41 protein-coding genes and 2 pseudogenes (2 of these 43 running past the window's edge) are annotated in these 57671 nt (G+C 64.0%); 22 read left to right on the top strand and 21 right to left on the bottom strand.

What is annotated here, in order from left to right; all coding sequences use genetic code 11:
• From VGU00_RS06425 to VGU00_RS06405, 5 genes are all read right to left on the bottom strand, one after another.
• Positions 1-578, bottom strand: the beginning of a protein-coding gene (locus VGU00_RS06425; protein WP_327466670.1) for an FAD-binding oxidoreductase. 826 nt of this gene lie to the left of the window's left edge; 578 of the gene's 1404 nt are visible here — the first part of the coding sequence; it begins with the start codon at positions 576-578; its stop codon lies beyond the left edge, outside the window.
• A 2-nt stretch (positions 579-580) separates the two neighbouring features.
• Positions 581-2722, bottom strand: coding sequence for a TonB-dependent receptor (locus tag VGU00_RS06420; protein ID WP_327466668.1), 2142 nt, complete (start codon positions 2720-2722; stop codon positions 581-583).
• Positions 2723-2973: 251 nt separating this feature from the next.
• Positions 2974-3747: a glucose 1-dehydrogenase gene (locus VGU00_RS06415; RefSeq protein ID WP_327466667.1), complete on the bottom strand. Its 774-nt coding sequence runs from the start codon at positions 3745-3747 to the stop codon at positions 2974-2976.
• A gap of 5 nt (positions 3748-3752) precedes the next feature.
• Positions 3753-5240 carry a carboxylesterase/lipase family protein gene (locus VGU00_RS06410; protein ID WP_327466665.1) on the bottom strand — a complete coding sequence of 496 codons (1488 nt, stop codon included), beginning with the start codon at positions 5238-5240 and terminating at the stop codon, positions 3753-3755.
• Positions 5241-5343: 103 nt separating this feature from the next.
• Positions 5344-6717, bottom strand: coding sequence for an MFS transporter (locus VGU00_RS06405; RefSeq protein WP_327466663.1), 1374 nt, complete (start codon positions 6715-6717; stop codon positions 5344-5346).
• A gap of 153 nt (positions 6718-6870) precedes the next feature.
• Here VGU00_RS06405 and VGU00_RS06400 point away from each other — a divergent pair, with 153 nt between their 5' ends.
• Together VGU00_RS06400 and VGU00_RS06395 are read left to right on the top strand one after the other, a co-directional pair.
• On the top strand, positions 6871-9051 hold the full coding sequence (locus VGU00_RS06400) for a TonB-dependent receptor (RefSeq protein ID WP_327466661.1): 2181 nt from the start codon (positions 6871-6873) through the stop codon (positions 9049-9051).
• 56 nt (positions 9052-9107) lie between these two features.
• Positions 9108-9578, top strand: a complete 471-nt coding sequence (locus tag VGU00_RS06395) for a DUF3237 domain-containing protein (RefSeq protein WP_327466659.1) — start codon at positions 9108-9110, stop codon at positions 9576-9578.
• A 16-nt stretch (positions 9579-9594) separates the two neighbouring features.
• Here VGU00_RS06395 and VGU00_RS06390 read toward each other — a convergent pair whose 3' ends face one another.
• Positions 9595-11943, bottom strand: coding sequence for a GH92 family glycosyl hydrolase (locus VGU00_RS06390; protein ID WP_327466657.1), 2349 nt, complete (start codon positions 11941-11943; stop codon positions 9595-9597).
• A gap of 247 nt (positions 11944-12190) precedes the next feature.
• On the opposite strand from VGU00_RS06390, the gene VGU00_RS06385 reads away from it, so the two are divergent.
• From VGU00_RS06385 to VGU00_RS06375, 3 genes are all read left to right on the top strand, one after another.
• Positions 12191-12892: a response regulator transcription factor gene (locus tag VGU00_RS06385; RefSeq protein ID WP_327467442.1), complete on the top strand. Its 702-nt coding sequence runs from the start codon at positions 12191-12193 to the stop codon at positions 12890-12892.
• Positions 12893-12901: 9 nt separating this feature from the next.
• A complete protein-coding gene (locus VGU00_RS06380) occupies positions 12902-14227 on the top strand; it encodes an ATP-binding protein (RefSeq protein ID WP_327466655.1) in 1326 nt (441 codons plus the stop codon).
• Positions 14228-14358: 131 nt separating this feature from the next.
• Positions 14359-16725, top strand: coding sequence for a TonB-dependent receptor domain-containing protein (locus VGU00_RS06375; RefSeq protein ID WP_327466653.1), 2367 nt, complete (start codon positions 14359-14361; stop codon positions 16723-16725).
• A gap of 75 nt (positions 16726-16800) precedes the next feature.
• Here VGU00_RS06375 and VGU00_RS06370 read toward each other — a convergent pair whose 3' ends face one another.
• Complete coding sequence (locus tag VGU00_RS06370; RefSeq protein WP_327466651.1) at positions 16801-17460, bottom strand: TetR/AcrR family transcriptional regulator; 660 nt, start codon at positions 17458-17460, stop codon at positions 16801-16803.
• A gap of 188 nt (positions 17461-17648) precedes the next feature.
• Here VGU00_RS06370 and VGU00_RS06365 point away from each other — a divergent pair, with 188 nt between their 5' ends.
• From VGU00_RS06365 to VGU00_RS06320, 10 genes are read left to right on the top strand one after another with little or no spacing between them, the layout of a single operon-like run.
• On the top strand, positions 17649-18776 hold the full coding sequence (locus VGU00_RS06365) for an amine dehydrogenase large subunit (protein WP_327466649.1): 1128 nt from the start codon (positions 17649-17651) through the stop codon (positions 18774-18776).
• Positions 18776-19294 carry a MauE/DoxX family redox-associated membrane protein gene (locus tag VGU00_RS06360; protein WP_327466647.1) on the top strand — a complete coding sequence of 173 codons (519 nt, stop codon included), beginning with the start codon at positions 18776-18778 and terminating at the stop codon, positions 19292-19294. Before VGU00_RS06365 ends, VGU00_RS06360 begins: the two co-directional genes overlap by 1 nt.
• A complete protein-coding gene (locus VGU00_RS06355) occupies positions 19291-19881 on the top strand; it encodes a redoxin family protein (RefSeq protein WP_327466645.1) in 591 nt (196 codons plus the stop codon). The genes VGU00_RS06360 and VGU00_RS06355 overlap by 4 nt, the downstream gene beginning before the upstream one ends.
• 31 nt (positions 19882-19912) lie before the next feature.
• Entirely contained in the window at positions 19913-20473 is a 561-nt protein-coding gene (locus VGU00_RS06350) for a methylamine dehydrogenase light chain (RefSeq protein WP_327466643.1), read from the top strand.
• Complete coding sequence (locus VGU00_RS06345) at positions 20470-20910, top strand: cytochrome c (RefSeq protein WP_327466641.1); 441 nt, start codon at positions 20470-20472, stop codon at positions 20908-20910. Before VGU00_RS06350 ends, VGU00_RS06345 begins: the two co-directional genes overlap by 4 nt.
• Complete coding sequence (locus tag VGU00_RS06340) at positions 20907-21371, top strand: cytochrome C (RefSeq protein WP_327466639.1); 465 nt, start codon at positions 20907-20909, stop codon at positions 21369-21371. Before VGU00_RS06345 ends, VGU00_RS06340 begins: the two co-directional genes overlap by 4 nt.
• 18 nt (positions 21372-21389) lie before the next feature.
• Positions 21390-23609, top strand: coding sequence for a TonB-dependent receptor (locus VGU00_RS06335; RefSeq protein WP_327466637.1), 2220 nt, complete (start codon positions 21390-21392; stop codon positions 23607-23609).
• Positions 23610-23622: 13 nt separating this feature from the next.
• Positions 23623-25032 (top strand): aldehyde dehydrogenase family protein, encoded by a 1410-nt coding sequence (locus VGU00_RS06330; protein WP_327466636.1) that lies wholly within the window; start codon positions 23623-23625, stop codon positions 25030-25032.
• The gene (locus tag VGU00_RS06325) at positions 25029-26621 is read left to right on the top strand and encodes an AMP-binding protein (RefSeq protein ID WP_327466634.1); all 1593 of its coding nucleotides are present in this window, start codon (positions 25029-25031) and stop codon (positions 26619-26621) included. The genes VGU00_RS06330 and VGU00_RS06325 overlap by 4 nt, the downstream gene beginning before the upstream one ends.
• Positions 26618-28294 (top strand): AMP-binding protein, encoded by a 1677-nt coding sequence (locus VGU00_RS06320; RefSeq protein WP_327466632.1) that lies wholly within the window; start codon positions 26618-26620, stop codon positions 28292-28294. Before VGU00_RS06325 ends, VGU00_RS06320 begins: the two co-directional genes overlap by 4 nt.
• 14 nt (positions 28295-28308) lie before the next feature.
• On the opposite strand, the gene VGU00_RS06315 is transcribed toward VGU00_RS06320, so the two are convergent.
• From VGU00_RS06315 to VGU00_RS06290, 6 genes are all read right to left on the bottom strand, one after another.
• Positions 28309-28725, bottom strand: coding sequence for a Rap1a/Tai family immunity protein (locus tag VGU00_RS06315; protein WP_327466630.1), 417 nt, complete (start codon positions 28723-28725; stop codon positions 28309-28311).
• Positions 28726-29351: 626 nt separating this feature from the next.
• Complete coding sequence (locus VGU00_RS06310) at positions 29352-31064, bottom strand: gamma-glutamyltransferase (RefSeq protein WP_327466628.1); 1713 nt, start codon at positions 31062-31064, stop codon at positions 29352-29354.
• Positions 31065-31086: 22 nt separating this feature from the next.
• On the bottom strand, positions 31087-33036 hold the full coding sequence (locus VGU00_RS06305) for a S9 family peptidase (protein WP_327466626.1): 1950 nt from the start codon (positions 33034-33036) through the stop codon (positions 31087-31089).
• 15 nt (positions 33037-33051) lie between these two features.
• On the bottom strand, positions 33052-33852 hold the full coding sequence (locus VGU00_RS06300; RefSeq protein ID WP_327466624.1) for an MFS transporter: 801 nt from the start codon (positions 33850-33852) through the stop codon (positions 33052-33054).
• Between the two features lie 178 nt (positions 33853-34030).
• Complete coding sequence (locus VGU00_RS06295; RefSeq protein WP_327466622.1) at positions 34031-34642, bottom strand: acyl-homoserine-lactone synthase; 612 nt, start codon at positions 34640-34642, stop codon at positions 34031-34033.
• 74 nt (positions 34643-34716) lie between these two features.
• A complete protein-coding gene (locus VGU00_RS06290) occupies positions 34717-35448 on the bottom strand; it encodes a LuxR family transcriptional regulator (protein WP_327466620.1) in 732 nt (243 codons plus the stop codon).
• A 326-nt stretch (positions 35449-35774) separates the two neighbouring features.
• On the opposite strand from VGU00_RS06290, the pseudogene VGU00_RS06285 reads away from it, so the two are divergent.
• The 4 genes and pseudogenes from VGU00_RS06285 to VGU00_RS06270 form a co-directional block, all read left to right on the top strand.
• Positions 35775-36334, top strand: a pseudogene (locus VGU00_RS06285) (integrase core domain-containing protein); the annotation flags it as partial.
• A 90-nt stretch (positions 36335-36424) separates the two neighbouring features.
• Positions 36425-36559, top strand: a pseudogene (locus VGU00_RS06280) (transposase); the annotation flags it as partial.
• Between the two features lie 281 nt (positions 36560-36840).
• Positions 36841-38106, top strand: coding sequence for an MFS transporter (locus VGU00_RS06275; RefSeq protein ID WP_327466618.1), 1266 nt, complete (start codon positions 36841-36843; stop codon positions 38104-38106).
• A 32-nt stretch (positions 38107-38138) separates the two neighbouring features.
• The gene (locus VGU00_RS06270; protein ID WP_327466616.1) at positions 38139-39761 is read left to right on the top strand and encodes an AMP-binding protein; all 1623 of its coding nucleotides are present in this window, start codon (positions 38139-38141) and stop codon (positions 39759-39761) included.
• Between the two features lie 241 nt (positions 39762-40002).
• Here the strand turns inward: VGU00_RS06270 and VGU00_RS06265 are convergent, their stop codons facing one another.
• Both VGU00_RS06265 and VGU00_RS06260 read right to left on the bottom strand, forming a co-directional pair.
• A complete protein-coding gene (locus tag VGU00_RS06265) occupies positions 40003-42681 on the bottom strand; it encodes an alpha-L-rhamnosidase (RefSeq protein ID WP_327466614.1) in 2679 nt (892 codons plus the stop codon).
• A gap of 120 nt (positions 42682-42801) precedes the next feature.
• Complete coding sequence (locus tag VGU00_RS06260; RefSeq protein ID WP_327466612.1) at positions 42802-45543, bottom strand: TonB-dependent receptor domain-containing protein; 2742 nt, start codon at positions 45541-45543, stop codon at positions 42802-42804.
• 361 nt (positions 45544-45904) lie between these two features.
• On the opposite strand from VGU00_RS06260, the gene VGU00_RS06255 reads away from it, so the two are divergent.
• On the top strand, positions 45905-46840 hold the full coding sequence (locus VGU00_RS06255) for an AraC family transcriptional regulator (RefSeq protein ID WP_327466611.1): 936 nt from the start codon (positions 45905-45907) through the stop codon (positions 46838-46840).
• 316 nt (positions 46841-47156) lie between these two features.
• On the opposite strand, the gene VGU00_RS06250 is transcribed toward VGU00_RS06255, so the two are convergent.
• A complete protein-coding gene (locus VGU00_RS06250; protein ID WP_327466609.1) occupies positions 47157-49751 on the bottom strand; it encodes a glycoside hydrolase family 2 TIM barrel-domain containing protein in 2595 nt (864 codons plus the stop codon).
• A 574-nt stretch (positions 49752-50325) separates the two neighbouring features.
• On the opposite strand from VGU00_RS06250, the gene VGU00_RS06245 reads away from it, so the two are divergent.
• Positions 50326-50616: a Dabb family protein gene (locus VGU00_RS06245; RefSeq protein ID WP_327466607.1), complete on the top strand. Its 291-nt coding sequence runs from the start codon at positions 50326-50328 to the stop codon at positions 50614-50616.
• Positions 50617-50677: 61 nt separating this feature from the next.
• Here the strand turns inward: VGU00_RS06245 and VGU00_RS06240 are convergent, their stop codons facing one another.
• Complete coding sequence (locus VGU00_RS06240) at positions 50678-51127, bottom strand: nuclear transport factor 2 family protein (protein ID WP_327466605.1); 450 nt, start codon at positions 51125-51127, stop codon at positions 50678-50680.
• A gap of 365 nt (positions 51128-51492) precedes the next feature.
• On the opposite strand from VGU00_RS06240, the gene VGU00_RS06235 reads away from it, so the two are divergent.
• Positions 51493-52185 (top strand): TetR/AcrR family transcriptional regulator, encoded by a 693-nt coding sequence (locus VGU00_RS06235; protein WP_327466603.1) that lies wholly within the window; start codon positions 51493-51495, stop codon positions 52183-52185.
• Positions 52186-52227: 42 nt separating this feature from the next.
• On the opposite strand, the gene VGU00_RS06230 is transcribed toward VGU00_RS06235, so the two are convergent.
• The 4 genes from VGU00_RS06230 to VGU00_RS06215 form a co-directional block, all read right to left on the bottom strand.
• Positions 52228-53757 carry an acyl-CoA synthetase gene (locus tag VGU00_RS06230; RefSeq protein ID WP_327466601.1) on the bottom strand — a complete coding sequence of 510 codons (1530 nt, stop codon included), beginning with the start codon at positions 53755-53757 and terminating at the stop codon, positions 52228-52230.
• A 204-nt stretch (positions 53758-53961) separates the two neighbouring features.
• Complete coding sequence (locus VGU00_RS06225) at positions 53962-56226, bottom strand: TonB-dependent receptor (RefSeq protein ID WP_327466599.1); 2265 nt, start codon at positions 56224-56226, stop codon at positions 53962-53964.
• 149 nt (positions 56227-56375) lie between these two features.
• Positions 56376-56828: a DUF4334 domain-containing protein gene (locus tag VGU00_RS06220; protein WP_327466597.1), complete on the bottom strand. Its 453-nt coding sequence runs from the start codon at positions 56826-56828 to the stop codon at positions 56376-56378.
• 32 nt (positions 56829-56860) lie between these two features.
• Positions 56861-57671: the 3' portion of a Zn-dependent alcohol dehydrogenase gene (locus tag VGU00_RS06215; RefSeq protein ID WP_327466595.1), read on the bottom strand. 263 nt of this gene lie beyond the right edge of the window; the window shows 811 of its 1074 coding nt (coding positions 264-1074); the start codon falls outside the window, past its right edge — the gene reads right to left on this strand; it ends in the stop codon at positions 56861-56863.

The raw sequence follows: 57671 nt of genomic DNA, 5'->3' as shown, positions 1-57671 counted from the left end.
TTGCGCGCGCGGCGTGCGGTGCGGATCACCTCGCCCTGCGGCGTCACGACCTCCAGGCCGAGCACCGCATCCTTCATCGTACCGTAGCGGACGGCGTTGGTGCCCGATGCGCGCGTCGACGCCATGCCGCCGATCGTCGCATTGGCGCCCGGATCGATGGGGAAGAACAACCCCTGATCGCGAAGATGGACATTGAGTTCCTCGCGCCGCACGCCCGGCTGGACGACGCAGTCGAAATCCTCGGCGTTCACCGCGACCACGCTGTCCATCAGGCTCATGTCGAGCGAGATGCCGCCATGCACGGGCAACGCATTGCCCTCGATCGACGTCCCCGCGCCGAACGGCACGATCGGGATATCGGCGGCGGAGCACAGCTTGACCAGCGCGACGACATCGTCGGTCGACGTGGCAAAGACGACGGCGTCGGGCAGCACGGGCGCGAAATGACTTTCGCTGGCGCCATGCTGCCCGAGCACCGCCTGACCGCGCTGGAACCGGTCCGCAAACCGATCCTCGAGCGCCCCCACCAGGCTGGCGGGGAGCGGCTTGCGTTCCCCCGAATGCGCCGTTCCCGCCATGGTCAGAACTTCAGGCTCGCACGCACGCCGTAACGGCGGCGATCGCCGGTGATCCCGAGGTCGGAGGCCGGCAGCCCGGCGAGCGCGAGCGTCGTCTTTTCGATATAGCTTTCGAAATATTCGGTGTTGAAGATGTTGTTCGCGAACAACGCCAGTTCGACCGGGCCGGTGCGATAGGCGATCGACGCATTGGTCAGCCAATAGCTATCGAGGAAGGTCGGTGTCGTCTCGTTGAGCGTCGCGGCGAGGCGCTTGCCCTTGCCGACCAGCCCCGCGCTCAGCGTCACGTCGCTGTCGGCGCCGGTCTCGATCCGGTAATCGCTGGCAAAGCTCGCGGTCCAGTCGGGCTGGAAGGTCAGCCGGTCGGACGAGAGCAGGCGGCCGGTCGTCGCGGTATAGGCGCTGTCGTCGGTGATGCGCGCGTGCATCCAGGTCAGGCCGCCGCGCAGCGTCCAGTTCCGTACCGGGCGCACCATCGCTTCGAGTTCGACGCCATAGCTTTCGACGTCGCCGGTGTTGAGATCGACGGTGACGAGGCCGCCGCCCGCCGCGGGCGCGATCGAGTTGAGCCCGATATAGTCCTTGTAGTCGCTGTAAAAGACGCTGCCCGACAGGTTGAAACCAGGCGAGGAATATTTGGTGCCGGCTTCATAAGTCCAGGCCGAGTCGCCGCGATAGGTGCGCGTCGGGGCGGTCGGCGCGTTGAAGCCGCCGCCACGATAACCGCGCGCGACCGACACATAGGTCATCAGGTCGGGCGTCCATTTGCGCGTCACCGACAGCTTGGGTTGCCACTCGCTCGACTTGATCCGCGCGGTGGGAACGATCGCACCCGACACCGACCCGTTGGCGACGCGGTCTTCGCGGTCGTACCGCAGCCCGAGCGCGACTTCCCAGCCGTCGTTCGGCTTCCAGAACGCCGTACCGAAGGCCGCGTAGGTGTCGGCGACATTCTTGGCGCGCGTGTTGCGCACGATGCTGATCGGCCCCAGCACCGGATGGACGAGTGAGATGGTGTCGCGCGCCTGCGCCTGCACCATCTCGTTGCTGTAGAAAACGCCGAACAGCGTCGAGAACTGGTCCGACCATTCGCTGTCGAGTCGCGATTCGAGCGTCATCGTGCGCAGGCTGTCGCGCGCGACGGTGCGTACCGTGTCGGTCGGGCCGAAATCGCCCTCGCCGTCGGGGGTGAAGCCATTCCGCATGTCATAGGCACCGATGACGCTGAGCTTCGATCCGCCGCCCAGATCGCCTTCGGCGCGGACATTGATTCCGCGATATTTATACGACACGGCGTTCAGCGTGTTGAACTGGACGATGCGCGAATAATCCTTCGGCCCGGTGACGCGCGAATAGGGCGTGTTCACCCCGTCGACCCAGTCGTAATAGCCCTTGATGGTCAGCGTGAAATCGTCCGAGGGCGTCACGCGCAGCGTCGCGTTGACCGAGTCGGTGTTGAACGGGTTGGCCTTGCCGCCGATCACGCTGTTGCGCAGGAAACCCTGCTGTTCGCGGTGCGCCGCGGCGACGCGAAGCGCGACCTTGTCGGTGACGATCGGGCCCGAAACCGAACCCGACACCATCCAGGCATCGTCGGGACCGGCATAGCTCGCGTTCGCGCGCACTTCGAAATCATTGCCCGGCTGGCGCGTGATGACGTTGATCGCCCCGCCCATCGTATTCTTGCCGTACAGCGTCCCTTGCGGCCCGCGCAGCACTTCGATGCGCTCGACGTCGAGCAGCGGGTTGTTGAGGTAAGCGGTGTTCGGCTGATAGATGCCGTCGATGAACAGGCCGACACCCGGCTGCACGCTCTGCACCAGCGTCACGCCGACGCCGCGGATCGAAACGAAGGCGCGGCCGGTGCCGTCACTGTTGATGTTGAGCCCGGGCGACAGCACCGCCGCATCGCGCACCGAATTGAACCCGCGTGCGACCAGCGTGTCGCCGTCGATGGCGGTAACCGCGATCGGCACGTCGGCCAGCGTTTCGTCGCGCTTGCGCGCGGTGACGACGATGATGCCATCGTCTTCGCTCTCGGCGGCGACCGGCGTTGCGGCGCCATCCTGCGCAAAAACGGGCGCGGCGCTCAGCGTAGCGGCCAGCACGAACGTCGAAACAGCGGCAAATCGGAACTTGGTCATCAGGCATCCCCAAAAACGGCGGTCTTGGCCGCCCGTGGGAACCTATATGACAGCTTTTAGACCTATATGAAAGGTCTGCACATTGTGCCGATCCGCAGACCGGGTTTGCAGCAGACACTGCTCCACCCCCGGAACCCGTTTGTGCTGAGCTTGTCGAAGCACCGTTCTTTCTGGTGACCTCAACAAGAAGGACAGCCCTTCGACAAGCTCAGGGGCGAATGGAGTTGGAAATTGACGCGGCCCTATCTGGCTTACCAGCAGCTATACCCGCCGTCGGCGAGCACGATGCTGCCGGTCATCAGGCTCGCCATGTCGGACGCGAGGAACAGGATCACCGACGCCACTTCCTCAGGCTCGCCCAGCCGCGCTTGGGGCGTCCCGTCGATCCAGCGGCGGTACATCTCGCCTTCCTTGTCTGCGAAGGCGTTGAGCGGGGTCGCAATATAGGTCGGCGCGACCGCATTGACGCGCACGCCGCGCCCCGCCCATTCGGCGGCAAGGCTTTTGGTCAGTTGGTGCACCGCCGCCTTCGACGCGTTGTAGTAACTTTGCGGTTGCGGCCGGTTGACGATGAAGCCCGACATCGACCCGACATTGACGATGCTCCCCTGCCCCGCAGCGAGCATATGCCGCCCGAACGCCCGCGCGCACCAGAAGCTGCCGTTGAGGTTGACGTCGAGGACGTTCAGCCAATGCTCGTCGGCGACATCCTCCGCCGCCGTCTCGCTGCGCGCGATCCCGGCATTGTTGACGAGGATGTCGATCCGGCCGTCGCGTACCAGCATCGCGGCCGCGGCAGCATCGACCGCCGCGCTGTCGGTGACGTCGAGCGCTTCGGCAAAGACGGCATGGCCCCTGGCAGCCAGATCGGCGACCGCGCGATCGAGCGCGGCGGCATCGCGGTCGGCAATCGTCACCTTCGCCCCCGCTTCGGCGAGCGCCTCCGCGGTCGCAAGTCCGATACCCTGTGCGCCGCCGGTGACGAAGGCCGTGCGCCCGTCGAGACGCAGTTTGTCGAGATACATAGGACTTACTCCGGAATGAAGGCGGCCGCCGGCATCACGGGCTCGTGCAGCGCTTCACCGCGCGTCATCTGATACACCATCCGGTAAGCACCGAACTCGGGCCAAGGCATCGTTCCGCCGCGGGCGAATCCGGCCCACAGCTCATGCACCCGGTCGGCGAGCGCCTGCGGCGGATCGATGCCCGCGAGCCCGCGCGGTCCGGTGACGCCTGGCAGCGTCTTGAATACGAAGGGCATTTCGATCCCGTGGCACGCGCCGAGTTCGCCGTCGCACGCGGGCGATCGCCAGTCGAACTCGTACATCCAGGTCTTGCCCTGATGCGCCGCAGCATATTGGCGCGCGGGCCAGCGGAAGACGAGGTCGTTCATCGCATCGGTCATCGCCTCGCCGGGGCGCACGCCCTTCTGCTTGTAGCCATAGGCCTTCAGCACCGCCTTTGCCTCCGGATGCGACCGGCCGAGCAGCCAGCGCGCGAAGAGGCCGCCGATCTTTTTGCGCACGCCGGTGGGCACGAAATAGAGGTTCATCTCCTCGGCATTGGTGCCGATGACAACTTCCACATCGCGACCAGCCCCTTTGCGCAGCGCATCGATCGGTTTTTCGGGCAGCACATCGTCGCCATAGACGGGGATGAAACGGCTGATCCCATAGACAGGTTCGCGCCCCTCGCGGTCGCGCAGGTCGACGGCCCACGGCTTCGAAACCTTGTCGATCGCATCCATCGCATCCGTGTCGGACACCGGTAGAAATCCGCCCGCATCGGGCACGATGCGCAGCAACTTCGCCAACTTCCGCACCAGCCGCTGCGCCACCGCGATGTCGCGCACCATCGCGCCATGCCCGCTCTGGACAATCGCCCGCGCGAACAGCCCCTTCGCCAGCGGCGAAGTGACGAGGTCGGCGATCGCCATCGCCCCCGCGCTTTCCCCGAACACCGTCACCCGCGCCGGATCGCCGCCGAACGCCGCGATATTGCGCTGAACCCACGCCAGCGCGAACAGCATGTCGCGCAGCCCCAAATTGGTCGGCGCGCCCGGCACCGGCAGGAATCCGTCGATCCCCATGCGATAGTTGATAGCGACGCACACGACCCCCGACCGGGCGAATTCGGTGCCGTCATGGACGGACGCATCCTTGCTGCCGACAATGAAACCGCCGCCGTGGATGAAGACCATCACGGGCGCCGTCTTCGCATCGGTCGGCGCCCAGATATTGAGCCGCAGATAATCGCCGTCGCCGCCATCACTGCCCGGGCCGATCAGCGGCGACGGATCGATCGCGGGAAAGGGCTTCACCCGGTGCGGTGCGGCGGGACCGGGCTCGTCCATGTCGCGCACCCCGCTCCACGCCGCCGGCGCAGCCGGCAGCTCGAAGCGCACGGGCGGCGCTGCATAAGAAATGCCCAGAAAGCGGTTTACAGCCCCGTCGGTGCGGCCACGGATAGTGCCGCCTTCGATTTCGACCGGCGCGCTGTGATTTTCGAGAACTGTCATCGCGCCGGGATATCATCGATGACGGCGCGGCGCCTATGCCGGCGGATATGCTTTGCGGAATAAGCGATGTGCCGCGACGGGGTCGACGGTTCCGCCCCGCAGGCTAGGACATGCGCGCCAACTCGCGCGCATATCCTTTGAAACCCAGCGTCAGGAAGATCGCGGCCAATGGCAGCGCGATCACGGTGACGACCGCAATCGAATAGCGCAGCGCCGCATCGTCGTGGAACAGATTGTCGGTGAGGAGCGCGATCAGCATCGGGCCAAAGCCGAGGCCGACGAGGTTCACGACGAAGAAATAGAGCGCCGTCATCCGCGCGCGATACTCATTCGGGGTAATCAGCTGCAACGCGACGCCGCCGACGCCATGCATCGTCAGGCACGGAAAGGCGACCGCCAGCATTGCAAAGGCCGGCATTGAATCGGGCATCAGCGCCATGGCGAGCAGAGGCGGCCCGCCGAGCAGGATCGACAGCCGCATGACGCGCAAATGCGCGTCGCCCACGCCCCGTCCGTACCAGCGGTCGGCGAGCGCGCCGCCGGCGATCAGCCCGATCGCACCGCCGATCGCCATGATGATCCCGAACCACAACCCGGCATGTGCGACCTCGAGGCCATAGGTGCGCGCGAAAAAGGTCGGGATCCAGGCAATCGCGCCATACATGACGAGGCCGATGAACGACATGCCGCCGAACAGCGCGCCGATTGCCGCGCGCTGTGCCCCGAGATGCGCGACAAGGCCGGGCGCGCGCCCGCTCGATACGCTTTCGGCTACGACCGCCACCTGTCGCCCGCGGCGAAAGGGCTCGCGGACGGTCAGCATCAGCAGCGCGATCGCCAATCCCGGAGCTGCCACCCAGACGAAGATCAATCGCCACGCGTCCATCGGGCCGTAGAAAGGCACATCGACCATCGGCGCCGACAGCACCGCCTGCACTACAAATGCCCCGAGGATCATCGCGACACCAGATCCCAGCGGCACGCCGATCGAATAGACCGCCATCGCGCGCGCCAGCCGGTCGCGCGGGAAATAATCGCTGAGCATCGAATAGGCTGCGGGCGACAGCGTCGCCTCCCCGACCCCGACTCCCATGCGTGCCGCGAAAAGCGACGCATAGCTTCCGGCAAAGCCGCACGCCGCCGTCATCAGGCTCCACAACCCCACCCCGGCGACGATCAGGTTCCGGCGATTATAGCGGTCGGCAATCCACGCCAGCGGCAGGCCGAGCAGGGTGTAGAAGAGCGCGAATGCAAGCCCGATGAGCAGGCTGACCTGTGTATCCGAAATGTCGAGCGCGGCACGGATCGGCGCGACGAGCAGGCTGAGAATCATCCGGTCGACAAAGGACAAGGTGTAGGCGAGCAGCAGGACGCCAACGACATACCAGCTATACGCCGGGCGCGGCCACGGCGGATCGATGTCCCCCCGGTTTTCCTGCCGGTCGGCCGGTGCCTCCTGCGCGCCTTGCGTTGCCATATCCACTCCCGTTCCGCGGCCCGGCCCCGCCCTCTTGCGCGAAGCGGCCTGCTGTTATATACAGCATTTACTTAGATAACTAAGTATTTGACGCCGACAGTCAAGCAGGATCGGACGCGAACAACAACGAAAAACGAATTGGGAGAGCGAGACATGGCCAACAAGAGACTGAACCCTTCGTCGCGGCTATTGGCGGGGGTCGCGTTGCTGACGATGCCGGCGATCGCGACCGCGCAGGAAGCCCCGGCCGACGGCGACATCATCGTCACCGCGCAGCGCCAGGAGCAGAAGCTTCAGGACGTGCCAGTCTCGGTCACCGCCTTCGGCGCCGAACAGCTGCGCGAAAATAACATCGAAACGGTCGCCGATATCGCGCTCCGTACGCCGGGGCTTGCCGCAAGTTCGGTGGATCCGATCAACACCAATTTCGCGATGCGCGGGATCGGCAGCGCCCCTGGGATCAGCCAGAACGCCGGCGGCGATCCCTCGGTGGTCGTGTTCGTCGACGGTGTCTATGCCGGGCGTGGCGGCACGCCCGATCTCGACGCTCTCGACCTCGAACGGGTCGAGGTGCTGCGTGGGCCGCAAGGCACCCTGTTCGGCAAGAATGCGATCGGTGGCCTGATCCAGTTCGTCAGCCGCAAGCCGTCGGCCGACAACAGTTTCTATTTCGAGGGCACCTACGGAAACTATGATCGCGTCGGCGTTGTCGCGCGCGGCAACATGGCCCTGACCGACAAAATCTATCTTTCCGCCGGGCTCTCGCACAAGCAGCGCGACGGCTTCGAATTCAACGAAACGACCGGCAACGACGTCAACGACCTCAACCTGACCACCGGACGCGTCGCGCTCCGTTTCGTGCCGACCGACACGCTCGACATCGTGTTGCGCGCCGATGTCTCGCGTCAGGACCAGAAGGGCAATCCGCGCCACAATAACTGCGACACCAGCTTCAACGGCGGCGTACATTGCGTGGGCATCAACCCCGATCCGCGCGTCGTGAACGCCTATATCGACGGCGAGATCAAACGGACGATCCAGTCCTATTCGGCCGAGATCAATCTGGAGCTGCCCTTTGGCACGCTCACATCGCTGACCGCGCTGCGCAAGGTCGACTTCCAGTTCGAAACGCCCTTTTTCAGTAACCGGGTCAATCCGCCGAACCAGATCGAATCCACCGACTTCGGCGACGAGGACAACAAACAGTTCAGCCAGGAATTGCGGCTGGCGTTCGACGCCTTCGACGGGCGGCTGAACGGCCAGACCGGCCTCTATTACCTGAAGGAAGATACCGATCGCGTACAGGGGCAGATCCAGGATTTCGCGACCCCCGCGATCACCGGAATCGGCATTTTTCCGCAATCGGTCAATGCGCGCAGCTTCGCGATCTTTGGGCAGTTCGATTATGAAATCGTCCCTTCGCTGACCGCCACGGTCGGCGCGCGCATGACGTGGGAACGCAAGAGCGGACGGTTCGCGGGTTACAAGGGCGATGCCGGCCCCGGCCTGCCGCCGCCGCTCGGCACGCTGGCCGGTTATGACGTGACGGCGAGCAAGAAGTGGAAGGCCTTTACGCCGCGTTTCGCGCTGAACTGGAAGGCGACCGACGACGTGCTTCTCTATGCGTCGGTCGCGCGCGGGTACAAGAGCGGCGGTTTCCAAGGGCTGTCGGGCACCGCCGCCGGCGCGTCGACCCCCTATGATCCCGAATTTGCGTGGGGTTATGAAGTCGGCGCGAAAACCGAATGGCTCGACCGCAAGCTGCGGCTCAATATTGCGCTGTTCAAGACCGACTATTCGGACCTTCAGGTGTCGCAGCTCGTCCCGCTGTGCTGCGTCGTTGTCAGCAATGCGGCAAAGGCGAAGATCAAGGGCGCCGAAGTCGAATTCCTCGCGCGGCCGTTCGAAGGGTTCCAGATCGACGGCAGCTATGCCTGGCTCGACGCGAAGTTCAGCGAATATTCGATCCCCGGACAGGCCTATTCGGGCAATCGCCTGCCGCGCTCGCCGAAGAACAAATTCAACATCGGCGGCCAGTATGAAGTCCCGGTCGGTGAATTGTCGGCCAAGCTTCGCGTCGATTACAGCTGGGTCGACGATGCCTTTTTCGAGGCATCGAACATACCGCAACAGCTCTGGCCCAGTCACGACAATCTCGACGCACGGCTCTCGATCGCCGGTCCCGACGAGCGTTGGGAACTGTCGCTATGGGGCAAGAATCTGACCGACGAGCTGGTCCCGACCTATGTCACCTATTTCGGACCATATCGCCAGATCTTGACCCCCTATGCGCCGCCGCGGACCTATGGCGTAACGCTGGCGTTCAAGATCTGATCGAAAGGCGGCGGCGTCCGTTCGCCGTCGCCTTCCCGTCTCGGAAAGGGAGAGTGATGCTCCAGCCAAAATTCAATTATCTCTGTTCCTATCGCGCCGCCTTTACCGAACCGCAGCAGCAGATCGGCAAGGCGCATTTCGGGCGCCGGATGATCGCCGCGCTGACCGGCGGCGAAGTCGAGGGCGAACGGCTGCGCGGCCGCGTAATGCCGAGCGGCGGCGATTGGGCGACTATCGACGACCGCGACACGCTGCGCCTCGATGCGCGCATCACGTTCGAGACGCACGACGGCGCACTGATCTATGTATCCTATCGCGGGGTCCTGCGGCCGCTGTCGGTGGCGCATAAACATGCGCGAAACGGCGGCCCGCAAAACGACGAAGAGCATGCCGAAATCTATTTTCGCACGACGCCGATATTCGAGACCGGCGACGAGCGTTACGCCTGGCTCAACGATATCGTCGCGGTCGGGCTGGGCGCGAGCGTCGGCGGCGCGGTCCGCTATAACGTGTTCGAGCTTCTTTAAGCGGATCGGGGCCCACTTAGTTTCGCCCAGACTCCGCCGGCCGAACCGGCGTTTCGGTCGACTGCGAATAGGGCCGCGCGCCGGCGGCCTTGCCCCATGCGGTGTCGGGCTTCGCCTGCATCGTGAAGCGCAGTGTGCCGCCGCTGCGGATTTCGGCGTCTGAAATCCAGCTGCGCGTCAGCGGTTTGCCGTTGAGCTCCACCTTGCCGACATAGCGGTTGGCGTCCGATAGCCCCACCGTCTCGACGGTGAAGCGCTTGCCGCCGGGCAGGTTCAGCACCGCGCGATCGACGAAGGGCCGGCCGATCACATATTGGTTCGACCCCGGCGCGACCGGATAGAAACCGAGCCCGGTGAAGACGAGCCAGGCCGACATCTGGCCGAGATCGTCGTTGCCCGACAGGCCATCGGGGGTCGGCTTATACTGGCTATCGACGATCTGCTTCAGCCGCTCCTGCGTCCGCCATGGCGCGCCGGCATAGGCGTAGAGATAGGCGACATGGTGGCTCGGCTCGTTGCCGTGGATATATTGCCCAATCAGCCCAGCGATATCCTCGGCATGGCTGTAGTCGAGCTTCGAGTTGTCGTAATCGAACATCGCGTCGAGCTTGGCGATCGTCTTCGCGTCGCCGCCGAGGATGCGGAACAGCGCGGCTTGATCCTGCGGGACAAACCACGAATATTGCCAGGCATTGCCCTCGGTATAGTCCGATCCATAGTTGATCGCCGTCGGATCGAAGGGGGTCCGGAAGCTGCCGTCGGCCTTGCGCGCGCGCAGCCATCCAGTCTTGGTGTCAAAGCTGTTCCGCCAATAACCCGCGCGCTTGTAGAAGCGGTCGGCGATATCCTTGCGCCCCATCTTTTCGGCCATGCGCGCGATCGTCCAGTCGTCATAGGCATATTCGACCGTCTTCGATGCCGCTTCGGGCTCGCGATCGATCGCGACATAGCCGAGCTTCATATAATCGCCGAGCCCGCCATAGGGGGCGTATTCGGCGCTCGCGACCATCGCGTCCAAGGCTTCGGCCGCGTCGAAATCGCCCACGCCCTTCAGATAGGCGTCGGCAATCACCGGAACGGCGTGATAGCCGATCATCGTCCATGTCTCGCGGCCGTGGAACTGCCACACCGGCAGGATGCCGTGCGGGCTGTGCTTGCTGCTCGCAACGAGCGATTTGACGATGTCGGTGTTCATCTGCGCCGGCGCGGCGAGCGTCAGCAAGGGATGCTGCGCACGGAACGTATCCCACAGCGAGAAAGTCGAACGGAATGTAAAATCCTTCGCGGCGTGGACCTGATCGTCGGGACCGCGATAGCGCCCGTCGACGTCGCTCCACACGCTCGGCGCGAGCAGGCTGTGATAGAGCGCGGTGTAGAGATTGGTGCGCATCGGCGCGGGCGCTTCGATCTGAAGCGCGCCGAGCGCCCCCCGCCATTCGCCCTCCGTCCGGGCGCGGACAGCGTCGAAGCCGGCGCCCTCGGCATCGAGGTTGGCGATGGCGCCGGCTTCGTCGACGCCGGACAAGGCGACGCGTACTTCGAGCGGGCCATCGAGCGCGCCGAAATCGAGCTTCGCCTCGAGCGCCTTGCCAAGCTTTTCGGCGAGTGCGTCGCTACCGCGGCCCGGCCCCTGAAAACCCTCGTACGCGATCGTCTCGTCGCGATCGATAAAGGCATGCCCCTTGAGCGGCGCCGAGAAACGCATCGCGAAGAAGAGCTTGCGCCCCGGCGCCCAGCCCCTCGTCTCGCGAAAGCCGGTGAGCGTGCCGTCGGGGCGGAGGTGCAGCCCCGACCAGAGGATCTTGCCCGGATAATCGTATAGCGACGAGCGGAGGTCGAGCAGGAGATGCGCGTCCTTGCCCGCGGGGAAGCTGTAACGATGAACCCCGACGCGCGCCCCCGCGGTGAGTTCGGCGCGGATGCCGCTGTCCGCGAGCGTGACGGCATAATAGCCGGGGCTCGCCTTTTCACTGTCATGGCTGAAGCGCTGGCGATAACCCGATCCGGGCCGTTTCGGGTCGCCCGGGTCGAGTTTGACCTCCCCCACCTGCGGCATCACCAGGATGTCGCCAAGGTCTGAATGGCCGGCGCCCGAGAAATGCGTGTGGCTGAAGCCCTGTATCGTCGGGTCATGCCAGCTGTACCCGGCGGCATGATCGTAGCATTCGCGGATCTGGCAGGTCGTGTCGGTGTCGGGCGACAGTTGCACCATGCCGAACGGCGCGGTGGCGCCCGGAAAAGTATGGCCCTCAGGCCCAGTCCCGATCATCGGATCGACGAAAGCCAGCGGATCGGGCGCAGGCTGTTCGGCGAAGGACTGGATCGGAAGCAGGGCGAGCAGCGCGGCGGCGGTCAGGTATTTCATCGCGTCCTTGTGACGCGAAGCGGGGGCGCTGTCCAACGACGAAAGGATGGACGGCACTCCGCAGGCGACATCGCCACCGGGATTGCGATTCCTTATAATGCGTCTAGTTATCAACGCTACGATGTCGCCGGGGCGGCGCAGTCATGCCTCCCAACCGGAAGCGAAGGACCATTTTTTGTCGGAAACCCTATCGTTAGAGGCCCAGCCGGTCGGCGCGCAAAGTCGCGCGCCGGCGCTCGCGCATCATATCGTCGTGGTCGACGACGACACCGGGGTGCGGACGCTCCTGACCCGCATCCTGCGCGAATATGGCTATGAAGTCAGCGCCGCACGCGACGGCGCAGAGCTCCGCTCGATCATGGCTATGGGCCGGATCGACCTGATATTGCTCGATATCATGCTGCCCGGAGACAATGGGATCGATCTGTGCCGGTCGATCCGCGAACGAAGCCGCGTCCCGATCATCATGATCAGCGCGCGCGGACAGGAAAGCGATCGGGTCGCCGGGCTCGACGTGGGTGCCGACGATTATATCGCCAAACCCTTCGGCCGATCGGAAGTGCTGGCACGCGTCCGCGCCGTTTTGCGCCGGATGCGCGATCCGCATGCCCCGCTCGACGCGCCCGTCCCCGAATGTTTCGAATTCGCGTCGTGGAAATATCATGCGCGCCGCCGCGAACTGATCGCCCCGTCGGGCGCCGAAGTCGACCTCACTGCCGCCGAACAGGATCTCCTGCTGGCGCTGCTGCGCCATCCGCAGCGCATGATCGGCCGCGAACGGCTGCTCGAACTGTCGCGCAGCCGCGTCGGCTCCTCGACCGACCGCAGCATCGACGTGCTGGTCAGCCGGCTGCGGCGCAAGCTCGGCGACGGCCGGAAGATACGTCCGCTGATCCGCACCGTACGCGGCGTCGGATATATGCTTGCAGCCGATGTCGTCGTGAGCTGACCGATGCGCGTGCGCCTTCCCGGGGCGATGGTCGGGCGTATCCTGCTGGTCCTGATCTGCGCGGTCGGGCTCGAACTGCTCGGCAATCTCGCGCTGGAGCGCTGGCAGCAACGCGAACTCCTGTCCGACCAAGAAATTGGCCAGGTCGCGATGAAACTGACCGAGGCCGAGGCGGTCGCGCTCGCGAACCATCGTCGTCATCGCGGCGAGCGGCTCCAGTTGATGTCGCAGGACAATCTCTCGCTCAACTGGGTCCCCCGCACCGTCATCACCGATTTCGGCGGATCGTTCGAACAATTGCAGGAACTGCGTCGCCGCATCGTCCGCTCTGCGCCGGCGCTCTCCTCGCGCGAATTGCGCCTCACCCTGATGCCATCGGCCGAGCGCGGTGAACGCGACCTTGTCGGCGCGCTGGGCATTGCCGATGGCAGCTTCATCACCTTTCGCCTGACCCCCTATCTGGGGGCGCCGCCCGATCCCCGGCTGGTCATTTTCCTGCACCTGTTGCTCGTCGCGGCGGTCCTCGCTGTCGCCCTTGCCATGGTCCGCACGCTGGTCCGGCCGCTCAGCAATCTGGCCGAGGCCGCCGACCGCACGAGCGGCGGGCGCGCCAGTCCGATCGCCATCGAGGGACCGGCCGAAGTGCGCCGGGTCGCCACCGCCTTCACCGCGATGCAGGACCGGCTGTTCCGGGCGATGGACGACCAGACGCAGGCGTTGATCGCCGTGTCGCACGACCTGCGTACCCCGATCCAGCGGCTTCGCCTGCGCGCGGCGCTGCTGCGCGATGAAGAGGCACGGGCGGCGATGAGCGCCGACCTTGCCGAGATGGAAAGTTTCATCGACGCGACCCTGTCCTATTTCCGCGATGGCGAAGAGGAGGCGGCACGGCTGATCGATGTCGCCGCCCTTGTCGTGACATTGGTCGACACCGCCGCCGACCTTGGCGACGACATCGCCTATCGGGGGCCCGACCAACTGCTCGTCACCGCGCGCCCGGTCGGCATCAAGCGCATCCTCACCAACCTGATCGACAACGCGCGGCGCCACGCCCGCCGCATCGAAATGACCCTTGGCGCCGACGGGGCCGATTATGTCATCGACGTCGACGATGACGGCCCCGGGATCGCGCCCGAACGCCGCGCCGAAGCGCTGCTCCCCTTCCGCCAGCTCGACGCTGCGCGGGCGGGCGGCGGCGCGGGGATCGGCCTTGCTGCCGCGAACAAGGCGGTCATGGCCATGGGCGGGTCCTTGCTCCTGCGCGACGGTCCGCTCGGCGGTCTTGGCGTTCGCCTTACACTCCCGCGCCAAGGACCGCCCTCCGGCGGGCCCTGACCGCCCGACGCTTTGTAACAAAGTGTTACAAAGCGTCGTTTCGGCCCACTTCGGAATTGACCCGAAACCGCGCCCGCATCAGTTGCGCCCCGATCTTTTGCAATTCATTCGCATTATCGGGGGACTATCCAATGACCGCTTTCCATCGCCCGGCCGTCCGTTTCGGCGGCGGCACCTGCCTCACGGCGATCGCCGCATTGATCGCAGTACCGGCTGCGGCGACCGAGGGCGACGAGGCGCCCGCCGGGTCGGACATCGTCGTCACCGCCGCCGGCTATGAGCAGAAGATCACCGATGCCCCCGCGAGCATCACCGTCGTTACCGAGGCCGAGCTGCGCGAGCGCCCCTATATGACGCTGATCGACGCCGTGCGCGATATCGAGGGCGTCGATGTCGGCGAGACGTCGGACAAGACCGGCCAGCGCACGATCAGCATCCGCGGCATGGGCTCCGACTATACGCTGATCCTGATCGACGGTCGCCGCCAGAACAATCATGGCGACATCTATCCCAACAGCTTCGGCGGCAACCAGTTCAACCATATCCCGCCGCTCGATACGATCGAACGGATCGAGGTCATTCGCGGCCCCGCCTCGACGCTCTATGGCGCCGACGCGCTCGGCGGCGTGATCAACATCATCACCAAGAAGGTGCTCGACCGCTGGACCGGATCCGCGACCTTTGGCCGCAGCATCCAGGAAGATACTGACTTCGGCGACGACATGACCTTCGACGCCGCGGTCAGCGGCCCGATCGTTCCCGGCATCATCGGGCTGAAGCTGCGCGGTTCCTATTACAAGCGCTACCCGTCGGAGCCCGATTTCGCGCCCGTGGTCGACCCCGCCGGCGTGTCGCACGTCCGCGGCCTCGGCTTCGGTGGCGGCGGCAAGACGGTCAGCAACACCAACCGGTCCTATGGCGGCTCGCTGACCTTCACCCCTTCGCCCGACCACAGCTTCATCTTCGACATCGACTATTCGAAGCAGGTCTATGACAACACGCCGATTGTCGATCCCGCGACCGGCGCGATCACCTATCCGCTCGGCACGCTCGACGGCATCGAAAGCATCTGGCGCGCGAGCGGCGGCGTGGTGCAGCCTCGCGTCGGCTATACCGAAAATCAGGTGTTCGACCGCTACAGCTGGTCGACCGCCTACAACGGCGACTTCGGCTTCGCGCGCGCCTTCCTGTCGCTCGCCTATATCGAGACGAACAACAAGGGCCGTACCATGCCCTTCTCGGTCGCCGAGCGCCTGCTGCTGCAACAGATGTTTAGCGGCACAGGAGCCTATGCCGGCATGCCCGCCGCCGAGCGCCGCGCGCTCGCCGAGCGCACCTTCCTGCCGCGTCCGCTCCGCACCCTCGAAAGCGCGCAATATACGGTCGACGGCCGCATCGACATTCCGGTCGAAAATCTGGCCGGCCGCCACAATTTCGTGATCGGCGGCCAATATATCGATGGCACGCTGGACGATGGCGTGTTCGGGCTCGAAGCCGCGGTCGGCGGGATCGAGGCGGTGCAGGACCACCGCATCTGGTCGCTGTTCGCCGAGGACAATTGGACGCCCTTCGAAGGTTTCAGCATCACCGGCGGCGTCCGTTACGACAATCACAACCTGTTCGGCGGTCATTTCAGCCCGCGCATCTACGCCAATTACGACATCAGCCCGACGCTTACGCTGAAGGGCGGCGTGAGCACCGGCTACAAGACGCCGAAGACCACCGACCTCTATGACGGCATCCGCGGTTTCGGCGGCCAGGGCACCAGCCCCTTCATCGGCAACCCCGACCTGAAACCCGAAAGCAGCGTGAACAGCGAGATCGCGCTCTACTGGAACCCGACCGCGAACAGCGGGCTCAACGTCACGCTGTTCCACAACAAGTTCAAGGACAAGATCGACACGACGATCGTCCAGCCTTGCGCGCTGACCAACTTCGTGCGCCCCTGCGCCAATCTCGGCGACTATTACGCCGTGCTCGGGCTCGGCAGCACGATCAGCATCCCGTTCAACGTCGACAAGGCGCGGATCAAGGGCGCCGAAGTCGCGGGGCGTTATGAATTTTTCAGCGGCCTCTCGATCCGTGCCAACTACACCTTTACCGACAGCAAACAGCAGACGGGCGCTTCGGCGGGTCAGCCGCTGACCCAATCGGCCAAGCATATGGCTAATGCGACGCTCGACTGGCGGCCGCTCGACGGCCTGTCGACACAGCTGTCGGCCGAACATCGTTCGCGCCGCTATCGCGGGCTCGGCACCAACGGCCAGCATCTCTACTACAAAAGCTACACGGTGCTGAATTTCGGCGCGCAATACCGGCTGAACGACCATCTGACGCTCAGCGGCCGCGTGAACAACCTGCTCAATCGGGACTTCCGTGCTTATGACGTCGATTTCGGCACGCCGGTGAACGGTGCCTACACGCCGACCTACATCGATCACTACAACAACAAGGACAAGGCGCGCAGCTATTGGGTGAGCATCAACGCCCGCTTCTAAATCGCGTCGGCGGGCAATATGCTGTTCGGCCGGCGACCGGGAAGCCGGATGCCGCCGAACGGCGCCGGGGCCGCGCTAGGCGGCCTTGAAATCCTCCGCCCGCAGCGACTTTACCAGTTGCACGAAGGATTTCTTCGCAAGCGTCTGTAGCATCGGCATCTGGGCGGCCCAGGGCTTTTGATAGCCCGCGAAGACCGTCATGCCTTCCATCGACCCCGAAATGAACAGCGCGAGTATCTCGCGCTGGTCGCTGGGCAGCTCCGGATTGATCTCTCCGATCAGTTCGTTGAGCGACACGCGCGCACGATCGTAAAGCTCGCTCATCCGGTCGTGGATGAAGGGGTCGTGGTTCGCCATCGCCCAAAGCTCGGGGAAGAAGCGCGTCGTCTTCTTGGTCGTGATGTCCTCGAGAACGAGCATGACCAAATTCTCGAGCCGCGCCTCGGCGCTCGCGCCCGGCTCGTGAATAATCTCGTCGAACGATTCCTCGTAACTGCTGATGACCGCGTTGAGCAACTCGCGGATCAGCTCCTCCTTCGACCGGAAATAATAGTTGAGGTTGCCGACGTTCATTCCCGATTCGGCCGCGATCCGCCGGAGCGTCAGCGCGGCCGATCCATGGTTCACGAGCAGCGACAGCGCCGAGCGGAGAATATGCTCGAAGCCATCCTGACCGCGCGCATAGCCCCCGGGTCGCGGGGTTATTTTCAGGTCGGGAACAATGAAATTCGTCAAGATTCAGTATCCTCCACGATCTTGGTAACGGCGTTGGCGACATTGGACAAGTGCCCTAATTTTGACAATTGACTAAAATTGGACGAACGATCAACATCATCTCGAATCGGCCGCAAGAGCCATTGTCAGCACGAACCAGGGAGTGCGGGATGCAGTGCATTCTGAGAGGGGCGGCGTTTGCCGCATTGATGATGTCGGCCGCAGCCGGACACGCGGCGGACTATCCGCAGCCCTTGCCCGAAGAACCGGTACCGACCGTCACCGAACTGCCCGAACGCTATCCCGCGAGCTGGATCTTCGTGCACGACCTTCACTTCAACAGCTTGCCCGACGGCCGCGCCGCTCTGGTCGACGTCGGCGCCGAGAACAGCCACTTGCGCGGCCAGATTCCCGTCGCCCAATTCGGCAACATCCTGCCGTCGACGACGCGCGGCGAAATCTATGTCAGCGAAACCTTCTATTCGCGGCTGACGCGCGGCGAGCGAACCGACGTCATCACGATCTGGGATACGAAGACGCTTGCGCCGAAGGGCGAGATCGTACTGCCCGGCGGCAAGCGCGGCCTGTTCGTCACGCTCCGCAACAGCCTCCAACTCACCAATGACGAAAAATGGGCGCTGGTCTTCAACTTCACGCCGGGATCGTCGGTGACCGTCGTCGACCTTGCCGGCCGCAAGATATTGTCCGACATCGACCTGCCGGGCTGCTCGCTCGTCTATCCGACGGGCCCGCGCGGTTTCACCTCGCTCTGCGCCGACGGCACGATGACGAGCATGACTCTCGACGCGGCGGGCAAGGCCGGGCCGACTGTCACGAGCCCGGTGTTCAACGACATCGACGACGATCCGCTGTTCATGACCCCCGCGATGGTCGGGCGGACGGGCTGGTTCGTCAGCTTCAAGGGCAATTTGCGCGCGATCGATTTTTCCGGCGCGGCGGCAAAAGACCTCGGCAGCTTCGCACTCCCCAAACAGGACGGCGGCGCGCCCGAATGGCGGCCCGGCGGCTGGCAGGTCGTTTCGTCCGACCGCGCGGGGCTCCTCTATGTGCTGATGAATCCCAAGGGCGCGGAAGGGTCGCACAAGGATGGCGGCACCGAGGCGTGGGTGATCGATCCCAAGGCGAAATCGGTCGTTCGCCGTATCGCACTCAAGAACCACAGCGTTTCGATCGAGGCGACGCAGCAGGACAAGCCGCTGCTCGTTGCGTCACGCCCGGACGGCTCGCTCGACGTCTATGACGCCGCGAGCGGCGCATTCGTCCGAACGATTGCGAGCGTAGCGCACGACCCGATGACGATGACGGCGGCCCGCTGATGTCGACGGCTCTATCGGTCCTCACCCTGTTTCTCGCGATGGTCCTTGGCATCGCGGCGGCGCACAAGCTTGCCGAACGGTCGCGGCTGGCCTCGGCAACGGCCGGGCTGCTTCGTATCGATCCGGCGATTGCAGCGCCGGTCACGATGGCGGCGGCTGCGACCGAATTTGCGGCCGCGCTCGCCCTGCTCTTTCCGGTTTCGCGCTCGGCAGGCGCGCTGCTCGCAGCGCTGCTGTGGGTGGGATATGGCGCCGCGCTGGTCGGCGCCCGCCGACGCGGCGACGGAGGCATCGATTGCGGCTGCGACTTTGGCGCACGCCGGAGCGGTATCGGCCGCTTCGCCATCGCGCGCGCCTTCGCGCTCGCTCTCGCTGCGCTCGCCCTCCTCTTCTCTCCCGCCGGGAGCGTCGGCGTCGGCGTCCAGTCGATCTTCGCCGCCCTCGCCTTTGTCGCGCTGCTCTTCGCGGCCGGCGAAATCGCCCATCTTCCCGCCACCAGCCGGAGTGCTGCACGATGACCGGATTTTTCCTCGCCTCGCAAATCCTGCTCTGGATCGCCGTCGCCGTTCTCGGCGTACTTGTCGCGGCGCTCGCGCGGCAGGTCGGCGTCCTCCACGAACGCATAGCCCCCGCCGGCGCGCTGACGCTGCACCAGAAAGTCAATGTCGGCGACAAGGCACCCGAAATGACCCTGCGGACGCTGGAGGGCAAGGAGGTCGCGATCGGCGGCAAACGGCAACGGCGCGGCCAGCTGATCTTCTTTCTCTCGCCCGATTGCCCGGTCTGCAAGACATTGCTGCCCGTCGTCCGGTCGGCGAGTTCCGCCGAGCGCGGCTGGCTGGATGTCGTGCTGGCGAGCGACGGCGACGCGGCAGCGCATCGGCGGTTGGTGATGGCCGAGGGGCTCGCGGGTTTCGACTATGTGCTATCCGAAGAACTCGGCCGGTCGCTCGGGGTCTCGAAGTTGCCCTATGCGGTGCTGATCGACGAGGCGGGAAACATCGCCTCGCTCGGCCTCGTCAACAATCGCGAGCATCTGGAAAGCCTGTTCGAGGCCAAGGAACGCCGCGTCGCCTCGATCCAGGAATATCTCGCGCGCGGCTGATCCCGCACGACGCGACAAGAAGGGGACGGATATGTCGGGACTGGACAAATTTTCCGAAAAAATGACGCGACGGGTCGCCCGCGCGACATCGCGGCGCAGCCTGCTGACGCTGATCGGCGGCGCGCTGACCGGCACGGCGGTGATCCCGGTGCTGCCGGTGTCGCGCGCGCAGGCGCAGGGACACGGGCATAGCGGCGGCGGCGATCCGATCGCACCGCAACCGACAGGCAATCCGCAGGACCCCGGTGACCAGACGCAGTGCGACTATTGGCGTTATTGTGCGATCGACGGTTTCCTGTGCAGTTGCTGCGGCGGCACGGCGAGCAGTTGTCCGCCGGGTACCGAAATGTCGCCGATCACCTGGATCGGTACGTGCCAGAATCCCGCCGACAACCGCGCCTATATTATCAGCTATAACGACTGCTGCGGCAAATCATCGTGTGGGCGTTGCCTGTGCAACCGCAACGAGCACGACCGGCCGATGGTGCGGCCGCAGGCGAACAACGACATCAACTGGTGCCTCGGAACCGAAAGCGCGATCTATAATTGCTCGACCGCGGTGATCCTCGGCGTCGCGCTGGAACAGCAATGATGCGGCGGCTTGCGATCCTTGTCGGGTTGACCGGGCTAACGGCGGGACATGCCGCCGCACAGGACGGCGCCGCAGTCTACAAGCGGTGCGCGGCGTGCCACCTCGCCACCGGCGCCGGCGTTCCGGGCGCCTTTCCGCCGCTCAAGAGCAATACCGCGTCGCTTGCCGCCACGCCGGCCGGGCGCCGCTATCTTGCGCTGGTCGTGATCCGCGGCGTGTCGGGACCAATCACCATCGGCGGCAAGCCTTTTCGCGGCATGATGCCCGCGCAGGCGGGTCTGAACGACGCACAGGTCGCCGCGGTGCTGAATCATGTCTTGAAGGGCAGTTCGGCAAAGCCCTTTTCGGCAAGCGAGGTCGCCGGATATCGTGCAGGCGGTACGGCGCTCAACAGCGCGGCGGTCGGCCGGCTGCGGGCTGGCACCGGGGCGAAATGAGGTGGCTGGCCGTCTCTGCGCTGATCGCAGCGACCGGAGCGGCCGTGGCAACGCCGGCGTGGAGCGGAGCCGAAACCATTCCCGGCGTCGCGAACGCCGCGCGCGCGCGGCAGAACTGGATATTGTCATGCCAGGGATGCCACCGCGCCGACGCGACGGGAACGCCGCAAACGACGCCAACGATGGCGGGTTTCGTCGCGCGCTTCCTGCAGGTGCCCGGCGGCCGCGAATATCTGGTGCAAGTGCCGGGCGTGGCGACGGCGGCGCTGTCCGACGCCGATCTAGCCGAAGTGGTGAACTGGTCGCTTGTGCGCTTCGACGCCGCGAACGTCCCCGCGGATTTCAAGCCCTACACCCCTGCCGAGGTGGGACGGCTGCGGCTGAAACCGCTGCGCGCGGAGGCGATGACGATACGCGCGGGCATGGTCGCCCGCATGCCCGGGGACAAACAACAGAAATAGGAACAGGGGAGGATTTCGATGACCAAGGGAATAACGCCATGCGCTGCCCGTCCGATGCTCGCGCTGCTGCTGGCCGGCGTGGCCATGCCGGCGCTGGCACAGGAGGCCGCCGCCGACACCGCCGTTGCCGAAACGGTTGATGGGACCGATATCGTCGTCACCGCCCAGAAACGATCCGAACGGCTGCAGGACGTTCCGATCGCGGTCAGCGCGATCGGCGGCGATTCGCTTGAAAAACAGCGCGTCACGCAGGCAGACGAACTCGCCAGCAAGATCGTCAACCTGCAGCTGACCTCGACCGTCGGCGACAACACGCCGATCTTTGCGCTGCGCGGCGTGTCGATGTCGGATTACAGCCTCAACCAGGCCAGCCCCGTCGCGACCTATTACGACGAAGTCTACAAGGGCAATTTCGCGTTCCTGGGCGTCGCGATGTACGACCTTGAGCGCGTCGAGGTGCTGCGCGGACCGCAGGGCACGCTTTATGGCAAGAACACGACCGGCGGCGCGGTCAACCTGATCAGCCGGACGCCGTTGCTGGGCGATACCGAGGGGTATCTGAACCTCGGCTATGGCAACTACAACCGCTACGAGGCCAATGGCGCATTCAGCGTGCCGCTGGGCGAGACGCTGGCGGCGCGCGTCGCCTTCACCTTCGCGCGCGCCGACGGCTGGTTCAAGAACCAGCTTCCGGGCGAACCCGACCTTGCGAGCGTGCGCGAATATGGCGTGCGCGGCAGCCTGCTGTTCGAACCGAACGACAGCGCACGCTTTATCCTGCGCGCGTCGACCAGTTACCAGAACCCGCGCAACTATGGCATTTATGCGCAGCCCGAGGCGGTGAACCGGCCGGGGTTGGGGCGCCGCGAGATCGAGGCGAACGTCACCGACCGCCGACGCGCGCGCACTTGGTCGGTGTCGCTGACGGGTACGGTCGATTTGAGCGACGCGCTCGCGATCACCAGCGTGACGTCGTGGGACAAGGGCCGCCTCAATTTTTATGAGGACACCGACGGCACCGCGACCGAGCTGCTCGAAATCCCCTATACCGACCGCGCAACGCAATTCGCGCAGGACCTGCGCCTGACGAGCGACTTTGGCGGCCCGTTCAACTTCATCCTCGGCGCCTATTTCAACCGCGAGAAAGTCTATAACGAGACGACGTTCGAAATCGGCAAGGATATCGATTCCGACGGCCTGCCCGGCGTTACCGATGCCGATTGTGCTGCGGGTTTCCCCTTGGGCTGCCTGTTCCGCAACAGTTTCGATCAGCTCAAGAAAAGCTATGCACTCTATTCGGACGTGAGTTTCGAGCTGACCGACCAGCTGACGCTACGCGGCGGCCTTCGCTTCACGCACGACAAGGGGACGCAGAGCAATTTCGAATCCAACGCGCTGGGGCCGAACGGGGTGCTGGTGATGAACCTGATCCCGCCGTCGCGGCTCGATTACAGCCAGGAGAATCTGTCGGGTAAGATCGGCGCCGACTACAAGATCAATCCCGACGTGATGGTGTATGGCAATTACAGTCGCGGATACCGCGCCCCGAGCTTCAACGCGCAGGCTTTTTTCGACCCATCCGAACTGTCGGTCGCGAAGGCCGAAAAGATCGAAGCCTTCGAACTGGGACTGAAGAGCCAGTTCGCCGACCGCCGCGTCACGCTCAACCTCGCCGCCTTCCATTACAGCTATAGCAACCAGCAATTCATCAACATCGATCCCGCGACCGCAGCGCAGACTTTGCTCAACATCCCGCGGTCGCGCATCCTGGGCGGCGAAGCCGAGCTGACCGTACGTGCGACCGACATGGTGACGCTGCGCGCCGGGGTCGGCCTGCTCGATACCAAGATCAAGCGCGGTATCGTCAGCGGGGTCGATGTCCGCGGCAACAATCTGTCGAACGCGCCCAAATTCACCTTCACCGGCGGCGTCGATGCGACAGTGATGGACGCCGCCGGCGGCAAGCTGAGCCTGCACGGCGACATCAACTATTCGTCGAGCCAATATTTCGAGGTGCTCAATATCCCCCGGCTGAAGCAGGACAGCTATGTGCTGCTGGCCGGGCACATCGATTGGGAATCGGCCGACGGCCGCTGGAACGCCTCGATCTGGGGCAAGAATCTCACCAACAAATTCTATTTCACCTCGCGCGTCGACCTGCTCGCCGGGTTCGGGTTCGACTATAATCACGTCGGAACGCCACGGACATATGGCGTGACGGTGGGCACGAAGTTCTGATCGGAGAGAGCGGATGTCTGATTACAAGATGCTGATCGGCGGACGGCTGGTCGACGGCGATCACGCGATGGACGTGATCAACCCCGCGACCGAAGAGATATTCGCGACGGTCGCGCGTGCCTCGGAACGGCAGGCCGACGACGCGATCGAGGCCGCGGCGACCGCCTTTCCCGGCTGGGCCGAGGTGCCGATGGCGGAGCGCCAGGCGAAGGTGAGCGCGCTGGCCGACGCAATCGCCGCCAATGCCGACAAGCTCGCGCGCGCACTGACGCAGGAACAGGGCAAGCCGCTGGCCGAGGCACAGGGCGAGATCGCGTGGGCCGAAGGCTATCTTCGCCACTATGCGACGCTCGACATCGCCGAACGGACGATCCAGGACGATGCGAACGGGCTCATCCAGGTCCGCCGTAAGCCGCTCGGCGTCGTCGCGGGGATCATCGCGTGGAATTTCCCGCTGCTCGTCGCCTGCTGGAAGATCGGCCCGGCGGTGATCGCGGGCAACACGATCGTGCTGAAACCGGCGCCGACGACACCCGTCTGCGCGTTGATGCTGGGCGAACTCTGCCAGGACATCTTTCCGGCGGGCGTGGTGAACATCATCGTCGATGCCAATGACCTCGGCGGCTATCTGACCGCCGACCCGCGCATCGCCAAGGTCGGCTTCACCGGATCGACCGCGACAGGCAAGAAGATCATGGCGAGCGCCGCCGACGGACTGAAGCGCCTGACGCTCGAGCTTGGCGGCAACGATCCTGGCATCGTGCTCGACGATGTCGATGTACGCGAGGTCGCGCAGGGCATTTTCAACGCGGCTTTCCTCAATTGCGGGCAGGTCTGCCTCGCGATCAAGCGCGCCTATGTCCACGACAGCATCTATGATGCGATGTGCGACGAACTGGCGCGGCTGGCCGAGGCGGCGGTGGTCGACGACGGGCTGGCGCAGGGGGCGCAGATGGGCCCCATCCAGAACAAGGCGCAATATGAGAAGGTGAAGGCCTTTCTCGAAAGCGCACGCCGCGACGGCACGATTGTCGCCGGCGGCGAGATTATCGACCGTGCCGGCTATTTCCTGCGCCCGACGATCGTGCGCGACGTCACCGACGGGCACGAGATCGTCGACGAGGAGCAGTTCGGCCCGATCCTGCCAGTGATCCGCTATTCGGACATCGACGACGTCGTCGCGCGCGCCAATGCGTCGCCCTATGGCCTTGGCGCCTCCGTCTGGTCGCGCGACGTCGATCGTGCAGTGACCGTCGCGAACCGGATCGAAAGCGGATCGGTGTGGGTGAACCAGCATGTCGCGATCGGCCCGCATATCCCGATGGCCGGGATCAAATCGTCGGGCCTCGGCGTCGAACAGTCCGAAGAAGGGCTGGCCGAATATACGCAATTGTCGGTGATCAATGTAGCGCGCGGCGGATGAGCGAGGTTTTCGACTGGGATCCGCCGACGCATTATAATTTCGCGCGCGACGCGATCGACCGGCTGGCGAACGAAAGGCCGGACGATCGTGCGATGCTGTGGACCGACGGCACCGGCGCGGTCGTCGACCGCAGCTTTGCCGAACTTTCTCGCCATGCCGCGCGCGCCGCGTCGGTCCTGAGCGCCGCGGGCGTGGGGCGCGGCGACACGGTGCTGATCCTGATGTCGCGCGAGATCGAATGGTGGGAGTTGATGCTCGCCTGCCTGCGGCTGGGCGCGATCGCCTCGCCGGGCACGGTGCAGCTCACGCCCAAGGACATCGCCTATCGCTGCGACGCCGCCGACGCCCGTTGCATCGTCGCAGGGTCCGACGTCGCGCCGCGGGTCGACGAAACGCCGGTCGATGCCGCGATCCCGCTGGTCCATATCGGCGGCGCGCGCCCGGGATGGATCGATTATGGCGTAGCAAAAGCGGCGGCTGCGCCGCTGGACGATGTGGCCGATACCGCGTTCGACGATCCCGCGCTCTGCTACTTCACCAGCGGGACGACGGGCCAGCCCAAGATGACGATCCATGGCGCGGGCTATCCGCTGGCGCACGAAATCACCGGGCGCTTCTGGCTCGATCTCGGTCCCGGCGACCTGCATTGGAACATGTCCGACACCGGCTGGGCGAAAGCGGCGTGGAGCAGCCTGTTCGCGCCCTGGCTGATGGGTGCGGCAATCTTTGTCAACCATGCGCCGGGGTTCGATGCGGTCGCCGCGATGGACCTGCTGGAGCGCCACCCGGTGACGACATTGTGCGCGCCGCCGACCGCCTATCGCATGTTCGTGCGCGCCGATTTGGGCGGACGCAACTTTCCCCATCTGCGCCACTGCGTCAGCGCGGGCGAGCCGCTGAACCCCGAGGTGATCGACCTGTGGAAGAAAGCGACCGGGCTCGACATCCACGACGGATACGGACAGACCGAAACGGTGCTGCTTTGCTGCAACCGCGCGGGCGCGGCGCGACAGGGCGCGATGGGGCGGCCGACGCCGGGCATCGACCTGGCGGTGATCGACCATGATGGTGCGGTCCTGCCGCCGGACGAGGAAGGCGACATTGCGCTGCGCGTCGGCGAGCGCCGTCCGCCGGGTCTGTTCCTGGGCTATCGCGGCGACCCCGATCGCACGGCGAGCGTATTCCGGGGCGGCTGGTACCTGACCGGTGACCGCGCGACGGTCGACGCCGACGGCTTTTTCTGGTTCGTCGGGCGGGCTGACGATGTGATCCTCTCGTCGGGCTATCGCATCGGGCCGTTCGAGGTCGAAAGCGTGCTGTTCGAGCATGAGGCGGTCGCCGAAAGCGCCGTCGTCGCGAGCCCCGACCCGACGCGCGGCGAGGTGGTGAAAGCGTTCGTCGTCCTTGCGGCCGGGCACAAGGCTTCCGACGCATTGGTGAGGACGCTGCAGGATCATGTGAAACGGACCACCGCGCCGTATAAATATCCGCGTCGTATCGAATTTGTCGACAGCCTGCCCAAGACCGTGAGCGGCAAGATCCGGCGCAAGGAATTGCGCGACAATGAATTCAGGAATGAAATCGCATGACCGACAGCATCGTTCGCGGTGACACCGACGCCGCGCTGATCGAAATGACGATCGGCGACTGTTTCGACCGGACCGTGGCGCGCCATCCCGATCGCGAAGCGCTGGTTGTCCGGCACCAGTCGGTGCGCTGGACGTGGAGCGAACTCAAGGCGCGCGTCGATGCAGTTGCGGCCGGCTTGCTCGAACGCGGGCTGAAGCCTGGCGACCGGGTCGGGATCTGGGCGCCAAATTGCGCCGAATGGGTCATCGTCCAGTTCGCAACGGCCAAGGCGGGGCTGATCCTCGTCAACATCAATCCCGCCTATCGCGTCGCCGAGCTCGATTATGCGCTGAACAAGGTCGGCTGCACGGCGTTGATCCTCGCTCCTTCGCACAAGAGCAGCGACTATATCGCGATGCTCGGCGAACTGGCACCCGAATTACCGGCTTCGACGCCGGGAATGCTGCGCGCGGCGCGCCTGCCCGACCTCCGCCTCGTCATCGTGCTGGGCGACAAGGACCGCGGAGGCTGCCTGCCATTCGATGCGCTGTCCAGCACCAGGACCGAAATGCTTGCGGACATCCGGCTCGATCCCGCCATGCCGGTCAACATCCAGTTCACCAGCGGCACAACCGGCTTTCCCAAAGGCGCGACGCTGTCGCACCGCAATATCCTCAACAATGGCGCGTTCGTCGGCGCACGGATCGGTCTCTCCCCTGCCGACCGGCTGTGCATTCCCGTCCCCCTATATCATTGCTTCGGCATGGTGATGGGCAATCTGGCGTGCGCGGTGCACGGCGCGACGATGATCTACCCGGCCGAGGCTTTCGACCCCCACGCCGTGCTCGAAACCATCGAGGCCGAGCGCTGCACCGCACTTTACGGCGTGCCGACGATGTTCATTGCCGCGCTCGCGCACCCGGATTTCGACCGCTTCGACCTGTCTTCGCTCCGCACCGGGATCATGGCCGGATCGCCCTGCCCGATGACGGTCATGCGCGAGGTGATCGACCGGATGCACATGGACGAGGTCACGATCGCCTATGGCATGACCGAAACCAGCCCGGTCAGTTTCCAGAGCGGCACCGCCGATCCGCTCGATCTGCGCGTATCGACGGTGGGCCGCGTCCAGCCGCATCTCGAGGTCAAGCTGATCGACCTTGCAGGCGAGGTCGTGCCGCGCGGGCAGACGGGCGAGCTTTGCACACGCGGCTATTCGGTCATGCTCGGCTATTGGGACGACGCCGAACGCTCGGCCGAAACGGTCGATGCGGACGGCTGGATGCACACGGGCGATCTCGCAACGATCGACGAGCATGGCTATTGCCGGATCGTCGGACGGATCAAGGATATGGTGATCCGCGGCGGCGAGAATATCTACCCGCGCGAGATCGAGGAATATCTGATGACGCATGTCGACATCGTCGACGCGCAATGCGTTGGCGTACCCGACGACAAATATGGCGAAGAATTATGCGCCTGGGCCATCCTGCGCCCCGGCGCGACGCTCACCGCCGAAGAGGTAAGGAGCTTTTGCCGGGGCCGCATCGCGCACTATAAAATTCCCCGGCATATCCTGTTCGTCGACGGTTTCCCGATGACGGTGACCGGCAAGGTACAGAAGTTCGCGATGCGCGAACGGATGCTTCAGCTGCTCAAAGACGCAAACCGGTCGACGATGGCGGGCATCTAAACCGCCGGCAGCGATCATCGCGGCTTGGGCGCCGTCATATACAGGCCGCCGGTGTCCGGATCGATCGACAGTGATGGCGAATTCTTGCAGGGAAAAGCGGCATTCATCGCCATCAGGAACAGGTGATGCGTGGAAATATGCCTTATCGTCGGGTTGTCGCGCAGGAATTTGTGAAACACGTCGCGATGCTGCTCATAGGATGCACCTGCCGGCAGGCAATAGATCGCCTCTTCGGGTGCCTTGCCCATGTTCATCACCGGCGCGTCGGCGATGCCCATGAAATATCCGATGCAGGCGCTATAGTCCTTCGGGCCGGCTACGCATTGGTTATAATAGGAATTGCCGCCGGCAAGGCTCTCGCGAACCTGAAAAGCCGCCCCTTGATTCGGCGCGGTCACGGCGAAAAGGATCGCAGCAAACAGCCGTATCATTTGCCCTCTCCTGACAATCCCTCGACCTATTCTATACCGGATATGTCACGAGCACTAAATATATGATTGCTGAGCCATTCGGGACAGCTTTCGGGCGCCGAAATCGCGCGAGACCGGGATGGGGGATATTTGGGCTTTACTGGATCAGGCATCCGCTACCCGGAAACCGATTCATTCCGCAGATGGTTCAAAAGCGCCTTACACGGCGGCAATAGTACATGCCGCTCCCCAGCCCCCGCTGCGAAATCAGCGCCCGCCCTTTTATCCACGGCTCCGCGATCGTTCAGAGCTTGTCGAAAATGATCCACATTATGGCGCCCCATACGCCCAGGGACAAAGCGTAGACCAGAATACAGTCGCCTCTTTCACGCAGCGCCGCTCGCATAGCAGTTCCTCTCCATCCCGCCGTAGTATCCGATCCTACTCTGCCGGCAGGAACCGAATGCCATGGCCCAAGGGGCTAGCCCTGCCCCCGGGCTGCCGCACCAGCGGCAACCTCTGTCGGAGTTGAGCAGCAATCCGCGCCGTCGTCCACCCCCCAAATCGCCGACATAGAGCCCGCGATCGTCGGATATTTGCGAAGGTCTGGCCCGGCGTTCAGCCGAGATGCCTCAGAACCCACGTCGTCAGCGAATCGCCGCAGCCTGCCCGTTGGTATAACGCGGTGAAATGGCGTTGAGGTCGCCCGTCGCCGGATCGCGCCGGACGGCGACCCACAGCCCCTGCGCAAAGCGCGCCTCGGCGGGTGGGATCGCTTTGATTTCGAGCCCAGTCGCTTCGAGCAAATCGTCGGAAAACTCTCCTTCGACGACACGCAGGATCAGTTCGCGCTGGCTGCCGTCGGGCGAGATCGGGAGCAGCAGCCGCGGCGCATCGGCGGCCTGCTCGATCGTCATGCCGAAGTCGATCACGTTCAGGAGCGACTGGGTCGTCTGATAATGCAATCCGACCCCCATCGACGACCAGGCGATTTCGGGCCGACCATCCTTGATCACCAGCCCGACCTCGATCGGGTTAGGCAGTTGCGCGCCGCGCGGGGTCGCCGTGACCATCGACTGCATATAAGCGGCGGGGTCGCCGACCGACACACCATCGACGACGATCGCGGTCTGGCCCCAGATCAGGCAATTGATCGAGTGACAGAGCGCGGCCATGTTGCCGTCGGCGTCGACCGCGACAACGACGTCCGAATGCGTCCCCTTTGGAAGGAAGCGCACGGGTTCCCGATCGACCAGCCGCTGCCAGAGCTCGCCGGCATGTTCGCGGGTCAGGCGCGACGCGCGGCTCATGTCGATACCCGGAAAGGCCTTTTGCTGCTCCTCGGGGCTTTCGTAGCGCATGCCGCCGATCGCCGCGCAGCATTTGGCGAGCCGTACAAGGCTGTCGGACGAGGTCGACCAGTGGCCGAGTTCCTTGATCCCCGCGGCCTCAGCCAGATTGAGAGATTCGATGAGGTTGACCGAGCCTTCGCAGGGCTCGCCGAGGACCGCGATCGTATAGTCTTCGCGCTCGACCGTGGCGGGGGTTGACCAGATTGGGCGATAGTCGACCAGATCCTGTAGCGTCATCTTGCCGCCGTCGCGTTGTATCGCCTCGACGCAGCGCGCCGCCCAGGCGCCCTTGTACATATAATCCGCGCCCTCGCTCGCGACGCGGCGGAGCGTTTCGGCGAGCGCGGGCTGGCGGAAATGGTCGCCCTCGACATAGGGCGTGCCGTCGCCCTTGTAGAAGATCGACCGCGTTTCGGGCAGGCGCGCGAGGTCGGTCTTGCGCACGTCGATGTAGCGCGCGAGCCCGGCCGACACCGCAAACCCGTCCTCGGCGATTTCGATCGCGGCATCGAACAGACGGGCAAAAGGCAGTTTGCCGAAACGCCGGTGCGCCGCCTCCAGCCCGCGCATGAAGCCGCCGACCATCGCGGTCCGCCCCGACGGTTCGCCTTCGAGCATCATGTTGGTCACGCCGTCGGCCGCCGGGTTGAGCTTGCCCGGGATCGACATCGGATCATCCTCGGCGAGCACCGTGTTCCATCCCGCGTTGAGCGAGGTCACGTCGTTGCTCGCGGCGTCATAATGCATCAGCGACAGGATACCGAAGAAGCTGATGACCGCCCCGCCGCCGAGGACGATCTGGGCGAGTGCCGTGCTCATCACCGCATCGACCGCCGAGCCGCCCTGCCGCAGCGCCTCTTCGCCAACGCGCGCCGCAAGCCCGTTGAGCGCGGTCGAGACGGCGCCGCCTTTGCCCCGCGCCGGCGGATTGCCGGGAAGCGCGGTCTGCTGGATGTTCCAATAATGCTCGCGATCGGCTTCGGGCCAGGCGGAGGGGCCGAGGGTCATGGGGAGGTCCTTTGCTGCTATGTCAGGAAGCGGCCGGAATATGGCGGCCGAACCAGTCGACGATGCGCGCCGCTGAATCGAGATAGGCGGGGTAGCCGCGCAGGCTGTGACCATCGCCCGGATAGACTGCGAGCGCGGCTTCCGCTCCCGCCTCCGACAGCGCACCGAAAAATTCGATCGCCTGCCCCGTCGGCGTATTCTTGTCGCGCCCGCCCGCGAGGATCAGCGTCGGCGTCGTCGCGCCTTCGGCGAAGAAGACCGGGCTGCGGTCGAAATATTGCCCACCGGGCCGCCGCGGCGACCCTTCGAGCAGCGCCATATCGAACCAGGGGATTTGCGACGCATAATGCTGGCTGTACCAGTTCGCGACCGGAGAGATGGGAACGGCGGCCGCGAAGCGATCGGTCTGCGTCACCAGCCACGAACTCATGAAACCGCCATAGCTGGTCCCCGACACGCCGACGCGCGCCGGATCGACGATCCCGGCGTCGACGAGGCTGTCGATGCCCGCCAGATAGTCGTGCATATCCTCGCCGCCCATGTCCTTGTGGACGCGGCGCGCGAAATCCTGACCGCGCCCGCCCGACCCGCGCGGGTTGGGCAGTAGCAGGGCATAGCCCTTCGCAACGAGGACGGGCCCCGCGCGCAAGGCCGCCGCATAACGGTTGCGATGCGCCCAGACGGGGCCGCCATGGATGTCGACGAAGAGCGGAAGGTTCCGCGCTTCGCCGCCCGGCAGGACGAGCCAGCCGCCGATTTCGAGCCCGTCGCGCCCCTGCCAGCGGTGATAGCGCATCGTACCGGGGATCGCCGGTGCCGGCGTCGGCGCAAAATCCACCAGCCGCTGCGCCTCGCCATTCGAAAAACGCGCGATCGCGGGCGGACAGGCATAGCCCTCGATCATCGCGAACGCCGAACCGTCCGCTGCGGGAACCGCCGAGGGGTACCAGCCGCTGACCGTCAGCGCCTCCGACGCCCAATGTTCGCGCCGTTCGCCCGTCGCGACGTTGATTTCGCCCACGACGGTCTCGGCATCGCGGACGCCCGCGAAGAGGAGGTTATCGGCGTCGCGCCAGCGAAGATCGGTCGCCTCGACCCCGCCGAGGTCGAGCACGCGCTGGCCGTCGGCATCGCCCAAAGTGACGGGACCGCAGACGATGCCGCGATCGCTGCAAAAAGCTTCCAGAACGGCCCAGCGCGCACCGTCGGGCGATCCGGCGGGAACGCCGATCTGCTCGGCGCCCGAATAGCGTGCGCGCTCGGCACCCGTCGCTGCGTCGAGCACGCGCAGGCTCGCTTCGTACCAGCTCCCCTCGCTGTGATGATTGCTCGCGACGACGGCGAACGCATCGTCGCCCAGCCATGCGGCCTCCCAGACATTGACCGGCGGCCGCGTCACGGGCCGCAGCGACGTCGCGCCCGCCGTCCAGACATAGAGCCGTCGCCACAGATTTTGCGCGCTCGACGATGCCACTTCGGGAAGCCAATCCGGCCCCTCATCCTCACCGCGCAGGGCAAAACCGCCCTCCGCGCCCGAAACGTCGGCGCCTGAATCGGCGCCCAGAACCAGAAGATCGCGCCCGCCCGGCGACCAGGCGAGGGCTTCGACCCGCATGTCGAGGGCAATCGACACAAGCCGCTCGCCGCTGTCCGAAAGCAGGACGAGAAGCTCCTGTCCGCCCGCCCCGTTTTCGACATAGGCGGCGCGGCCGTCGGGACTGCCCCGGTAATGGTGGCCGCGCGCGACACGGCGAACGCTGCCATCGGCGAGGTCCAGCCGGCAAATCCAGCCCGACGGGCCATCCTCGAGCGTGCCTTCGAAAGACTGCGCCGAAAAATGGACCGCCTGCCCGCCTGCCGCATCGAGGTCGGCCGCCGTCCACAGATGCTCCTCGCCCGGGCGGAACAGGGTGCGGTATAATGCCGCCACTTCGCCGGCCGCGGGCGATCCGCGCATATCCTTTTCGATCATTTCAGCGTCTCCGGTTCAGTCTTCGGCATCGGCGCGCAGATGTTTCGCCGCGCGCAGCATGAAAATTCCCGCGGGCAGGAAGGTCAGAGACATGATCATCAGCGCATAGCGCAGCCCCTCGGCCGGCCCGTAAATCCCCGCAAAATGGTCGCTGATCGCACCCGCCAGCACGGGACCGGCGCCCAACCCGACCAGATTGGCGAAGAAGAAGGCCAGCGCCACCGCCATCGCCCGACGCCTGCTGCCGCAGACGGTGTGCATCGCCGCGAATACCGCGGGCACGGCCCCGGTCAGCAAGGTCCCGCCGACCATCGAAATCGCGGCCATCAGCACAAGGTCACCGACCGCGAAGGCGCCGACATAGAGCGGCAGCGCGAGGATCAGGATGATCCCGGGAAAGCGCGCGAGCCAGGCGATGTCGCGCTTTGCAAGCAGGTCGCCGATCTTGCCCCCGCCGAGATTGCCGATCACCGCGCCGACCGCCGACATCGCGCCGAACAGCGCGCCGGCTTCGGCAACCGTCAGGCCATGCACGCGGATCATGAAGGAGGCGGTGAAGACCAGCGCGCCATAGGCCATCAGAAAATAGAGGACGAGCGCATAAACGATGTTGCGATAGGCGGGTTTCGCAAGCAGGCGCCGGATGCTCACCTGCGCGTCTTCGGTGGCCTCGGGCGCAACGGCGAAGCGCGGAATCAGGCGCGGTTCGCGCAGGAAGAAACGCGATGCAAGCGCCAGCAGCAGCCCCGGCAGGCCGATGACGATGAACGCCTCGCGCCAGCCATAATGCTGCGCCACCCAGCCGCCGGCGACCATACCGAGAGGGCGTCGCGGCGAACCGCGGCGCGAGATCCGAACCGGTCGCGGCGAGCAATTCGGCAGGCGCGGCGCCCCGAAGGATCGCATAGCCCTCGCCCATCAGCCGAGTGGCAGCAGGCGAGCGAAATGGTGCCCCATCGAGGGCGGCAGGATTGATCATCATTGCCCCGCTCCTTCAAGCTGCCGCAGCGGGCGGCAGTACCGCTTCGCCGGTGATGCCATTGATGGCGAGCTTCGACGCCGTCGTGGCGTCGACATCGATCGCGAGGCCGACGAGTGCGCGGCCGTCATGGATTTTCGGCTCGGCGAGCGCGCGGCAGTCCCAGCCGAAACGCTCGATCTGGCGGAACCAGGGGAGCTCGGCGACGCCGATGTAGGTCCGCACGCCGTTCGCGAGCGCATATTCGACAAGGCCGACGAGCAACACATCGCGTGCGACGCGGCGATCGCGCGCGCCAATGCCCGGCGACAGGCAGAAGCGCGTGATCTCGAGAATATCCTCCCCTTCCGGCACCCGGCTGTCGGCCAGATCGGGGTAGAGGCTGCCGAGCAGCGCGGGCCGCACGGTCGGCAGCAGCCGCGCAGAGGCGAGGTGCTGACCAGCGCGGTCGGTGACGATCAGATAATTGGCGTAGATATCATCGAACTGATCGAGCTCGAAGCGATCGGCAAGTGCCGGGACGTCCCACTTCAGAAGATCGATGAAAACGCGCTTGCGCGCCTCGAACATGGACCGCAGCGCGAGATGTTCATAGGCGCGGTTCGAATGGTCGACGATCAGCAACATGAATGCCTCCTTTGTTGAGAGGCAATCCAATTGAACGGCAAATCGCCGTGTGACCATAACACAACTGGGGGGTGTCAGCGGCGGACGAAGTCCCCGAAACTGATCTCGCCCGCGAAGAGCGCGCGGATCGCAAGCGACATGCCGTCATGGACGCCGTAGCGGGCTCGCGCATTGCGCAGATGCTCCTTCACCGTGTCACGGCTGAGGCCGATGATATGCGATGATTCCCAGGCCGATTTGCCGTTTGCCGCCCAGATCAGGCATTCGCGCTGTCGGTCGGTGAGACGCGGTGCGAGGGCGAGCTCGGGAAAAGCGAGCAGCCGGGCAGCCTCGAACGCGGGGCCGCTGATCATCGTCGCGAAGAACAGCGCCTCGACCGAAGCCGCCTGCCCGGGGGCCCAGGCAAAGGACACGGAGCCATGCGCTTCGCCGGGAAGGTGCGCCGGCACGGTCAGCCCGTTTCCGATCCCGTGCCGGCGTGCCCGCTGAAAAATCTGGCGGTCGCCCGGTCGCTCGCGGCGGCGCCATGGAACATCGCTCCAGATGAAACCCGCCATGCGGTGGTGGCTTTCGCGGTGAATCGGATCGGTTGTGCCAAGGCCATTGTCGTCGAACCACCGCGCCCAGTCGGGAGGATAATTGTGGATGCGGATCCCCCTTTCCGGCGCCGCCAGAAAATCCACATGATGCGTCAGGGCGAACCAGCTGCAACCAAGCTGCGCGCAGACTTCGGCAAGGAGATCACTGAGCCCCGCTTCATCCTTCACACGTAGGACAGCGAGCGTAAAAGCTTGCGCGGCGTCCATTGTCGGCACTGCGATCCTTTGGCGACGCCGGACGCTGTCGCCAAGCCAGGCGACCGGCGTTGCCCCTCGTCAGGCCCTGCACCCCGTCCTCTCACATGGACGGTGCGCCGGGGACGGTTCGTCGCCGCTGGTCCTTGGCGATCTACACTGATGTAAATTTTGCGAGGGAAAATTATATCTTTCAAATATATTCGAAACATAGAACCATATTGAGGCTAATTCAGCGTCCGTGAGCATGACGCTGCGTGCTGGCGAGTATTGCGGATAATCTGACGCTCTTTGGGAGTGACTTTGTGCCTAAGCCACTCGTGCCAAAGCTGGGCGTTCCCAACCAGCGCTGGAGCTTGGACTTTGTCCACGATCAGCTCGTCACCGGGCGACGCTTCCGGGTGCTCAACATCGTCGATGACGTGACGCGTGAGTGCTGCCGGCGGTGATCAATACGTCGATCTCGGGCCGGCGGGTTGTGCGCGAGCTGAGTGATCCGATCGCCAGGCGCGGTGCGCCGAAGATGATCGTCAGCAATAACGGCACCGAGCTGGCGTCGAACGCGGTGCTCGCTTGGTGCGGCGATGTCGGGATCGAGTGGCATTATATCGCACCCGGCAGACCAACGCAGAACGGGTTCGTCGAGAGCTTCAATGGTCGCATGCGCGACGAGCTGCTCAATGAGACGCTGTTCTTCACGATCGGCCAGGCGTGCACGATCCTCGCCCGATGGGTCGACGATTACAACACCGAGCGGCCGCATTCCTCGCTCGGCTACGCCACCCCGGCGGCGTTCGCCGCCGAACTCGAAAAGCAACGGGCGGGGTTAACCCCGCCCGTTGCTTCGCCTGCGCTTATGCGCGACAACACCCCTCGGCCTCCAGTTGCAGCTGGATGAAAGAGAGGGGTCAGGTCACTGGCGTAAAGTCCCTGACACGCGGATTCTGATAGCGCGAACCAGCTTCTCGCCTGGCAGTGTAAGTGGCGGATTATCCTCGTCAATCGCAATGGTCTGCGCTGGCGAGACGCGCCAAGGGAATATGGCCCGAAGAATACCCACCACAATCGCTGGAAACGTTGGAGCGACAAGGGCAGCATCCTGTGCATGATGGAGGGTCTGGCTACACCTTAGGCGCCGGTGGGGCGGAGCCGGAAGGCGGGCATCCGGCTGATCGTGGTTCCGGCCGACAAGAAACGCCACACCGGTTGCTGCGTGCAGGCATGCGAGCCCCTTCGCTATATGGCAGCGATGAGCGAAACTGAGCATATTTTCCCGGATTTCGAGCGAAGATCGTGCTCAAATTAACAATCATACTTGACCGTTAGTTTCAATTGCATGATGGATTGCGGGATTGGATCTCGAGACACAATCAGAGATTCAACGGGATTGGGGAAGGAACAGGCATGAGCGACGCAACGACGATCGGCGGTCCGGCTGCCGAGAAGGACGATTGGAAGGGCACGATCCTCGCCGGCCTCGCCAATTACATCGACGCCGGCTCGATCGTCGCGGGCGCCGCCGCGCTCGCGCTCTGGCAAGGCATCTACGGCATGTCGGACAATCTGCTCGGCCTGATCGCCGCCTTCGGCCCCAATGCCATAGGCGCCGGCGTGGGCGCCATGATCGGGGGCTGGCTCTGCGACAAGCTGGGCCGCAAGAAGATCTACCAGTGGGACATGCTCGTCTACGCTTTCGGCATGACGATCCTCGTCTTCGCGGTCGCGCCGTGGATGATCGTGCTCGGCTTCCTGATCGTCGGTCTCGCCGTCGGTGCCGACATTCCCGCAAGTTGGTCGCTGATCGCCGAGGAAGCGCCTGACGATCGGCGCGGGAAGCATTCCGGCGTTGCCCAGATACTTTGGAACTTCGGCCCCGTGGTCGTTCTCCTCATGAGCCTCGCGCTGACTGGGCTCGGAGAGCTAGGCGCGCGCATTGTCTTCGCTCATCTTGTGATCGTCGCCCTTGGCCTTACCCTGCTTCGGCGCAAGATGCGCGAGTCCCGGCGCTGGGAAGAGACCCAGAAGGCCGACGTGGCGCCAATGCCGGTATCGACGCTCTTCAAGGGGCCCTATCTGAAGTCGATTCTCGGCCTTGTCGGCCTCTATGGCTTCTGGAACCTGTGGGCCGGAACAAACGGCCTGTTCTTCCCCTTCCTCATGGAAACGCTCGGGGTTGCCACCCGCGCCGAGAGCATTGCTCTCCAGTGCCTCAACTTCGGTCTCGGAATGGTGTCGAACTATTTCATCTTCATGGCCTTCGTCGACAAAGTTAACCACCGGACCATGTTCCTTGTGTCCGCGGCGCTGCAGGTCGTCGGCATGGCGATGCTGGCTGTCCTACCACTGAGTGTGCCGGTGGTTCTGCTGCATGTCTTCCTCGTCGGCTTCGCCGGCGGGTTTGGCGCCCAGAGCTTCTTTCAGCTCTGGAGCGCCGAGATGTTCCCGACGGCACTGCGCAGCACGGCCCAGGGCGTCTGCTTTGCCATCGTTCGCATCGGCCTCGGCATCTTCAGTTTCTTCGTGCCGCTACTCGCGGCGGCGGACTTTACCGCACTTGCCTGGATCCTCACGGGATTCCTCACCATCAGCATGGTGATCGGCTGGTTGTGGGCGCCGAGCAACGCCGGCAAGACGCTCGAGGAGATCGACCGTGAGCAGCAAGCGGCCTGAACTGGGACCGCCAGGTCCAGCGGAGAGACAAAATGATTGACTATCAAAGCACCTATGATGCCTTCGATCTCGCTGAGGCGCAGGCGTGCCTCTCGCGCCCGGTATCCGGCGGGCTCAATGCGGCCGAAGAATGCTGCGACCGCTGGTGCGGTGCGGGCAGGACCGCCTTGCGCTGGACGAGCGAGGACGGCCGCCGCGAAGACTGGACGTTCGAGCAATTGCGCGACCGGTCGTCGCGTCTGGCCAATCTCCTCGCAGCGCAGGGCGTCGCGCCGGGCGACCGAGTGGCTGGGCTCCTGCCCCGCACACCCGAACTGCTCGTCACGATTCTCGCGACCTGGCGACTTGGCGCGGTCTACCAGCCGCTCTTCACGGCTTTCGGGCCGAAGGCTATCGAGCACCGGCTTGTCACCGCGGGCACGCGCGCCATCGTCACCGATCCCGGTAACCGGAGCAAGCTTGACGGCATCGACCATGACGCGCCTGTCATCTCGACTGCGAATGGACGCGCTGGCGACGTCGATCTCCCCTCGGCGCTCGGCGACTATTCACCCGAGTGCGCGCCTGTTTTGCGATCGGCCAAAGACCCCTTCCTGATCATGTTCACCTCGGGAACCACCGGCGCTCCGAAATCGCTACTGGTCCCGCTCAAGGCCATCCCCGCTTTCGTCGGTTACATGCGTGATGCTGTCGGTCTTGAGCCCGAGGATCGCTTCTGGAATGTCGCCGATCCGGGATGGGCCTACGGTCTATATTATGCGGTCACCGGTCCGCTCGCCATGGGGCAGACCACTCATTTCTACAGCGGCGCCTTTACCGCCGAGAGCACGGTCGCGATGATCCGCGATCATGGTATCACCAATCTTGCAGGCTCGCCGACGGCCTTTCGCCTTCTGATGGCCGCAGGTCCCGAAGCCATGGCTCAGGTCAAGGGGCAAATCCGGCGCATCAGCAGCGCCGGCGAAGCGCTCAATCCTGAGGTCGCGCGCTGGTTCGACGAGCATCTGTCCGCTCCCGTGCGCGATCACTACGGACAGACCGAACTTGGTATGGTCGTCTGCAATCATCACGCGCTCGATCATACGATCACGGCGGGCTCGGCAGGTTTTTCGGTTCCGGGACACCGCGTGGTTGTCGTCGACGAAGCCGGCAATGAACTCGAACCGCACGTGCCCGGCGTGCTGGCGGTCGATCGCGACCAGTCGCCGCTCTTCTGGTTTGGCGGCTATGAGCAGGGCGGCGCGTCCGGTCAGGGCCGCTATTATCTCAGCGGCGATGTCGTCGAACGCAACGATGACGGAAGTTTGAGCTTTGTGGGCCGCGCCGATGATGTGATCACTTCGTCTGGATACCGCATCGGTCCCTTCGATGTCGAAAGCGCACTCGTCGAGCATCCGGGGGTGGTCGAAGCGGCGGTCGTCGGCAAGCCCGACCCCGAACGCACCGAACTCGTCAAGGCATTTGTCGTTCTTGCGGCAGGCATGTCCCCGTCCGACAGTCTCAAGCAGGAGCTTCAACAGCATGTCCGGGCGCGTTTGTCGGCGCACGCTTATCCGCGCGAAATCGAGTTCGTCGACGACCTTCCCAAAACGCCGAGCGGAAAGATCCAGCGCTTCCTGCTCCGCGCTCGGGAGAAAGCCGCCTCCTCGCAGTAGCGGCGAGGCGGTCCATCATGGCCGGCTCACGGCCGACACGCGGCTCGAATTCAGGACCTAGCCTGCACCGGCCCCTGTTTCGCATGGTGCCAAGGACCGGCTGGTTGCGTCCGGCGAAGTTCAGGCTCCCTGCTTGGGGTATGGAGCGGTCACCCATGTCCGCAAGATGGAGGGCGCGGGCTATCCGAAATGGTTCGTCGATGATCCCGAGGGTTATCGCGTCATCGCCCGCGAAACGGGTTCATATCCGTCTCAGTTGCAACATATGGCGGCCCGAACCGAGTTCCTTAACATGCTTCGCCCCCGGCAATGCCAGTCCCGGAGGACAGAAGAAAGTCGCGTTCGCGGCGGGCGGCACGACCAGTTCGACATCGAGCCCATGCTCTGCGAGGTCCCAGCGGATCGCCGCCGTGCCATAACCCGTGATGATGGAGGCCGAGGCCCAGCTGAGATTTCCTCCCGGTTCGGGAGCGAAGCGAATGCGGCCGAAGCCGGGATAGTCGGGGTCGGGCGACAGGCCGGCGACGGTGCGGTAGAGCCATTCCGATACAGCGCCATAGGCATAGTGATTGAACGAGATCATCGAATTGGCTTCTTCGGTGCTCATCGCACCTGCATGGAGACTGCCGTCTTCGCCGACGGCATCCCAACGCTCCCACATCGTCGTAGCGCCGCGGTCGACCTGATAGACCCATCCCGGACACGCCCGGTTCAAGAGCAGGCGATAGGCGGCCGCCCCCTGCCCGGTGTTGCTGAGCGCGGGGAGAACGAGGGGTGTTCCAAGAAACCCCGTTGCGATCCGTCCCTGATTGGCGTCAACGAGTTCAGCGAGCAGCCGGCCAACCTTCGCGCGTTCACTCACGGGAGCAATGCCGAACATGATTGCTATTCCGCAGCCCGCCTGCGTCTTCACCGCCACATCGTTCCAGCGCCGCCAGGTCGCGGCGGCGACATTGTCTGACAGCGCTTCATAGACAATTGCGTCTTCGCACTTCCCAAGTGCAGCGGCGGCCTGCGCCACACGGCGGGCGCTCACCGACAAATAGGCAGTTGCTATAAAGTCGCGATCGGTCGTCGCCTCGTGCGGCCTGTCTGGCGGAGCGCCCGGGTCTAGCCAGTCTCCGAGATGGAAATCACCTGCCCAGACGCCGTCGCCGTCCAGACGCGAGACGCCATAATCGACCCACGCGCGCATACTCGAATATTGCCGGCCGAGGACCCCGAGATCTCCATAGATTGTGTAGAGAACCCAGGGGACAAGGGTTGCCGCATCACCCCATCCCACCCCAGCATATTCGAACGCATGACCGTGGAGAATATTGGGCACCGTGCTCGGCACATTTCCGTCCGCGCGTTGCTCGGTCGCTAGATCCTTCAGCCAATTGGCAAGGAAGCTGCGCGAGTCTGCGTTGAAGCACGCTGTTTCGGCAAAGACCTGGATATCGCCGGTCCAGCCGAGCCGCTCGTCGCGCTGCGGACAGTCGGTAGGCAGTGAGATGAAATTGCATTTCTGAGACGCGACAGTGTTCGCGTAGAGCTGGTTGAGGCTCTTGTCAGAACATTCGAAACGGCCGGAATAATCGAGGTCGCTGCCGACCCACACGACCTCAACCCGCGAAATCTCTACACCGGTGTCGCATGCAATTTCCGCAAAACGAAACCCGTGAAAGGTAAACATCGGCTCGAGAATTTCCTCGCCAGTTCCGCCAAGCCGGTAATTGTCGGCCGCGCGCGCATTGCGCAACGGGGCCGTGTGCAGAGCGCCTTGCGCATCGAGAACTTCGGCATGGCGAACTTTGACCGATGCCCCGCGAGGGCCGGAGGCACGAATTCGCAACATGCCTGCGAGATTCTGACCGGCGTCGATCTTGAGGAGGTTGCCGGACCATTCGGCCCGGACCGGTTCGCGTACCTCGAGAACCCGTACCGCTGGCATCGACCGCTGCTCGAGACCCGCTGGCAAGTCGAGCTCGACCACCCGCTCCCATCGGTGGTCGTCGAACCCGGCGACGCGCCAGCCGGCGGGCTCTCGGCGGCGATCGACATCGACACCGTCGTAGAGCTCGGCAAATTCCAGCGCCCCGCAGCTCCCCCTCCACGACCCGTCAGTCGCGACTATCAGGCGGTCGCCGTTTTGGCACTCGAGCTCGAGTTGGGCGAGCAGCGCGGTTGTGTCGCCATAGTGGCCACGTTGTCCCAACCAGCCAAGCTCACCCCGCCACCAGCCTTCGGAAACCTGGGCCGCGAGGCAGTTGCGACCTTGCCGGAGCAAAGGAAGGACGTCGTACGCGGAAAACAGCGTGCGGTGCCGATAGTCGGTCCAGCCCGGCTCAAGAAGGTCAGCGCTGATCGGTCGGCCGTTGACGGTCATATCGTAGACGCCCAGCGCAGTGATGTAGAGCCGCGCCGAAATGACCTTGTCGGCCTCGAATTCTCGTCGGAGGAGGTGGACGGCCGACCGCTCGGGCAGGCCTGCGTTACTTACTGGCGAAACGGGACGGGCACTCCAGTCGCACCGACTGTAGAGGCTGCCCTCGATGGGGGACGCGTCGCTCCATTTCGTCCAGCCAATATCCGTCCGGACCCGCACCCGCCACCAGCGGCGCTCCCGGCTCCGCAGCGGCTCCCACGGCCATGGAGCGAAGGAGGTCGAGCCTGACTCGACCACCGGCGACAGCAGCATTTTTTCTTCGAACAAGGGGTCGTCAGCAACCTGCAGCTGATAAGCAATCTGCTCGACAGATTGTCTATCCGCCAGCAATTGCCACGATAGCCGGGGACTAGGCATGGCGGTAGCGACCAAGCCCGAATCGTCCTCGGTTCGCAACTGACCCGGAACGATGTTATGATCAAACATGCCCTCTTGGCTGGCAGCAGACTGGCCGGTCATGTTCGTTCGCGCAATATTCAATGTTGGCATTCCTCATCCGCGCACCTGCCTCCGGGAGAGGAAGCTCCGCGCGGCGACTAACGAGAACAGCCCGCAGTGTAAGCCGGGCCGACCGGGCGGCTCCCATGGGAAATGGGAGCCGCCCGTCGTTCAAAACTTGCTACGGATTCCGATTTGAACCAGCCGCCCCAGAGTCGAGCCATTGGTATAGCCGCTATTCCCCCCGAAGGATGGGAAATTATAGAATGGCGGATCCTGATCGAAGACGTTCGTCACGTTCAAGGTCAGGAACGTCTCGGGCTTCAACCACGATTCAGGCAGTCGGTACTGGAAGAAGGCATCCACCGTGGTGAATGACCCGACATGGTCCTGGCTCTGCGGAAATGGGTTGGCCGGGTTTGCGGCGATCACCGGGAAGATGTCGTAGCCGCTCCGATGGTTGAGCGAGGCACTTCCCGTGAAGTTTCCGACTTGGACGCCTGCCGTCGCGATCAGCGCCAGGCGGCTGGAGCCGGGGTTTTGGAGTGCATTCACGAATGGAGCGCCCGGGACGACTGCCCTATCGCGGTTCAGCGTATAACTTCCTGCGAGGCTCGCGTTGACCGAGCCAAAGCTCACAGGCCGGTTGAAGCTCGCATTGAAGTCGATGCCCTCCACTTTGACTTCGCCGAGATTCTGGACCCGCCAGTCCAGCACTGCAATATTCGTGGCCCCGCTCACATTCAGCAGTGCTGCGCACGCAGCCGCAGGCCGGTCGGCAGCCGGAACGCCAAGTCCCGCGAGAGTGCTGAGCACCGTCGAAATGGGAGCGGCCGAACTGAACCGATTGATCGCGTCGACGCAGGGGACCGGATCCTGGTACAAACCGCTCGCGAGCAAACTGGGCGTGAGCGGCTGTCCGGCGAGGAGCGATATCTCTTTCTTGAGGTCCACGTTCCAATAAGTCGCACTCAGCGTCAGGCCGCTTAGTGGCGGCGGCGAAATATCAAAACCGACGGACCAGGTCGTCGCAGTTTGCGGCTTCACGTCGGAACCGCGATTGCCGGTGGGAATAAGTGTCGCCGACGAAACCTGACCGACGACCGCGGGAAATGGAATCGGGAAGACGAAAGTCACATCCGTGACGTCGATCAGCGCAGGTGCATTGAACGACTTGCCCCAGTTACCCCGAATCTTGATCCAGTCCACTGGCTTGTAAGTCAGTCCGAGCTTTGGATTGAACGTGCCGCCTTGGTCGGAATAGTCGTCGTAGCGCCCCGAAGCGGACAAGGTAAGCGCCTCGATACCAGCCATCGCGTTCTCGGCACCGACGAGAGGGACGGCGATTTCGGCAAACACCGCCTTAACGTCCCGGTCGCGTCTCGTGATCGGTGACGAATCTTCCGTTCCGAAGGCCACCGCTCCCGATGGCCCCTGAACAGCGACCTTCTCCTTGTAATATTCGCCGCCGATAGCGATGCGAACCTCGCCGCCGGGGAGAGTGAACGCCGGTCCGTCAACGATCGCGCGCACATTCACCAGGCTTTGCTTGCCCACGCCGAAGTTGTGGAGCGAAGCGGCAGCAAGTTGCGCAGCTGTGCTCGAGGCAAGGTTGTAATAGTTCAAGGTGTTCGCGGCGATGGCAGCGTTGACCTGCGTTTCGCTGGTGCGCGTGATGCTCCGACCATAGTTGAACATGGTCCTCAGCTGCCAATCGCCGCCCAGTTTTGCGGTAACCGTCGGCGTAATTCCGTACGATGTGAGACGGTTACGATAGCGGTCGTCGAAAACGCCGATGTAGCTCGTTCGTACGGTCTGCGACGTCTCACCGGCGATCGGATCGAAGTAGGGATTGGCGGCGGTGATGGTGACCGTATTGGCGCCAAAATCTACGTCGAGCCCCTTATGATTGGTCAGGCGCCGATCGGCATAATAGCCTCGGACATCCAGCGTTATCGCGCTGGTGATTTCCTGGGTGATGCCGGCGAACATATTGTGCCGCGTCACCTCTGGCCAGAGGCTGACCTCGTCAGTGACATCGCAGCTCGAGATCGTCCCGGGTGTGAACGTGTCAGGGTCGGGTCCGGTGATCGCGTAACTTGTGCCATTGGCAAAAATCGTGCCCGCGCCGCAGTGGCCCTGATTGGGCGTGACCTGCTGGACGTAATCGCGGTCCTTGCCGAAGATCGCATCGTTGTGAGCCCAAGCGTAGGACACGAAGGCTGAGCCGCTGCCCCAGTCCTTGCCGGCCGTAAGGCTCAAGTCTGTCGTCCTGTAATTGTCCGCGAAACCTGTTCGGGCGTTCACCTCGAAGCCGTCGAAGGTCTTTCGCGAGATATAATTGATGACCCCGCCGATGGCGTCAGATCCATAGATCGAGGATCCGCCATCGGGCACAACGTCGACCCGCTCCAGCACGCCCGGCGGAATAATGTCGGGATCGGGCGTCGACTGCAATACGCCTGCGCCGACCACGCGATGACCATCCACGATGACGAGCGTGGTGTTAGTTCCGGATGCCCCCAAATTACGGATGTTGGGCCGGATAATCGACAATCCGCCGGGCGGAGCGGACGGGTTGCTGAGGAATGCGCTGCTTACCTGCGGGATCGCGCGGAGAATATCGTTGGCGCTGGTGGCGCCCGTTGCTGCGATATCTTCGCGAGACATGGAAACGACATTCGTTCCAACCGGCGCGATACCGCGAAGCTGGGTGCCGGTGACGACAATTTCGCCCTCGTCCTGGCCAGTCTCGGCCGCGGTGGACGCGACGACCTCCTCGGCCGGCGCAGGAGCTTGCGCATGCGCCGCGACGCCATGGAGGGCCATCGAACCAACCGCGATGCCGCCCATCAGGCGAGCGATCAGCTTAATCATTCTCGGATCACGGTCCGCTGCTTCAACGTTGCTCATGAGTTTCTCCCCTATCCCAATGTCAGTTCTTTGATTGAACGCGCTCGCCGGAACGATTCCGGCGCGAGTGGTATGAAATTCTCGAATTCTGGAGTGGCTTGCCCATCGGGCACGCGCGCTGCGCGGCGGCATTCAATTGCATCTCCTCCCGACGGACCGCCATACCTTCGTGGGCAAGCGGCTCTTTCGCTCGTGACAGCTACCCGCATCCCGAGAGCAGTCCTGAACGTGACAGGATATTGACCCGTCCGGTGGCACCCGCGCTACAGCCGTTTTGCAGTCAGGCTTGCACGTTTTTGCCCGCTTGATTATCATGAAGCATCGACGCGCGGGCTAACCGCGTCACCAGTGAGCACGAACCATGTCGCCGACCCTGACAAAACCTAGGCTCGAAAATGTGCACGCCGAGGATGGCTCGTCTTTCCGTTACATCCACAAAGCCTGCGACGACCTCGCACGCGATCATCCGTGGCATTACCATCCCGAGTTCGAGCTGAGCTGGGTGATGTCGAGCCACGGAACCCGGTATGTCGGCGACTATGTTCGCCCTTACGGGCCGAACGAGGTGGTGCTTTACGGTCCCAATCTTCCCCATTGCTCACGCAACGACGGGGGCGAAGGCGAGGTGGTCGAGCAGATCACCGTGCAGTTCGACCTCGCCTTCCTCGGCGAAGCCTTCCTCGGCATGGCGGAGGCGGCGGCGATCCGAAGGTTGCTCGACGAGTCACGAAGCGCACTGATGTTCGCGCCCGGCACCGCCGAACGCATCGGCCCATTGATGATCGAGTTGGAGCACCTCTCAGGCATGTCGAAGCTGATCAAGCTGCTCGAAGTGCTCGACCGGTTGAGCAGAATCTCCAGACGGGCGCTCACGACGCCCCGGTACCTCGACCGGGTGGTGGTCGATCAGCGACTGGTGGATCGCCTGACCCTGGTCCAGCGCTATATCGATCAGCGCTATCGCGGCACCGTGTCGCAGGCGGAGATTTCCGAGCGTCTGGAAATGTCGGCCCAGGCTTTCAGCAAGTTCGTGCGGTCGGCCACGGGCAACACCTTCATGGGCCTGGTCAAATTGGCAAGGATCACCGAGGCCTGCCGGCAACTGGCCAATTCGACGGATCGCATTACAGACATCGCGCTCGATTGCGGTTATCAGCATACCTCGCACTTCGACCGGCATTTTCTGGAACTCAAGGGCATGTCGCCGAGCGATTACCGCCGAAAGTTTCAGCAGTTGGCGGCCACCCAGTCGGACGCGCAGATGGACGGGGAAATCAAACTGGCGTCCGCCAACTAGGTCTCCGATGCGCAAGGCCCATTGCTTCGCAAGACGAACACGAAGGTTGGAGTGCCCGACGACAGGATCGCCCTCGCGAACCCATGCCAGTAATGCTTACGACTTGCGCCGAACTGCGGATATGCGAACCACGTCTGCTCGTAACTGGCCCGGGAAATGGGTCGGGTTCAGGCCAAAAAAATGATCGAGACCTCTTACACGAGCGACTTTACGATCCCGCGGTCGCACGCCAAAGCCTGTCCGGTGGTACGGTGATCTCTATCGAGGCGCCGGCTGCGCAAGCACCGCGTCGCTGTCAGAATGCAAGGTTCGTGTCTCATCCGATCCCCAGGCTCAATTCAGCCGACTTCAGACCCGGACTGGCAACCCGGACCTTCGCCCCTCCGCGTTTGTAGCCGGGTTGGACGATCGCAAGCGCAGTCCCGTGAAAAGTCAGCGTCCGCGGGTCGGTGAAGCTCTTCAAGCCGCGAGGGTTGGCAGAACCGGTTGCCTTGATCGCGCCCTGCCCTTCCAGCCCGAAGGTCAGCGGCACCTGTGCATCGGGCACCAGCCGGCCGGTGGCGTCGAGCACCTCCGCAAAAATATAACCGAGATCGTTGGGCGATGCGGCAAGGCGCGTCCGATCGGCTCGCAGCCTTAACTGGGCCGGCGCCCCCACCGTCTCGAGACGCTTGCGCGCGATTTCGCGGCCTCCCCGATAAGCGACGGCGACGAGTTCACCGGCGGCATAGCCGAGCTCGAAGATTGCGTTGAGCTCATCCTTGGCCGGGACCGATTTGCGGCCAACCTCGCTCCCGTTGAGAAGCAACCTCACCTCGTCGCCCGAGGTGTAAGTCCGCACGGTCATCGGTCTGCCCTCATGCCCCGGCCAGGTCCAGCTTTCGAGCTCGTCGTACCAGGACCACGGTCCGCGCCGCTCTACCATCCCTTCCGGCGTTGGCCTCTGGACGAGCAGTTCGAGGTCGCTGTTGCCCCACAGGACATCGCGGTAAAGCCCCTGCGGCTTGCGCAAGCCGAGGATGTCGATTTCGCCGCAACCGGACAGGAATGCGGGATAGTCCCACAGGAAGATCGCAAAAGCTTTCCAGTCGAGCTTCTCGGTCGCGGGCTTCAAATCGGTGCCGCCCACTCCGACCTCGCCGATGTAGTCGATCCCGGTCCACACGAACTCGCCGAGCATCCAGGTATTGGCTTCGGCCATCCGCCAGCCGTCGTGGATGTCCGTGGCATATTGCTCGGTCGACATGATGATCATGTCGGGATAGGCCGCGTGGTCCTTGAGATGGTCCTTCAGCTGGTAGTTGTAGCCCACGACATCGATGCTGCGCCGGACGATCTCGCCCTTCTCGCCGGTGGGACCGTTGATACCCGCCGTGATCGGTCGCGAGCGATCGAGCGAAAGCACCGTCTCGCGAAGCTTGGCCGCCAGCTCGGCCCCCCGCGGCTTATCGCGCTCGGGAATCTCGTTACCGATGCTCCAGAACACCACACACGGATGATTGCGGTCTTGCCGGACCATCCGCGCGATGTCCTCGAGCCAATGGGTCTTGAAATGCTTCGAATAATCGTCGGCGACCTTAGCCTCTTCCCAAGCGTCGAACACCTCGTCGATCACGATCAGGCCTAGCTCGTCGCACGCGTCAAGGAAGGCCTGGGGGAACATGTGATGACCCAGGCGGACGGCGTTGTAGCCGAATTTCTTGAGCAACTCGGCCTTGCGACGCTCGGCCCCGTCGAATGCGGCGGTACCGATGATCCCATGATCGCTGTGAACGCACGCGCCCTTCAGCTTGACCTGCCTGCCATTGATTCTCAGTCCCTCCTGCGCCGAGACCGCGATGGTGCGCACACCGAAACGGACAACCGCGTGATCGCCCGACTTTCCGCCTGCCGCGACCGAGACGTCGGCGGTGTAGAGATTGGGCTCTTCAGGGCTCCACAACCCGGGCTGCGCCAGCTTGATTGTCGTCCGCGCCGCGCCCTTTCCGCCAGCCGGCAGCGACATGTTCGTCCGCCCTCGTCCTACCGATCGGCCCAGCGCATCGCGCAGGTGCACATCGATTTGCGCCAGAGCCGGTGCGTCCAGATGATTCTCGAGGTCGATATCCACCTGCACCGTTGCGGACCCGCCGCTCACCTCGGGAGTCGAAACTGCCACTCCCCACGGCGCGATACGTACCGGCGCCGTGACGGTCAGCCAGACGTGACGAATGATTCCCGAGCCTGTGTACCAGCGCGCGGTATTCCCTTCGTTGGCAACGCGCACTGCCAGCACGTTGGTCTGCCCCGGCTTGATCGACGCCGTCGCATCCAGCACGAACGCACCAAACCCGTAAACGTTCTTGCCGAGCTTCGTCCCGTTCAGCCACACTTCGCTTTCGGAATAGGCGCCATCGAACTGAAGCTCGATCCGCCCCCCGCGCTCAAGCTTCGGGGCGGTGAATGTCTTTCGATACCACCCGACACCTCCCACGGTCCCGCCTCGGATCATCGCCATGGGAACAGATGCCGGCAAATCGAAGGGGCCGACCTTCTCCGGCGCACCTTCCACCAACGGGTGATCGTATCCGGTCAGGAAATTTTCAGGCGTCCGCTCGGCGCGCTTCACGGTCCACAGCGCCCTTGGCGGGATCCAGTCTCCGCTAGTCTTCGGCGCGCCCGGGCGGTCTTCGATGCTCCAGTCGTGGGGCAGGTGAACGGTGCTCCAGCTGCGGTCGTCAAAAGCAGGCTGGGTAGCCGTTTGGATATCGCCCAGTGCAAAGCGCCAGCCATCGTCGAACAATCTTGTTCGCGGCCCGCGGCGCGCAGCTGCCTGGAAAGCACCGGCAGGCACGATCGCCATGGCAGCAAGGGCAACGCCGGAAACCAGCACTGCCCGGCGATCGATTGCTCCAACTTCTTTCAAAGACATCCTGATACGGTCTCCCTCGCCCGGCAATGCAGGCACTTTTATAGACAATCCTGACTGCTTTTAAGGTGAAGTTCAAGAGCATAATCGGCAAGCAAGCCCTACCGTCCACTCTCGACGTGTTGGAGACTTCGTGGCGACGCCCGTCACGGTACCAAAGTGATCCCGATTATCGTCACTTGCTCGCCGAGAAAGGGACGACCGGCGGCATGATTACGAATATGAGGGTCCGCCATTCCCGCCTCCGGCACGGATTGAAGGCCGCTGACTGTACCGTTGGATGAGCCCACGAGACCACTGCACGCCTGTTCGAGCCGCGCTCAGCAGTGCGCCTCCGCTTCGCATGATTTAAGGACTGGGCAAGCTGCAGAAAGGACTCGTCGGCCGACGACCACCGAATTTGGATACGCGTTTCGACGGGGCGAACTTCCAAACATCATTGCTTGTTTGTTGCCAAGGTGAGACAGTCGCCGCGAATATCGGTCATGGCAATGATTCCCCCCGGAATTCTTGCCTCTCAACCCGACTGGCCTGCGACGTGCTCGCCGCGAGGTCCGTTTGATCGTCTGGAGATATCATGCTGATCCACATGTTTGCCTTCCGGTGGGCACCGCAAGCCACCGCAGAAGACCGCGACCGGGCCATCGCCGAGATTCGACGCTTCGAGGGAGAAATTCCAGGCCTGATCGAAGTTCAGGTCGGCGAGAACCTCGCCAAACGGACCGGGGGATATGAGACGGGCGGGTTCATGCGGTTCAGCGATGCCTCCGCGCTCGAGGCCTATGGTGGTCACCCCCTGCACGTCGCGCTACTCGCATGGCTGATACCGCTTGTTGACCCCGTCGAGGTCGACATCGAAACGGTGTGAGGGCAGCACGCCCTTGTTCCTCGCCATCGCTTTGCCGACGCCGGCACGCGCGCGGACAGCGTCAGTCGCGCACGACCCGGATGCGGCTGAGCCGGGTCTTCGCGATCAGCCACCGGCCGCTCGCCTTGCGGTAGCAGTCATGATAATGCCCGAAGCCGTGGCGCGATCGCCCGGCAAGATCGCCCCCCTCCCCCGCCCAGAAATGGTCGTCCATCGCCCATACGCCCTCGGCATCGCGCGCGCCTGTGAAGCGGATTTCGAAGCTGTGGACATGATGGACCGTCGTGGCCTTGTCGAGTTCGGCCGCGACGCTCGCCACAAAGGCATCGCCCCCGTTCGTCATCAATCGCTCGTCGGGTTCCCCGCCCGGCATTTCGCGGAAGTCTGCGATCATGTCGTCGGTCAGCAAGCTGCGCAAAAGCGGCCAATCCTTTGTATCGAGCGCGCGCACATAGCGCGCCTTGAGCAGCCGGATTTCCTCAATCGCACCAAGGTTGACCGCTTCTGTCATGATCTGTTTCCACTCCCAAACCGCGGCATTATGATTACCGTGCACCGCCATTCGAGCGGAGCAAGGCGGTATGTTCAAGCCCATATTTGCAGCGCGTGCGATCTTCGCAGCCGGGCGGTGTCGCGGCGCTAAATGGTACCGCCCAGTCTTCGAGCTTTCGGGGGGGGGTGTCTCGGCTTTCCGCAAGCGGCTTCAAGGCACTCGCCGCCCGGGCAGCGGCAGGGTTTGCCGGCTCGTGCGGACGGCAGCCCGAACGCCTCGTCGCGCATCCAGCGGCGCGTCGACCTTCGGGAAACGGGACGCGAATGCGAAAGACTGCGGCGAGAAGCGTTGCGGCAGGCGCCCATGATCCGTATTCCGGTCCGATGGAGAGCATCGAAGCGCAGAACGAGGATCGCGAAAGCGGAACGCCGTCCGACCGGCCAACTTCAGCCGTCGGTCCGGGAAGCCGCGGCACGCACGCCGCCCGCCGCGAGACGACCCGCGCGCGCGCCTTTTCGGCCGCGACCGAGTTGCTTCACGAAATGGGTTATGCCGGATCGAGCATATTGGCCGTCGCGAAGCGCGCCGGCATCAGTCGCGGCGCGTTGGCGAAGCAATTCCCGATCAAGGCCGACCTCTATGCGGCGCTGGTCGAGCATCTTCTGGACGAAATGCGCGAGACGGCGCTCGCGCATGTCCGTACCTTCCCGCGCGGCCTGTCCCGGGCGATGGCCCGCGTCGATGCGATCTGGGAGTTGTACAAGCATGCGCAGGCCTTCGCCGTCATCGAGGTGATGCTGGGCGCACGCAGCGATCCGGAGCTTTCCGAAAGGCTCGCGCGGGTCGGACGATCGCGATATCTGATCGAGCGCGAACTGCTCGCTACGGATTTCGACGACATGGGCATATCGGACCGCAGGACCGCCGGGCTTGCCTCGATCCAGATGCTCGCGACGGTGCGCGGGCTGGCAATCGAGCGCATCCTCAATCGAAACGGCGCCACGCTCGAGGCGGCGTTTCTCCTTCAGCGCAAACAGATCGAGGCCACGCTTCGCGCCCTCATGGCGCCCACTTAGTCCGCTTCCGGCGCCGAGCGTTGTGTGCTCCCTGTCCGCCCTTCAGTTCCCGCGCCCCAGCCAATAGGCATCGCGCAGGCTGCGCTTCGCGAGCTTGCCGGTATCGAGACGCGGCAGTTCCTGGCGGAAATCATATTGGCGGGGCGCTTTCACGTGCGACAGCCGATCACGGGCAAAGGCGTCGAGTTCGGCTGCCAGCGCTTCGCCCGCGTCGGACCATTGCGCCGGCTGAACCACTGCGACGACGCGCTCGCCCATGTCGTCGTCGGGCGCGCCGATAACCGCGACGTCGGCGACGCGAGGATGCGTGATGAGAAGATTCTCGATCTCCTGCGGATAGATATTCACGCCGCCCGAGATGACCATGAAGCTCTTGCGATCGGTCAGATAGAGATAGCCGTCCTCGTCGAGCCAACCGATGTCGCCGAGGGTCGTCCACCCCTCGGGATGCCTCGCATCGCGCGTCTTCTCGGGGTCATTGTGATATTCGAAATCGCGGCCGCCCGAGAAATAGACAAGCCCTTCGGAGCGGGGTGGCAATTCCCTTCCCTGCTCGTCACAGATGTGCACGGTTTCGGTCGCGGAGCGACCGACCGAACCCTTATGTTCCATCCATTCGCGAGGACCGATCGACGTGCTCCCGTTCATCTCGGAGCCGCCATAATACTCGTATATGATCGGGCCGAACCAAGCGAGCATCGCCTCCTTGACCGGGATCGGGCAAGGAGCCGCCGCATGGATGACCGCCTGCAGCGAGCTGGTCATGGCGCGCTCGCGCGCTCCGGAAGGCAGCTTGAGCATGCGCACGAAATGGGTCGGCACGAACTGGGCGTGCGTAACCGCATAGCGGCCGATGAGTTCAAGCGCAGCCTCGGCGTCGAATTTTTCCATCACCACTGCGGTCGCGCCGATGCGCGACATTGCCATGCACCAGCGTATCGCAGCCGCGTGATACAGCGGCGCGGGGCAGAGATAGACGGAGTCGGAGGAGACGCCGAACTTCGACCGGATCGCCTCGGTCACGGGCTCGGGCGCGTCGATCCTGCGCGCAGCATCGCGCTGCGCTGCGATGCCTTTGGGACGCCCTGTCGTTCCCGACGAGTAGAGCATCTCGACCCCCGCCGTCTCGTCGGCGAGGGGCGTGTCGGGCATGGCGGCGAGCGCACCCGCCAAATCTTCGAAGCCCGGCATCGGCACGCCGAGCGCAAACATCGCCGGGCGACAGTCCTGGGCTGCAATGCTGTCCGCCAGTTCGCAATGCGAGTGCGACGCGATGATCAGCCGGGCGTCGCAGTCGGCGGCGATATAGGCAATTTCGTCGGCAGTGAGCTTGTTCGAAACCGGGACGTAGCGGAGGCCCGCTCGCTGCGCTCCCCATGCAATCTGCAGAAACTCGGGAGAATTGCCGATGCTGAAAACTATCGTGTCGCCTGCGGCAAGTCCGCGGGCGCGCAGGAGGTGGGCATATTGATTGGAGCGGCGATCGAGCTGCGCATAGCTCACTGCCTCGCCCGACCCCATGATATAGGCCGGCTTGTCCGGCGTCCGCGCCGCGTGAAATGATGGGTGCATGGCAGATCCTCGGTCGTTTCGCCGGTTTCTCGGCGGCGGCGCAGAGCGCGGCGGCGCCGGGGCTGCCGGTCCAGCCTCTTGAAGGAAAGGGGGAGCCGCGTGGCTGCGGCTCCCCAGTCGCGCCCGCATCTGAACGCCGGAGAGGCCGGCGACTTCGGGCAGAAGCCGGAACGAGTGCCCCCCGTTCCTGCTCCCTGGAGCAGGCTAGTATTTATAGCCCAACGTCAGGCCGATCTCGCGCGGCGGCGAATAGGCGACATTATATCCGTTGTCGTTGATGCTCGAGCCCGCGGCATAGGCCGTGTTGGTGATGTTGCGGACGAACAGCGTCGCCTTGAAGTTGCTGTCTTGCGGCGTGAAACTCGCCGAAGCATTCCACACGCCATATTTGCCCTGCGGCACATAGCCCATGACGTCGTGCTTGTAGCGCGACGAAAAATTGTAACCGATATTGAAGTTTGCTTCGCCGCCAGCGATTTCCGGCGAATAGTCGAGGCCCGCCGACAAGATCCACTTCGGGGCGCGAATGAGGCGCTGTCCGCTGGCGTCCGCATTTGCCGAGACCGGCTGACCGTTGACGAGCGGGAAGGTCTGCGCGGCCGTGTAGCTGTCATATCGGGCGCGCGGCAGCCACGAACCGCCCCCGGACAGCCTCAGTGCCGGCGCGACCATGAAAGACCCGTCGAAATCGACACCGGTAACGCTGGCTTTCGCCGCATTCGCGGTAACGATGACGTTGTTCACATAGCTCTGAACCTGGAGATCATTATATTTGTAGTGGAAGCCCGACAGGTTGAACGTCACGCCGCGGTCGGCAAATTTGATCCCCGCCTCATAGGCGTCGAGATGCTCGGGATCGACAGCCGCGCCCGGAGTGCGCGGGACGATGACACCATTCACCAGCTGGTTGAACGCCGAGTAGGAGAGCAACCCGCTCTTGTAGCCCTGGCTGAAGGTCGAATAGAAGTTGAGCGTGTCGGTCACCTCCCACTTGATCCCGAGACGGCTGGTGGCGGCGCTCCAGCTCTTCTCGTTCGGCTGGGTAAAGGCCGCCCCCTTGATGTTCGTCCCGCGCAGCGACAGCGTATCGAAGGAGTAGCGGATACCGGCGAGGATCGAGAAGCGATCCGTGAGTTTCAGCGTTCCCTCGCCATAAGCGGCAAAGGAGTCGGTTTTCGCGCGCGACAGATAGAGGAAGGTGTCGCCCCACAGGCTTGCCTCGGTCTCGTTCACGATATGCAGTCCGTAGACGCCGGCGATGAAGGAGAAGGGACCGAAGTCGCGCGAGGCGTAGTTGAATTCCTGTGAGAGGAAGAGAGGCTGGCGGTAGAACCAGCGCAGATCCTGGCAGCGCCGCACGGCAAGGCAGTTGGGCGACCAGGCGCCTTCGACGTCGCCGCGGCCCGAAGGCATGACGCGCTGATAACCGGTCAGCGAGGTGAAATTGCCGATGTCGGTATCGAAATCGGCGCGCAGGGTCAGGGCGTAGGATTTGAGAATGCTCTTGCCCGGGACGTCGAAAGCAACTTCCCAGGGTTCTTCCCCGATAATCGTGTCCGGATAGATGAGCTGACCGCTGCCGTTGACCTGGAGCGCGCGCGAGCCCCGGTTCTGGATCGAGCTCGCCGTCTCGATATTGAGATGGCTGTAGCGAGCGCTCAGCGACACCCGGATGCTATTATTGGGTTCCCAGAGCAGCTTGGCGGCGAGATTCTCGGTGAGTGAGCGGCCGTAGCGGCCGTCCGACCCCGGGCTGATGTTGGTCAGAAAGCCCGAATTGAAGGTGCGAACGCCCGACAGGCTCACGCCGAGCCGATCCTCGACGAGAGGCGCACTGACGAACAGGCGCTGCTCATTGTTGGTTACGGCATTCGACGCACCGCCGCCGAAGCGGCTGAGCGTTACCGAGCCGTCGACCTTGACGGCGCCAAGATCGGGGTCGCGCGAATAGACGAGGATCGCGCCGCCGACGGCATTGCGCCCGAACACGGTGCCCTGCGGCCCCTTCAGCACTTCGATGCGCGACACCATCGTGGGATCGAACGCGAGATTGTTCGACTGGGAGGCGCTGTAAATGCCGTCGATATAGACAGCAACTGGCTGTTCGATGCCGCCCGCGCTACTGACCGCGGTGCTGGTGATGCCGCGGATTGCCGGCTGCGCCGAGGTTGCAAGGCGCGTGAAGACAAGGCCCGGAAACGCGTTGCCGAGGTCGGTAGGCGACCGGATCCCGGCGGTGATCAGCTGGTCGGCATCCTTGACGAGGATCGTCGCCGGGACCTCACGAATGCTTTCGGATTTCTTCTGTGCGGTGACGATGATCTCGCCGCTCGCCGGTTCGCTTGTCGCTGCCATGTCGGCGTTATCCGCAGCGCCCTCTGCGGCTGCGTCGGCGGCCTGTGCCGCTCCCGCCTGCGCCAACGCCATGGCCGCGATGCCGGCTCCGATGATGAACTTCAGTCGCTTCATTTTGTTTCCTCCTCCCGATTGTCGTTTTTTTCGCCGCCATTCGGCCGCGCTGCCCGCCCAACCGGGCGCAGCTTCCCCTTTTCGGGCGGCGCCCCTGCGGGCGCCGTCCGTTTCCGGTCTTCGTCTCTCAATTGTCAGCGAGCGCGGAGCTAGGCGGCGGCCTTGTCGCGAGTAAGCCAAAAAAAGCCCTTCGGCTTGCCCTTCCAGTCGCCCAGACCGATGACGAGGTCGTCATTGACCTTGCGAAAATAGTCCATCAGCGGCCGATCGTCGTAGATCACGGCCGACTGCACCTTGTCCCAATATCGAATCTCGCGAAGGCGGGCCTCGCCCCAATCCCCCCAGGCATAGACCTTACCGTCTTCGTCGGTGCGCAGCATCGGCTCGCAATGCTCTGGCGTGTTGAAGCGCTTGCCGTAGAAATTGCTGATCGTGGTCTGGCCGCTGAAGCTGCCGCCTTGCCACTGCCCGAACATGAACTCGTTGGTCGTCCCTTCGAGCTCGAGGAACAGCGGCTTGATCTCGGCATAGCTTGCGATCTCGCGGCCTTCGACCATCTCCTCGAAACGCTGCTGCGCAGTCATCTCCTGTGCGACGCTCATCTCATTCTCCCTTGGCTATGCGGCGACGCCGCTCAGAATATAACCACCGAGCGCATGGCCTCGCCGCGCTCCATAGCCGTGAAGGCGTCTTCGAGCCGATCGAGCGGCACCCGGTGCGATACGAGACCCTCGAGATCGAGCCGCCCCTGACGGTAGAGTTCCAGATAATAGGGTGCATCGAGCTTGAACCGGCTCGATCCCATCAGCGAACCCGTGATCCGCTTCTCGGACATCAACTCGCCAAGCGACAGCTCGAGGCGTTCGCGGCGCGGCGGCGCGCCGACCAGCACCGCTGTCCCGCGAACGGTGAGCGCGGCGATGGATTGTCGCATCAGCTCCACGCTGCCGACCGCATCGAAGGCGTAATCCGCACCTCCACCGGTCAACTCGCGGATCGCCTCCACTGCGTCTCCGGCGGTGGGGTCGATGGCATCGGTGGCCCCGAAGCGGAGCGCCTGCTCGCGCTTCGATGCAACGAGGTCGATGGCAATGATCTTCTCGGCACCGGCAATGCGGGCGCCCTGGACGATCGAACTTCCAATTCCGCCGCATCCGAACACCGCGACCGTCGATCCCGGCTTGATACGGGCGGTGTTGAGCGCGGCCCCCACGCCCGTGATGATCGCGCACCCGAGCAGGGCGGCATGCTCGAGCGGAATATCCTTTTCGATGCGCAGCACCGAGGCTTCCGGAAGAAGCATATACTCCGAGAAACCGCCAAGATCGGTGAAGGGCGCGATCTTCTCCTCACCTTTGGAGAAGCGCGGTCCGTTGCCCTTGGGGCGGCGGAGCCAGCTCCTGTCGCGGCAGAGGTGCCGACGTCCCAGCATGCACTGCGGACAT

The sequence above is a fragment of the Sphingopyxis sp. genome, assembly GCF_035944815.1.
In the GTDB taxonomy this organism is placed as follows: Bacteria; Pseudomonadota; Alphaproteobacteria; order Sphingomonadales; family Sphingomonadaceae; genus Sphingopyxis.
Note: the sequence above shows the minus strand (reverse complement) of the source record. Positions and strands in the feature narration are given on the sequence as shown.

Bases quoted from the DNA above. Each gene is read 5' to 3' on its own strand.
- VGU00_RS06295 (WP_327466622.1), bottom strand. From the start codon at position 34,642: ATGTTGCTGATCGTCGACCATTCGAACCGCGCCTATGAACATCTCGCG.
- VGU00_RS06390 (WP_327466657.1), bottom strand. From the start codon at position 11,943: ATGAAATACCTGACCGCCGCCGCGCTGCTCGCCCTGCTTCCGATCCAG.
- VGU00_RS06400 (WP_327466661.1), top strand. From the start codon at position 6,871: ATGGCCAACAAGAGACTGAACCCTTCGTCGCGGCTATTGGCGGGGGTC.
- VGU00_RS06240 (WP_327466605.1), bottom strand. From the start codon at position 51,127: ATGACAGAAGCGGTCAACCTTGGTGCGATTGAGGAAATCCGGCTGCTC.
- VGU00_RS06360 (WP_327466647.1), top strand. From the start codon at position 18,776: ATGTCGACGGCTCTATCGGTCCTCACCCTGTTTCTCGCGATGGTCCTT.
- VGU00_RS06330 (WP_327466636.1), top strand. From the start codon at position 23,623: ATGTCTGATTACAAGATGCTGATCGGCGGACGGCTGGTCGACGGCGAT.
- VGU00_RS06420 (WP_327466668.1), bottom strand. From the start codon at position 2,722: ATGACCAAGTTCCGATTTGCCGCTGTTTCGACGTTCGTGCTGGCCGCT.
- VGU00_RS06235 (WP_327466603.1), top strand. From the start codon at position 51,493: ATGGAGAGCATCGAAGCGCAGAACGAGGATCGCGAAAGCGGAACGCCG.
- VGU00_RS06335 (WP_327466637.1), top strand. From the start codon at position 21,390: ATGACCAAGGGAATAACGCCATGCGCTGCCCGTCCGATGCTCGCGCTG.
- VGU00_RS06310 (WP_327466628.1), bottom strand. From the start codon at position 31,064: ATGACCCTCGGCCCCTCCGCCTGGCCCGAAGCCGATCGCGAGCATTAT.
- VGU00_RS06415 (WP_327466667.1), bottom strand. From the start codon at position 3,747: ATGTATCTCGACAAACTGCGTCTCGACGGGCGCACGGCCTTCGTCACC.
- VGU00_RS06305 (WP_327466626.1), bottom strand. From the start codon at position 33,036: ATGATCGAAAAGGATATGCGCGGATCGCCCGCGGCCGGCGAAGTGGCG.
- VGU00_RS06260 (WP_327466612.1), bottom strand. From the start codon at position 45,543: ATGAGCAACGTTGAAGCAGCGGACCGTGATCCGAGAATGATTAAGCTG.
- VGU00_RS06230 (WP_327466601.1), bottom strand. From the start codon at position 53,757: ATGCACCCATCATTTCACGCGGCGCGGACGCCGGACAAGCCGGCCTAT.
- VGU00_RS06220 (WP_327466597.1), bottom strand. From the start codon at position 56,828: ATGAGCGTCGCACAGGAGATGACTGCGCAGCAGCGTTTCGAGGAGATG.
- VGU00_RS06270 (WP_327466616.1), top strand. From the start codon at position 38,139: ATGATTGACTATCAAAGCACCTATGATGCCTTCGATCTCGCTGAGGCG.
- VGU00_RS06255 (WP_327466611.1), top strand. From the start codon at position 45,905: ATGTCGCCGACCCTGACAAAACCTAGGCTCGAAAATGTGCACGCCGAG.
- VGU00_RS06345 (WP_327466641.1), top strand. From the start codon at position 20,470: ATGATGCGGCGGCTTGCGATCCTTGTCGGGTTGACCGGGCTAACGGCG.
- VGU00_RS06355 (WP_327466645.1), top strand. From the start codon at position 19,291: ATGACCGGATTTTTCCTCGCCTCGCAAATCCTGCTCTGGATCGCCGTC.
- VGU00_RS06320 (WP_327466632.1), top strand. From the start codon at position 26,618: ATGACCGACAGCATCGTTCGCGGTGACACCGACGCCGCGCTGATCGAA.
- VGU00_RS06375 (WP_327466653.1), top strand. From the start codon at position 14,359: ATGACCGCTTTCCATCGCCCGGCCGTCCGTTTCGGCGGCGGCACCTGC.
- VGU00_RS06290 (WP_327466620.1), bottom strand. From the start codon at position 35,448: ATGGACGCCGCGCAAGCTTTTACGCTCGCTGTCCTACGTGTGAAGGAT.
- VGU00_RS06315 (WP_327466630.1), bottom strand. From the start codon at position 28,725: ATGATACGGCTGTTTGCTGCGATCCTTTTCGCCGTGACCGCGCCGAAT.
- VGU00_RS06265 (WP_327466614.1), bottom strand. From the start codon at position 42,681: ATGCCAACATTGAATATTGCGCGAACGAACATGACCGGCCAGTCTGCT.
- VGU00_RS06250 (WP_327466609.1), bottom strand. From the start codon at position 49,751: ATGTCTTTGAAAGAAGTTGGAGCAATCGATCGCCGGGCAGTGCTGGTT.
- VGU00_RS06300 (WP_327466624.1), bottom strand. From the start codon at position 33,852: ATGGTCGCCGGCGGCTGGGTGGCGCAGCATTATGGCTGGCGCGAGGCG.
- VGU00_RS06245 (WP_327466607.1), top strand. From the start codon at position 50,326: ATGCTGATCCACATGTTTGCCTTCCGGTGGGCACCGCAAGCCACCGCA.
- VGU00_RS06365 (WP_327466649.1), top strand. From the start codon at position 17,649: ATGATGTCGGCCGCAGCCGGACACGCGGCGGACTATCCGCAGCCCTTG.
- VGU00_RS06225 (WP_327466599.1), bottom strand. From the start codon at position 56,226: ATGAAGCGACTGAAGTTCATCATCGGAGCCGGCATCGCGGCCATGGCG.
- VGU00_RS06325 (WP_327466634.1), top strand. From the start codon at position 25,029: ATGAGCGAGGTTTTCGACTGGGATCCGCCGACGCATTATAATTTCGCG.
- VGU00_RS06340 (WP_327466639.1), top strand. From the start codon at position 20,907: ATGAGGTGGCTGGCCGTCTCTGCGCTGATCGCAGCGACCGGAGCGGCC.
- VGU00_RS06410 (WP_327466665.1), bottom strand. From the start codon at position 5,240: ATGACAGTTCTCGAAAATCACAGCGCGCCGGTCGAAATCGAAGGCGGC.
- VGU00_RS06275 (WP_327466618.1), top strand. From the start codon at position 36,841: ATGAGCGACGCAACGACGATCGGCGGTCCGGCTGCCGAGAAGGACGAT.
- VGU00_RS06350 (WP_327466643.1), top strand. From the start codon at position 19,913: ATGTCGGGACTGGACAAATTTTCCGAAAAAATGACGCGACGGGTCGCC.
- VGU00_RS06395 (WP_327466659.1), top strand. From the start codon at position 9,108: ATGCTCCAGCCAAAATTCAATTATCTCTGTTCCTATCGCGCCGCCTTT.
- VGU00_RS06405 (WP_327466663.1), bottom strand. From the start codon at position 6,717: ATGGCAACGCAAGGCGCGCAGGAGGCACCGGCCGACCGGCAGGAAAAC.